This is a genomic window from Gardnerella sp. KA00288 (genome assembly GCF_049244085.1).
Taxonomy (GTDB): domain Bacteria; phylum Actinomycetota; class Actinomycetes; order Actinomycetales; family Bifidobacteriaceae; genus Bifidobacterium; species Bifidobacterium greenwoodii.
Genome location: NZ_CP058373.1, coordinates 173,015 through 230,685 on the forward strand (window position 1 = coordinate 173,015; position 57,671 = coordinate 230,685).

A 57,671-nucleotide genomic window follows, 5' to 3' on the forward strand; every position below is an offset into this window, starting at 1 on the left:
ATGTCATAGCGTGATTGCCTGGAATATCCATGTATTCCAAACCCTTCGCCTTATCAAATGTAAATTCAATATCGAAGAGTTGGTCAACGCGAACTACTGCAGGATCAAAGAATCCGCTATCTCTCAAGGAGAACTGTGTGCAATCGCAAGCAAACCAAATTGGGTGGCCGTCGCTGAGTTGATCTACAGCTGCCTTTCGGAACACTTCAATAGGAACGTTCACAAATTCCAGCTCATCTGTTTCAGCAACATTGGTGCTGTACTTGAGTTGATAGCGCTTGTTAAAAGGAGTTCGTTTCATAGGTGAGTTGCACAATGTTACGAAGTCGTTTACGTCAACAGGAACATATTTCTTAGCGAATTCAAGTGGAGTAATTCCGTATTCGCGAATCATTGGGCGTTCGTCCTTGCCAGTCTTTGGCTTGTCGTCCTTCTTTTCTTCGCCATCCTTGTTTTCGTTCTTTTTCTCGTCCTTCTTGTCATCGTCATCTTTAGTGCGCGCGAAGAAGTCGAACTTTACTGGCGGCTCGCCGAGTGCAATAGTGGTCATGCGGTAAACGGTTTCCAAATCGCGGACTTTCATTTCGCGCAATTCTTCCAAAGAAGAGCCGTTCTTATAAGCCTCGCGCAATTCGCAAGCAAACTCGCGCAACTTTGTATTGATGTACTGCACAAAGGAGTCGGAGTCAGTTGCATTCTGTGAATCTGGATACGCACTCTTCGGCACAAGACCGTACTTGTTTACCAGGTTGACGAACATTTGCCACCAACCGCCGTCGTCAATCGGACCGTAGTTAATGCTTTCAAAAACTCGACTATCAAGTTCTTCATCCAAAGTGGCCAACACGTTTTCCAAATACGCGTTTGCTTTTTCAATCTTGTCCCAGAAGAACAGGTAGCTTTCTGAAAACTCAAAGTCATCTAAATTCCACTTATGCATTAACTCATATCGCAAAGTGTTAAGGGATGCAAACATCCAGCATCGCCCGGAACGTTTTTGATTTGTAATGCTTCCTTGCTTTAATTCCACAGAGAATTCGCGTGGCAGCGCGCGCTGACCTTGATAGCTTGTTGCAGCTTTAAGCACGCCATTTGTTACAGCTGCATTTGCTGCTAAAAGATTTGCACGCTGCTCGTTGAAGTGCTTGGAATAATTTTTTACATGTTCCAGAGTTACGGCTTTAACATTTTCAGCCATGAGTTTACTCAGTCTCCTTTTAGAGTTGATAATACGAATAACAGATATTGTATACTGCACAATGTCTTGCGTGTGTTTCTTGTTTATAGCGATTTCCGGTCTTTGTGCGAATAACCTTAATTATTTTTGTAAAACTAAACTTTTTCCGTTAAATATTCAGTTTTTGTAATTAATTTTTGAATTTATTATATTTGTTGATAATGCGTATTTTGTATGTATAAAAATAATTTTTTGACTCTGTAATACATATTATTTCGTAATTATATATCAAAGAAACGTTGAAATTCTGCGCTTTTGTGTAGGTTGTAATCTGTATAATATAACTTATATATTCTAAATTTTGCTTTTATATACTTAAAAAAGCATTGTGCAAAAATATTTTCTGTTAAGCTCTTTGTACATAGCTTGGCTAAAAATATACTAATTATGTGTCCCGGATTGACGAGGGTCAGTTCAAGCGCGCCCTTTTGAGGGCGAAACGCTAAAGCGGTTACGCTGTAGATTTGACGATTTGCAGCATGCCAAATGGAGGTAAACAATGGTTAGGCGTAGAAAAGAGTCACAATGATACGATACATCGTTAAACGATGCCTGAATTATGTGGTGATGCTGTTTGTTGCCGTATCCATGACGTATTTCTTGGCAAGTGCTTTTATGAGACCGCGTTCGAACTACATGTCTAGGCATCCGCATCCGCCAATTGCATCTATTAACCGTTCTTTGGATCTGGCAAATATTAACGACCAGACTCCAGTGTTTACTCGTTATTGCCGTTGGATTTACAACATTTTTACTAAGTGGGATTGGGGATTGAGCCCAGATCAGGCTCCAGTTGGCCCGGCAATCATGTCTCGTATTGGCGCATCTGTTCAGCTGGTTACTGGCGCTACAATTCTTGGTATTGTTCTCGGTGTTAGCGTTGGTGTTTACACTGCTATCCGTCAGTACAAGTGGCAAGATCGAGTTCTTAATTCCACCGCAACCTTCCTGCTGGTTGTTCCTGCAGCAGTTTTGGGTTTGATGGTTGTGCTTGCTGCTATTAGCATTAACCACGCAGCAGGCGTGCGACTTTTCTACGTTACTGGTTTGCACTCTTACCAGGGTTCTGACCCGTTTATGTTCCTTCTTGACTTCCTTCAGCATTTGATTTTGCCAACAATTGTTATGACAGTTCCTGGCATGGTTGGGTATCATTTAACTCAGCGAACTTATCTTCTCGATACTATGAATGCTGATTACGTTCGTACAGCTAGGGCGAAGGGCTTACCTTTGAATATGGCTATTCGTCGTCACGCTTTGCGTACTTCTTTGATTCCAACAGCTGTTGACGTCGCATTCTCTATTGCAGGCGTTTTCACCGGTGCAGTTATTACTGAAACCGTGTTTGCTATTAACGGCCTTGGTAGCTACTTCGTTCAGACCATTATGCAGAACGACATCAACGGTTCGGTTGCTATTGCTGCATTTGGTGCCGTATGTACCTTAGTTGGTGCCTTGCTTGCAGATATCTTCTCTGCTTGGCTTGATCCACGTATTCGTTTGAACTAATTGTGCAACAGTGTAGGTGACATTGACATGAATAAAAAAGATGTATCTTCAGAACCTCTTGAGTCTGCTGCAAATAAAACGGCTACTTCTAACGCATGGGGCAATTTTAAGCGCACTGGAAAGATGACGCTTTACACGCGTCGTTTCTTCCGTCGACCATCGGCTGTTGTGGGCTTGGTTATGCTCGTAATTTTGATTCTTTTTGCTTTGTTCGGCTCAAAGATTTCAAAGTGGAGTTATGACGAACCAGACTTTTCTTCTCTCGCAACGCCTCCTTCTGCAGAGCATTGGCTCGGCACTACGCCAGGCGGCTCAGATATGTATGCAATGGTTGTGCGCGGACTTGGCCGTTCACTTTCCATTGGTATTGTTAGCTCTATTACCATTACAGTTATTGCTGCTTTGGTTGGTACTGCTATTTCTTACTTCGAAGGATGGTTCGAGCAGGTTGGTATGTGGCTTTTGGACATGCTGCTGATTGTTCCTTCCTTCCTGCTGATTGCTTTAATCATTAGTGCTTCTAGTGGTGGTAGCGATTGGTTGTGGTTGGCATTTGGCTTAACTGCTTTTGGTTGGATTGGTTACGCTCGTACTCTTCGTACGTTGACTTTGAGCCTGCGTGAGCGCGAGTATGTTCGCGCAGCTAAGTTCGAAGGTGTTTCTTCCTTCCGAATTATTGTTCGCCACTTGGTTCCAAACTTGGGTTCTGTGTTGATTATTAACACGGTTCTTGGTGTTATTGGTGCGATTAACGGCGAAACCGCTTTAAGCTTCTTGGGTCTTGGTATTAAGGCTCCAGATACTTCTCTTGGTACTTTGCTAAATGCTGGTCAAAGCGTAGTTCAGACTTCTCCTTGGGTACTTTTGGTGCCGTCTGCAGTTTTGGTTTTGTTAACCTTCTCTGTGCAGCTTATTGGAGATGGCTTGCGCGATGCTATCGATCCATATTCTAAGTCTGTTGGTAAGGCCGAGTAGGGCTTGATTGGGGGTATGAACATGACTGATATGGGTAATAACGCAATTAAGGAAGAAACTACGATGCAAGATCAAAACAACGAACCATTGCTTTCTGTACGTGATTTGCAGGTTAGCTTCGCTTCTGAAGCTGGTACTGTGCATGCTGTGCGCGGAATGAATTTTGATTTGTACCGCGGAAAGACTATTGGTATCGTTGGCGAATCTGGTTCTGGTAAGTCGGTTACGTCCTTGGCTGTTATGGGCTTGCTGGATAAAAACGCAAGCGTTAAGGGCTCTGTGAAGTATAAGGGCGAAGAGCTTTTAACTAAGTCCGATTTAGAGATGAGTAAGATTCGTGGCAAGAATATTGCCATGGTTTTCCAGGATCCTCTTTCTGCTTTAACTCCAGTTTTCTCTATTGGTGATCAGCTTAAGGAAGCTTTGGTTATTCATAATCCGGGCATGAGCGAAGAGCAGATTCGCGAGCGTTCTATTGAATTGCTTGATTTGGTTGGTATTACTAAGCCGGCTGAGCGTTTGAAGGCTTTCCCTCACGAGTTTTCCGGCGGTATGCGTCAGCGCGTGATGATTGCTATGGCAATTGCTAACGATCCGGATATTATTATTGCAGACGAGCCTACTACCGCTTTGGATGTTACAATCCAAGCTCAGGTTTTGGAAGTTTTGAAGAAGGCCCAAAAAGAAACTGGCGCTGCAATGATCTTCATTACCCACGATTTGGGCGTTATTGCTGGCGTTGCAGACGAAGTTATTGTTATGTATGCGGGCCATTTGGTTGAGCATAATAGCGTTGAGGAGATTTTTGCTCACCCAACTCAGCCGTACACTATTGGCTTGTTGGGCGCTGTTCCTCGCGTTGACCAAAAGCGCACTCGCCGCTTAACCCCAATTTCTAAGCCGACTATGGATATGCTTATGGCTGAAGAAAAAGGTGGGGACGACGGCACAATGATGGGCCTTGAAGCCGAAAGTGAAACAGTTCGCGCCTTGCTCCACGCTGAAACTGAAAGGCCAATCAAGCCTATGTTTGATGGCATTCCTCGTGAACAGCGCAATGTTGTTTTGGATGTTAAGAACTTGGTTAAGACCTTCCCAATTACTAGCGGCGGCTTCTTGCGCCGTAAGGTTGGTGAGGTTCGTGCTGTTGACGGCATTGATCTTGAAGTTCGTGAAGGCGAAACTGTGGCTTTGGTTGGCGAGTCTGGTTCGGGTAAGTCAACTACTTTGATGGAAATTATGAGCTTGAAGAAGCCTGAGTCTGGTTCTATTACAGTTTTTGGTACTGAGTTGAACGATAAGTTGACTCGTGAGCAGCGTCGCGAACTTCGTTCTAAGATTCAGTACGTGTTCCAGGATCCAATGAGCTCGCTTGATCCTCGTATGCTTATTTACGATATTCTGGCAGAGCCTTTGCTCGTGCAAAAGAAGTCGAAGGAAGAAATTCGCCAGCGTATTGCTGAGCTTATGCAATTGGTTGAGTTGAATCCTGATCAAGTTGATCGCTTCCCAACGCAGTTCTCTGGCGGCCAGCGTCAGCGTATTGCTATTGCTCGCGCGTTGGCTGTGAATCCTAAGCTTTTGCTTCTTGACGAGCCTGTTTCTGCTCTGGATGTTTCTATTCAGGCTGGAATTATTAACTTGCTTGAAGATTTGCAGGATAAGCTTGGCGTTGCTTACTTGTTCGTGGCTCATAACATGGCTGTTGTTCGACATATTTCTAGCCGAATTGCTGTTATGTATCACGGTCGAATTGTTGAATCTGGCGAAACGGATGAGGTGTTTGATAATCCAAAGCACCCTTACACTCAGGCTTTGATTAGCGCTGTGCCAATTCCGGATCCTACAATTGAGAAGAACCGTAAGCGTATTATTCTTTCTGAAGAAGATAATTTTGACGATGTTAGGTAATTCATGACTTGTCGATTTTAGTTAATCTTCATCAATCTGAATAAATTACTTAGTCGCGCATGTTTATTACAACATGCGCGATTTTTTATTGTGTAACATAAATTTAAAAAACGTAATATATTTTGTTTTTTAGCAAAAATAAACTAAAAAATTTTCTGTTTTGCCTATTATAGATAATAAATTATTCTTTTTTGCCTAATTTTCATAAAGTTGAAAAGAAAAAAATCAATATTTTGTGAAAACGATTTGTCGAATGTCATAGAGTTGTATATACTCATACAACATACCGGAAGACGGACATCATCCGGGGAATGAGAGGAATCATGAAAAATACAAAAGCAGGTAAACTGACTGTATTTGCCGCAGCTGCACTTTCTGTTGCAATGCTGCTCGGCGCTTGCGGCGGTGCTACTAACAATGCTGGTAAAGCAGGTATGACTGAAGAGCCAGCTGCTGGTGTTGACACTTCTTACACTGGCGAACTTCCAATGCCAGATGTCAACAAGCGTTACGATAATCCACAGTCACGTGACAACGTTAAGGACGGCGGCACTTACACCGTTGCTCTTCCTGTTCTCGGTCCAAACTGGAATTACGCTTCTAACGATGGTAACTCTGGCTACATGGCTACTTTGTGGGGCTTCTATCAGCCAAATCTTATGGCTTATGACACCGTCAAGGGTGAAAAGCTTAAGTACAACCCTGACTACATCACTTCCGTCAAGAAGGTTAGCGATAAGCCACTCGTTGTTCAGTACAACTTGAACCCAAAGGCCAAGTGGAACGACGGCACTGATATTGATTACACCGCATTTAAGGCTACTTGGCAGGCTTTGAACGGAAAGAACAAGGATTACTCCGTTGCTAGCACCGAAGGTTACGACTGCATCAAGAGTGTTGAACAAGGTTCCACTCCAAAGCAGGTTATAGTGACTTATGAGAAGCCATGCGCAACATGGGAAATGCTTTTCGCTCCACTGGTTCATCCAAAGGGCGTTGACGTTAAGACCTTCAACCAGGGTTGGGTAAACAATCCTCACAACGAGTGGGGTGCAGGTCCATTCCAGATTGAATCCGCAACCGAAAATCAGGTTGTTTTCACTCGTAATCCAAAGTGGTGGGGTAAGAAGGCAAAGCTCGATAAGGTCGTTGTAAAGCGTATGGAAGATACTGCAGCTTTGAACGCCTTCCAGAACGGCGAAATCGACGCTGTAACCGATACCATTTCTTCTAAGGACGCAATCAAGTCTGCTCGTAGCGTTAAGGGCGCTCAGCTCCGTTACGGCTACAGCACCAAGGTTCGCGTGCTTAACTTCAACGCTAAGTCCAAGCCACTTAACGAACTCGCAGTTCGTAAGGCTGTTGTTCAGGCATTCGACGTTGCTACCTACAACAAGATTCAGTTCCAGGGCATGAACTGGAAGAGCGAGCAGCCAGGTTCTGAGCTTCTCTCCATGTTCCAGGCTGGCTACAAGAACAATCTTCCTGCTGACGGCAAGTACAACACCGAAACCGCTAAGAAGACCCTTGAAGCTGCTGGCTACAAGATGGGCAAGGATGGCTACTACGCCAAGAATGGCAAGACTCTTGAGATTTCCTTCACCTTCTTCGGCGACGATTCTACTCAGGCAGCTCTTGCTAACGCATTCCAGGCCATGATGAAGAAGGCCGGCATCAAGTGCAAGACTGTGAACCAGGCTGTTGCTAAGTTCTCCGAGGTTGTTGCTTCGCACAAGTACCAGGTGCTTCCATTGGCATGGCAGTCCCAATCTCCATTGAGCTTCTTGTCTGCAGCAAGCCAGGTTTACAAGTCTGACAGCGATTCCAACCTCGGTCTCGTTGGCAACAAGAAGATTGATGCTATGCTCAACAAGGTTGGCAAGACCTACGACTACAAGGAACAGACTGAGTATGCGAACAAGGCAGAATCTGCAGCTCTCGCACTCTACGGCACTCTTCCAGTTTCTGCTCCTCCTATCTACCAGGTGTTCAAGAAGGGCTTTGCTAACAACGGCCCTGCTGGTTATGCAACCACCTACCCAGAGGATATGGGCTGGCAGAAGTAAGTAAATTTGTAGCGATAATTCGCGCAAGTTTACTAAGCTGATTGCTTAACTTATAGCATGTGGCGTGTAGTCTTTTGACTGCGCGCCACATCTTTTTGTGCTTGCTAAGGCAGAAAATAGTATAAACTTAAAAAATAAGTCTTAAAAAATAGGTCTTAAAAAATAAAAATCTAAAACAAAGGAGCACTCGGCGCATGTACGTCAACCCAAATCAACGCAAAGACGCGAACAACGTGCGCTGGGTATTGCAATACTGCAAGCCAGACATGTGGAGAGTAGGCGTATCACTTATACTTTTTACAATTAACGACACAATGGCAATGACAATGCCATTGCTTTCGGGATTTATTGTAGACAAAATCATTATTGGCAAACAGCATAATCTGCTTTTAGGAGTGTGCTTGCTGATGGTTGCAATGATGATTATTCGCGTAGGCTCAAGATATATTTACCAGCTTCAAATGGAAAGATTCGGACAGAATGCCGTGTACCGCCTTGTGAGCGACGAGTACGAGAAGCTTCATTCTCTTGATTTTACATACTTTAATCACACTCGTACGGGCGACATTATGAGCCGTATGACTTCGGATACGGATGCGATTCGCCATATTCTAAGCTGGGTTTCGTATATGGCGCTAGATTGCGTAGTAATGTTTGTGTTGGCGCTAGTTATAATGTTTTCAATCCAATGGCAGCTTGCTTTAGCTCTTATGGCAATTACGCCATTTTTGTTCATGCTTGCAAGAGTTATGGGCAAAAAAGCTAGGCCGAAATTCCTTGCAATTCGCGAATCTTTTGCGCGCATGAATTCAATGGTTGAAGAAAATATTGAAGGTAACCGTGTTGTAAAAGCTTTTGTGCGCGAAGCTTATGAAACCAAAAAATTCGACGAATGTAACGAAGACTACTTTAATCGAAATATTACGCTTGCAAAAAACACGCAAAAATACATGCCGTGGCTTGACGGCATGGGTTTTGTGCTAGAGCTTATAACAGTTGGTTTTGGCGGATGGCTTGTTCTAAATGGCAGTATGACTTTAGGAACATTCGTTACTTTTAATAGCTTCCTTTGGATGCTTCATATGCCGGTTAGAATGACAGGATGGCTTATTAACGATTGGCAGCGTTTTAATGCGGGCTGCGTTAATATTCGTAAGCTTCTTACGCAAGAATCTCATATTAATCTTCTAAAAGAAGCGGACGCAAGCGTTAAAGTAAAAGGCGAAATCACTTTTGAACATGTTGATTTTGCGTTCCCGGACGATCAAGACTCTCCAATCTTAAAGAATATTGATTTAAGCGTTCCTGCCGGAAGTAAGCTTGGTATTCTTGGTGAAACTGGGTCTGGAAAATCAACTCTTGTAAGCCTTATTGCAAGATTCTACGACCCGACGCGTGGTCGCGTTTTAATTGACGGAAAAGACGTGCGTGAATGGCCTCTGGAAACTGTGCGAAATGAAGTTAGCATAGTAGCTCAGGAAACTTTCCTGTTTTCGGACACGATTGCAGGAAATATTGGATTCGGTTTGCCTCAAGATAAAGAAAATTGCAAGGAACTAGACGATACGATTCGCAGAATGGCTAGAATCGCAGCGGCTGACGATTTTATTATGAGCATGCCAGAAGGTTACGAAACTGTAGTAGGAGAGCGCGGAGTTGGTCTTTCTGGCGGCCAAAAGCAACGCTTAAGCTTAGCTCGCGCTTTAGCAAACAATCCTGCAATCCTAATTATGGATGACACAACTTCAGCTGTAGATATGGAAACAGAAGAACATATTCAGCAGGAGCTAAAGAAACTCGACGGCACGCGCACAGTAATCACTATTGCTCACAGAATTTCATCCGTTAAAGATGCAGACATGATTGTTGTGTTAGATCACGGAAAAATAGTAGAGCGCGGCACTCACGCGGAGCTTGTTGCTCAGCATGGAAGGTATTGGGAAATTTATAGGAAGCAGCTTGGATTGCAAAGCGGCAAGTCTGCAGGATTTGAAACGAAGGGGGAGTAGAAATGGCTCAACGAAACACTTATCGCGAAGACGAAGAACAAGAAGAACATGTAAACGTGCACGAGCTTATGCGCGTTAAAAAATACATGAAGCCGTACGCTACTAAACTCCTACTCGTAATTATGGTGGTTATAAGCGGAAGCATAATTATGACAGCAATGCCAATGATTACAAAAATGCTAATCGACGTGGTATTGCCGCAGAAAAGCTACACGTACTTATGCGAAATTATTGCGGTTTTTATGCTGCTTATTGTGCTGTACGAGCTAGGCTTAGCATACAGAACGCTTGCAATTACGCGAATTGGACAGATGATAATTAGAGACATGCGACGCGATATTTTTACTCACGTGCAATCACTATCTTTTGATTATTTTGATTCGCGCCCGCACGGAAAGATTCTGATTCGCATAGTAAACTACATCAATACTCTTTCTGATACTCTTTCTTCTGGGCTTATTAACGTATTTTCAGACGTTTTTGTGCTGATTATTACATTAATAACAATGTTTGTTATAGATTGGCGAATGGCGCTATGGAGTTTGGCGCTATTTCCAATATTTATAATCTGGACGCGCGTTTTGCAAATTCTGCAACGAAAAGCGTCTAAAAAACTATCGAACAAGCAAAGTAATTTAAACGCGTATTTGCACGAATCAATCGCAGGTGTAAAAACAACACAAACTTTTGCCAGAGAGTCTGCAGCATACGAAACTTTTCAGAATCAACAAGCAGAAGTAAGAAGCGCATGGATGCGAAATGTTAGAGTACAAATGCTTCTTTGGCCTGGAGCTTCAATTATTGAAACCGCTGCAATAGCGCTTTTGTACTATGTTGGTATAACAAACCTTGGCTCAATGAACGTGAGCACGGGAACGCTTATAGCATTCGTTTGGTACTCGACTACTTTCTGGGATCCAGTAGTAAATATTGGTAATTTTTACACGCAGCTCGTAACATGCTCAGTATATTTGGAGCGAATTTTTGAAACTCTAAGAATTAAGCCGAATATTGTAGATAAGCCGGATGCTCAAGAATTGCCACAAATTAGCGGCAAAATTGACGTAAACGACGTTGTGTTCCGTTACGAAGAAGGCGGAAGGCCGATTTTGAACCTGGTTGACTTGCACGTGTCTCCGGGGCAAACCGTTGCTCTAGTAGGTCCGACTGGTGCTGGAAAAACTACTCTCGTAAGTCTCCTTTCTAGATTCTACGACGTTTCAGAAGGTTCGATTACTATAGACGGCCACGATGTGCGCTCAGTAACCTTAGCGTCGCTTAGAAAACAAATGGGAGTAATGCTACAAGATAGCTTTATTTTTAGCGGCACTGTGCGCGAAAATATTCGTTACGGAAAATTAGACGCAACTGACGAAGAAATTGAAGCTGCTGCTCGCGCTGTTCACGCGCACGAGTTTATTAGTGAAATGGATAAAGGTTACGACACTGAAATTGAGGAGCGAGGAGCTACTCTTTCCGCAGGTCAAAGGCAGCTTATTTCTTTTGCGCGCGTACTTTTGGCAGATCCTCGTATTTTGATCCTCGACGAAGCAACCAGCAATATTGATACGCGTACGGAAGAAGCTCTACAAGCAGGATTGGCTCAGTTGCTTAAAAATCGTACGTCTTTTGTAATCGCACACAGGCTTTCTACTATTGAAAATGCTGATTTGATTTGCGTAATAGACCATGGTGAAATTGTTGAGCGCGGCACGCATGAGGAACTTATGGAAGAAAAAGGATCTTACTATCGTCTTGTTAAATCTCAATACGACGCAATTCGCAAAACAATTTTGTAAGCATACAAAGTATTTGTAGAAAAGTATTTGTAGAAAATAGCTGGCAGAAAAATCTCTGGTAAAAATACTGTTTTATTTGCGAGTAGACTTAAAAATATGAGTAAACATCATCGCGAGCATAATTGGGCGCCTGAATTAACCGAAGAATCTAAAGTATGGGAAAATCTAATAAAAAGCGGCGTAACAATTGCGGACGACCACACGCATATGCTTAGTGTCGTTGATTTTGCGCATAATCTTAACCAAGAATTAGCAGAAAAAGGGCGCAACTTAATAGCAGAGCCAACTACAGATGATTTGGTTGAGCAAGCAAAATCTGCTGGAGTTTCCAACATGCTAGAAGTAGGTTGCGAATACTCAGACTGGGAGCCGACAATTTCGTTTGCTGCATCACACGAGGATTGCGTTCGTGCAGCAATTGCAATACACCCAAACGAAGCCGTTTTACACGGACACAGGGGAGCACAAGGTCCAGACGGATTGCCAATAATTTATAAGCCGTATCACGATATTCCATTCGACGAAGCTATGCAACATTTGCGTTCGCTTGTAATTGCGCATCCAAAAGAAGTTGTTGCAATAGGAGAAACCGGTTTGGATTATTTTCGCACAGGAGAGTCTGCGAGGCTTGCACAAAGAGAAGCTTTTCGTGACCATATTGCGCTCGCAAAAGAGCTGAATCTTCCGTTGCAAATTCACGATCGTGACGCGCACGAAGACGTAGTAAAAGTTTTATTGCAAGACGGAGCACCTGAGAAAACAGTGTTCCATAGCTACGCAGGCGGCGAAGATTTAGCCCAAATACTAAAAGAACACGGCTGGTACGCAAGTTTTTCCGGAACTTTAAGTTACAAAGGAAACGAAGAATTGCGTAAGTCTGCCAGGATTATTGGCGAAAGTCACATAACTGTAGAAACAGATGCGCCGTATTTAACGCCAATGCCTTACAGAGGGCGGCCAAACGCGCCTTATATGGTTCCGTATACTTTGCAAGTGCTTGCTAATGTACTAGATATTTCGCTTGAGAAGGCGGCTAAAGTAACTAGAGAAAACACGAAGAAAATTTACGGATTTTAAGCAAAAAGACAATCTTAATAATCCTTATTTTTCAACGATTTCTAAAGATTTTTTGCACTATATAGCTATCGTTGTATACAATATCCAAGTACGGAAATAAAACTGTGAAGGGCAAGGTGACTGCATCTTCTTGTGGCATCAAGAAGAGCCTTACCTAGGAGGAACAATTAAGCATGACGAAGTCACGCACTACTGTGCCGTCACAAGATGGCACAAAGGATCCTCGCAACGGCGCGAAAGATTCCGAGAAGAGTCCGAAGACTACTAAGAGTTCGAAGGATGCTATATTACGAGCTGCGTCTTTTACAAAGGCACCAAAGGTGTCTCAAAAAACAACAACTCGTGAAGAGCGAAAAGTAATAGCGCAACAGCAGGCTCAGGAAGTTAAGGAAGCAGAAAAACTTGTTGCCAGCGCTGTTAGAGGTCCTTTAGGCAGATGGTGGGCAAAGCTGCAAACAAGCTCTGACCGCTTTACCTTGGGAATGGCTATTGTGGCTCTTGGCGTTGTTTATGGCGATATTGGTACATCGCCTTTGTATACTGCTCAAACTTTTTTGGCCGGTCAAGGCGGATTACAAAATATTAATCGCGAAACCGTATTCGGCATGCTTTCGCTCTTGTTTTGGTCAATTACGTTGATCACAACCGTCAAATACGTATTCGTTGCAATGCGAACCGACAACAAAGGCGAAGGCGGTATTTTTGCCCTGTACTCACTTTTGCGCAAAAAAGGTGCGTGGCTTGCAATACCGGCAATGATTGGTGGAGCTGCATTTTTGGCAGATTCTGTGCTAACTCCTGCAGTTTCTATTTCTTCCGCAGTAGAAGGTTTGCGCACTATTGCAGTGTTTAAACCAATATTCTTAGAAAACGAGAATTTGTCGATGATGATTACGGTTGTTATCATCGTCATACTGTTTTCTGTTCAGCAGCGCGGAACTGAGCGTATTGGTAAAGTCTTCGGCATAGTAGTTATGCTTTGGTTTGCTTTCCTCGCGTTGGTTGGCGTTATGAATATTGGTCAAGATTGGACTATTTTTGAAGCGCTTAACCCAATTTATGGTGTGGAATTCCTGTTCAGTTCGCACAATGTGCAGGGTCTGGCAGTTATGGGTGTAATCTTCCTTTCTACTACTGGTGCGGAAGCGTTGTATTCAGATATGGGTCATGTTGGTCGAGGAAACGTATACGCAACGTGGCCGTTTATTAAAGTTGCTCTGCTGCTTAATTACTTTGGGCAGGGCGCGTGGATGCTGCAACATCAGAACGATAAATCATTGTGGTCTGTGGAAGGATTAAATCCATTCTTCCAAATGCTCGAACCTAATGTGCGATATATTGCAGTTATTCTTTCTGTAACAGCTGGCATTATTGCTTCTCAAGCTTTGATTACTGGCGCATACACTATGGTTTCTGAAGCTACTAGCCTTAATTGGATGCCGCATTTGCAGGTTCGTTATCCTGCGCGCACTCGTGGACAGCTTTATATTCCTGTAGTGAATGTTGTGCTTTGCGTTGCGACTATTACAGTGCTTGCTGTTTTCCGCGACTCTGAACATATTTCTGGCGCATACGGCTTGGCATTAACGCTTACAATGCTAGCAACCACCATTTTGCTTACAGCTCATATGTGGTATCAGAAGAAGCGTTTTGCAGCTATTGGTTTTGCTGTAATCTTCCTAATGATTGAGCTTATGTTCTTCATTGCTTCCATGGCAAAGTTTATGCACGGCGGCTGGTTCACTATGCTTCTTGGAGCTTCGATTTTAACAATCATGGTTACTTGGAAAGACGGTACCAAGATAGAGCGATCGCAGCGTTTGCATATGAAGCCTAAAGACTTCCTGCCTGTACTCGATAAGTTGCATGGTGATTTTAGAATCCCGTATTTTGCCGACAATATTGTTTACTTGACTTCTGATCGCGAAATGAAGCGACTTGATACTGGAATTTTCTTCTCCATTTTTGCTGACCATCCTAAGCGAGCTAGAGCTTGGTGGGCTGTATCTGTGGAAACCGACGACGCTCCGTTTACGCGCGAGTATTGCGTTGAAAATTTTGGTACGGATTATTTGTTCCGCGTAAAAATAAAGTTAGGTTTTAAAGTTTCGCCATCTATACCTGCATATTTGCACCAAATTATGCACGATTTGTCGCATACCGGCGAGCTTCCTCGTCAAAAATCTGTGTATCCAAAGGTTGATGCGGATCCAGATATTGGTCCAATCCGTTACGTTCTGCTGCACAAGGCTTTAATGCCGGAATCTAATATTTCTGTGCGTGGCGCATTGTCGCTAAAAATGAAGTATGCGATTCGTCATATTGCTGGAACTCCAGTTAAGTGGTTTGGCTTGGCGCCTTATAATCCTGTGGTTGAAGTGCAGCCGCTGTTTGTTTCTACACGCAGACCTCCACGCTTGAGTCGTGAAGATTATTCGCAGCGTGCAGTGCAATCGTTGCAAGGCGCTTCAGCTGTTGAAACTGCCACGCAGGCTGATTCTGATATTCGGCCTACTGATGCGGAGCAGACTGCAGTTATGAACGCTCGTGATATTGCTGCAGCTAATGTTCTGTTTGCAGATGAAAAACTTGCAAACACTGGGAACATTAGTCCTGTGCCGCTTAAGGCGCAAGCAAAGGCATCTAGCGCGAATTTTAGTGGCGATAAAACTAATCTTGACGCCGCCAACGTAACTCATGCCGTTGTCCAGGCTGTAGAAGATGCTGCGCGTGCGGAAAATAAAGAATCTTGAATAAAATGCGTAACAATTCAGAAGAAACGCTACAGTGCGATGCAGTAAAAAATGCCGATTTGCCTGATTTTAGCCAGGTAGAGCAATTGCATCGCACTACTGCGCCTTCTGAATCTGCTTACAACCTTATTCACGGACATTGTGTGGTAATTGCCACAATCTCTTGGCAAATTGCGCATCATTGCAATATGTTGCTTGAGTCTAAAACAAAGTGTTCGTCTTCTATTTTGGAGCGTTCTAAACTCGCACAATCTTGTATTAAAAAACTTATTGGGGATAATTATTCTGATCTTCCGCCTATTAAAGGTGGGCGCGCGCCAAAGCAACCTATTGATGAGTACGCTGCTTTTATTGGTGGAATGTTGCACGATATTGGCACGTATTTTGTGCTGAAGAAAGATGGATCCGCAAATTTTGATGGCGAATTGAGTTTTGACGGTCCGAATTATATTTTGCACGGATTGCGTGGGTACAACTATTTGCTTAAATGTGGTTTTAGTGAGGAAGCTGCCCAGTTTGCGCGCAATCATACTGGAGTTGGGTTGACTCGCGAGCAGGTTGCTCTGCAAAACCTGCCGCTTCCTGTGGACGACTATAAGCCGCAAACTGTTGAACAAGAAATTGTTATGGTTGCGGATAAATACAATAGTAAGTCTATTCCGCCTCGTTTTTTGACTGTTGAAGAGTATCGTCGCAAAGCTGCGCGATTTGGGGAAGAAAATGCCTGCCGTTGGTTGCAGTTGGTTGATCAGTATGGTGAGCCGAATATTGCTGCTTTGGCGGATTTCTTTAACGCACGTATTTTTAGTTACTTTTTCTAGTTTTTCGACACTCCGGGGGATGCTAGTATTTCCAACGTTTTTGTGGCTGATTTGTGGGGTGGGTTTGCGTTTTGGTTGGGTTTGGTGTAAGTTTATCTCTTGCTGCTCAGCGCGGCTGGTTCTTCTCTTTGGGGTTGATTGAGCCGGCTGGTGTGGTGGTGGTTTGAGAACTCAAGAGCGTGTCTGTACTACTTATTAGTTAATTATTGCCAGTTCATTGCCTGCCTTGCATGTTGCAGGGTGCCTGAGAGATGGTTAAATGGTGGTGAGGTTTTGTGGGATGTTCTTTCCTTAAAGAATGTCTCGTCTTTTTCTTATTTTTTGGAGCCTTTTGTTGGCTCTTCATTGAATTTTTTCGTGGAGGGTTCGATTCTGGCTCAGGATGAACGCTGGCGGCGTGCTTAACACATGCAAGTCGAACGGGATCTAGTCAGCTTGCTGACTGGTGAGAGTGGCGAACGGGTGAGTAATGCGTGACCAACCTGCCCCATGCTCCAGAATAGCTCTTGGAAACGGGTGGTAATGCTGGATGCTCCAACTTGACGCATGTCTTGTTGGGAAAGTGTTTAGTGGCATGGGATGGGGTCGCGTCCTATCAGCTTGTAGGCGGGGTAATGGCCCACCTAGGCTTCGACGGGTAGCCGGCCTGAGAGGGCGGACGGCCACATTGGGACTGAGATACGGCCCAGACTCCTACGGGAGGCAGCAGTGGGGAATATTGCGCAATGGGGGAAACCCTGACGCAGCGACGCCGCGTGCGGGATGAAGGCCTTCGGGTTGTAAACCGCTTTTGATTGGGAGCAAGCCTTTTGGGTGAGTGTACCTTTCGAATAAGCGCCGGCTAACTACGTGCCAGCAGCCGCGGTAATACGTAGGGCGCAAGCGTTATCCGGAATTATTGGGCGTAAAGAGCTTGTAGGCGGTTCGTCGCGTCTGGTGTGAAAGCCCATCGCTTAACGGTGGGTCTGCGCCGGGTACGGGCGGGCTAGAGTGCAGTAGGGGAGACTGGAATTCCCGGTGTAACGGTGGAATGTGTAGATATCGGGAAGAACACCAATGGCGAAGGCAGGTCTCTGGGCTGTTACTGACGCTGAGAAGCGAAAGCGTGGGGAGCGAACAGGATTAGATACCCTGGTAGTCCACGCCGTAAACGGTGGACGCTGGATGTGGGGCCCATTCCACGGGTTCCGTGTCGGAGCTAACGCGTTAAGCGTCCCGCCTGGGGAGTACGGCCGCAAGGCTAAAACTCAAAGAAATTGACGGGGGCCCGCACAAGCGGCGGAGCATGCGGATTAATTCGATGCAACGCGAAGAACCTTACCTGGGCTTGACATGTGCCTGACAGCTGCAGAGATGTGGTTTCCCTTCGGGGCAGGTTCACAGGTGGTGCATGGTCGTCGTCAGCTCGTGTCGTGAGATGTTGGGTTAAGTCCCGCAACGAGCGCAACCCTCGCCCTGTGTTGCCAGCGGGTTATGCCGGGAACTCACGGGGGACCGCCGGGGTTAACTCGGAGGAAGGTGGGGATGACGTCAGATCATCATGCCCCTTACGTCCAGGGCTTCACGCATGCTACAATGGCCGGTACAACGGGATGCGACATGGTGACATGGAGCGGATCCCTTAAAACCGGTCTCAGTTCGGATCGTAGTCTGCAACTCGACTACGTGAAGGCGGAGTCGCTAGTAATCGCGAATCAGCAACGTCGCGGTGAATGCGTTCCCGGGCCTTGTACACACCGCCCGTCAAGTCATGAAAGTGGGCAGCACCCGAAGCCGGTGGCCTAACCCTTTTGGGATGGAGCCGTCTAAGGTGAGGCTCGTGATTGGGACTAAGTCGTAACAAGGTAGCCGTACCGGAAGGTGCGGCTGGATCACCTCCTTTCTACGGAGTTTTTGTGCACGCTCGGATGAGTGTGGTTACTGGTGTGGAAAACAATAGTTAACGTTTTTTGAATGAGTATGTTTGGGCATGCTTTTGGGTTCCCGGATTGCCACCCCCCTTTGTTTTGGGGTTGCGGTCCTTGACTCACAGGATTTCAGGTTGATGCTTTTTGGTGTTGGCTTGGGTTTTGTGGTGTTGTGGTGGTTTGAGAACTGGATAGTGGACGCGAGTGATTATGTGAGATTCTTTTTAGGGTTTCATGTTTTTGCTTTTACTGATTTTCGACCGGCTCCATTTTGGTGGAGTCGTCTTGATCGTTTTGTGATCGTTTAGTGTGATGATTTGTTGTCTAGAGAATTTTGCTGTTAGGTTTCTTACTGGTGTGTGTCACTGGTAAGGGCGTATGGTGGATGCCTTGGTAGACAGGACCGATGAAGGACGTGACGGGCTGCGATATGCCTCGGGGAGCTGCCGAGTGGGCTTTGATCCGAGGATTTCCGAATGGGGAGACCCGGCCACTGTTATGGGTGGTCACCACAGTTTTTGTGGGGGGTACGCAGGGAAGTGAAACATCTCAGTACCTGCAGGAAAGGATACTCCGTGAGTAGTGGCGAGCGAAAGCGGATCAGGCTAAACCGGGTGCGTGTGATAACCGTCAGGTGTTGCGCATTCGGGGTCGTGGGATTGGTTGTTCAGCCTCTGACGGGGTTGAGAAGAGTGATAAAATGTCGTGCTAGGTGAATGGGATTGAATTCCCAGCCGTAGAGGGTGATGGCCCCGTAGCTTGTCGTGCGATGTCTCTTTATGCTTATTCCCAAGTAGCGCGGGCCTCGTGGAATCCCGCGTGAATCTGCCCAGACCGTTGGGTAAGCCTAAGTATTCCTGTCTGACCGATAGTGTACTAGTACCGTGAGGGAAAGGTGAAAAGCACCCCGGGAGGGGAGTGAAATAGTTCCTGAAACCGTGCGCTTACAATCCGTCGGAGCCTTCTTGTGGGGTGACGGCGTGCCTATCGAAAAATGAGTCTGCGAGTCAGTGGTATGTGGCGAGGCTAACCCGGGTGGGGGAGCCGTAGCGAAAGCGAGTTTTAAAAGGCGTTTTAGTCGCATGTCCTGGACCCGAAGCGGGATGATCTAGCCCTGAGCAGGTTGAAGCGCGGGTAAGACCGTGTGGAGGACCGAACCCACCTAGGTTGAAAACTGGGGGGATGACTTGGGGTTAGGGGTGAAAGGCCAATCAAATTCCGTGATAGCTGGTTCTCTCCGAAATGCATTTAGGTGCAGCGTCGTGTTATTGCTTACAGGGGGTAGAGCTACTGGATGCTTGCGGGCCCATACCGGGTACCAATAGCAGCCAAACTCCGAATACCTGTTAGGTTTATCACGGCAGTGAGTCGGCGGGGGATAAGCTCCGTCGTCAAAAGGGAAACAGCCCTGATCGTCGTCTAAGGTCCCGAAGCGCGTGCTAAGTGGGAAAGGATGTGGAGTCGCATAGACAGCCAGGAGGTTGGCTCAGAAGCAGCCATCCTTGAAAGAGTGCGTAACAGCTCACTGGTCTAGTGGTTCCGCGCCGACAATGTAGCGGGGCTTAAGCACGCCACCGAAGACGCGGCTGCATGATTTGTTTCATGCGGGGTAGGAGAGCGTCCTGTAAGGGGTGAAGCGGCAGTGTGAACTTGTCGTGGACTTTACAGGAGTGAGAATGCAGACATGAGTAGCGAGAGACGGGTGTGAATCCCGTCCGCTGGATGACTAAGGGTTCCGGGGCCACGTTCGTCGTCCCCGGGTGAGTCGAGTCCTAAGGCGAGGCCGACAGGCGTAGTCGAATGGATGAACGGGTTGATATTCCCGTACCGGTGTTACACCGTTCGAACTGAATCTGAGAGTACTAACCTTCATTTACAGGCTGGCTTCCTTTCGGGGTTGTTGGCTTGTTTGTGTTGGGAGCGTATCGGTAGTAGGTTAGCGTGGGAGTGACGCGGGTAGGTAGCCGGCTGCGGAGGTGGTTTTCCGTGGCTAAGCGTGTGGGCTGTCCTCTAGGTAAATCCGGGGGATGTTAAAGCTGAGGCGTGATGGGTAGGCTGTAAGGCTGATTCCGGTGATCCTGCTTGCCAAGAAAAGCTTCAACGTGAGGTGTGATTCCGCTCGTACCCTAAACCGACACTGGTGGTCTGGTAGAGTATACCGAAGCGATCGGGCGAATCCTGGCCAAGGAACTCGGCAAATTACTCCCGTGCCTTCGGCATAAGGGAGACCCCTGATGGTGATATGGTTTCACACTGTTGAGCTGTTGGGGGTGGCACAAGCTAGGGGGTAGCGACTGTTTACCAAAAACACAGGAGCGTGCGAAGGCGTAAGCCGCTGTATACGCTCTGACGCCTGCCCGGTGCCGGAAGGTTAAGAGGATCCGTTAGCTTCGGTGAAGCGGTGAATTTAAGCCCCGGTAAACGGCGGTGGTAACTATAACCATCCTAAGGTAGCGAAATTCCTTGTCGGGTAAGTTCCGACCTGCACGAATGGCGTAACGACTTCCCCACTGTCTCGGCCAGGAGCCCGGCGAAATTGCAGTACGAGTAAAGATGCTCGTTAAGCGCAGAAGGACGAAAAGACCCCGGGACCTTTACTATACCTTGGTATTGTCGTTAGGTGTGGATCGTGTAGCATAGGCGGGAGGCTGTGAAGCGCGGGCGCTAGCTTGCGTGGAGTCGACAGGTGAAATACCGCTCTTTCCATATCTGGCGTCTAACCTCGACACGTTATCCGTGTTAGGGACAGTGCCTGGCGGGTAGTTTAACTGGGGCGGTTGCCTCCTAAAGAGTAACGGAGGCGCTCAATGGTCCGCTCAGCCCGGTTGGCAATCGGGTGTTGAGTGTAATCGCACAAGCGGGCTTGACTGTGAGACTGACGGGTCGAGCAGGGACGAAAGTCGGAGATAGTGATCCGGTGCCGGCGTACGGACGTGGCATCGCTCAACGGATAAAAGGTACCCCGGGGATAACAGGCTGATCATTCCCAAGAGTCCATATCGACGGGATGGTTTGGCACCTCGATGTCGGCTCGTCGCATCCTGGGGCTGGAGCAGGTCCCAAGGGTTCGGCTGTTCGCCGATTAAAGCGGCACGCGAGCTGGGTTCAGAACGTCGTGAGACAGTTTGGTCTCTATCCTCTGCGCTCGTTGGAATGTTGAGGAGACCTGCCCATAGTACGAGAGGACCTGGGTGGACGAACCTCTGGTATGCCGGTCGTCACGCCAGTGGCGCCGCCGGTTAGCTACGTTCGGAAGGGATAACCGCTGAAAGCATCTAAGCGGGAAGCCTGCTCCAAGATAAGCATTCCTTGCACTTTAGTGTGTGAGCCCCCATGTAGAACACGTGGTTGATAGGCTGGACGTGGAAGCCCTGTAAGGGGTGGAGCTGACCAGTACTAACGGGCGATGGTGACATTCTTCCCTTCTGCTTTTTAAGAAGGGGCTGGTTTGAAACTTGAGTATTATTTTCTAGCATCATGGAGTATTAAACGATTCGCTTAACGATTGGTTAGTAAAAGCTTTTATTGCTCGCGTTCATGTCCGGTTCCCAAACCGCCACGTTGCCACTCACGGTTTGTGAGTGTATAATATAGTTTTGCGGTGGTCATGGCTCAGGTGAGACGCCCGGTCCCATTCCGAACCCGGAAGCTAAGGCCTGACACGGCGAGGGTACTGCACTCGATAGGGTGTGGGAGACTAGCACGCTGCCGCATTATTCTTTCTAGCGGGGAACTTGATTGTTCCCCGCTTTTTTTATTCCCATACTACTGTTTTTTGTAATACTCCAAACACGCGCTAGTATCCTCACATTTGGAGGGTTTGAGGCTGTGTAGCACTCCAAACGCGAGAGAATCATCTCACATTTGGAGCGAATACTGATATTAAACCCTCCAAACATGAGGAAAACTTACGGCAAATGTTTCCATGGCTACATTTGCCGTATGGTTGTGATTAAATAATTGTAGTCGGCGCAGAAGCATGAGCTTTCAGTATGCTGCTGGTAAGCTTTAGGAAATCTTTACGAAGCTATAGATGAGCTTCTAGTTAGCTTTGAGTATTAAAGTATTGTGCCGATTACAATTGGGCCAGCAATTGAGTTGATAATTGGGCTATCAATTGAAATAAAATTAAGCAATTAATAATGCGGAATATTGTAACTAAAGCGTGTGCTATTTGCGATTATGCTATTAGCGATTATTCTGCAAATTTCATACAAGGAGTAAGTATGAATAAAGCCCTTATTAACATTGATTATACGAATGATTTCGTGGCAAGCGACGGCTCTCTTACTGTGGGCGAGCCTGCGCAAAAGCTCGAGAAGCGTATTACTGAGATTTCGCAGGAGTTTCTAGACGCTGGCGAGTTTGTGGTTTTTGCGATTGATACGCATCATTTGAACGATCCGTATCATCCTGAAACTAAGCTTTTCCCACCTCACAATATCGCCGGAACTCACGGCCAGAAGTTATATGGCACGCTTGGTGATTTTTACGCAGCGAATAAAGATAAAAGCAACGTTTATTACATTCATAAAACTCGCTACTCTTCGTTTAATGGAACTGATTTGCTGATTAAGCTTCGCGAACGTCACATTGAAGAGCTGCATTTGGTGGGAGTTTGCACGGATATTTGCGTGCTTCACACTGCCGTTGATGCGTATAATCTTGGATTTAAGATTGTGGTTCATAAGGATGCCGTAGCAAGCTTTGATCCTGCAGGTCACGAATGGGCTTTGCGTCACTTTAAGACTTGCCTTAATGCGGATATTGTAGAAGGCTAAACTTACTAAAGTTAAACTTACTAAAGTACTTTAAAAGCAGCTACTAAATCTGCTTAAAAGTATTATCTAATAACGCTGGTTGCTTTGAGCTGCCAGCGTTTTTGTTTATTCGGAGTGTCGACTTGCTTTTAATGAGAATCATTATTATTATTGATAGACGTTGTATGGATATCTTCAATAGTCATTCGTGAAAGAAGAGCGCGAATAGGCGAAATAGAGAAAATGAAGTGTAGAGAGCGAAATAATAATTATGACTTATGCAGTGAAGTCTATGTTTAAGCGAGCGCTTGCCGCTGCAAGCGTATTTGTGCTTGCTTTTGCAGTGCTGGTATCTGGTTTTGGCGCTGCAGTGCCTGCGTTTGCGGGCGAAAAGCACACTACTTACACATACGACGCATCTAAGAAAGACGTACTCTCAAACGGCCACATGGATATTTTTTATCCTTTTATGCTTAACGACAAATTAATTATGGGTTTTGAAGCAAATTCTATGCTTTATAAGCCAGAAAACGTAACAATGAGGGTTGGGAACTCTTCGTATAGCACTAAGCCTTTTGACAACTACAAAAACAAATTACCATTTGACGCATCAAAGGGTTATTGGCTTTTAGATGAGTCTGGTAATAAACAAGATAAAGAGTTGTTCCCAGGGTGGGATACGTCTGTAGCAAGGTACGCTGTTGGTGCCGAAAATCCTGATGAAGCAACTGCAGATATTGTTGTGCAAAAAGTCACAGTTCCTGAAGGTGGAAAAGTATTAGTTTGGACTCCAGATAAAAACAAGGCTGGCGAATCAATAGCAAAATCTTTTGAGTACCAAGATAAAGACGATGTTGAAGCAGAAAAAGGTAGCCGCTTTGAGCTTCCAGGCGTAATTCATCAACCTCAGGTAACTCATCAGCATACAAACTGGGTATTTACTCAACCTGGTATGTATAAGCTGGAAGTGTACGCGGTTATTAAGAATAAGAAAACTCAAAAAACTATTACTACGAATACTGCTGAATATACTTTTGAAATTGCAGCAAGTAATAATCACACTGTTCCTCTTGGCTCAACTGTTAAAGAACGCGGAAAAGCGGAAATCCCAGTTTTGGACGCAAATACTAAGGACGAAGATCCAAGCGATAATCCTGAGTGTAAAGATGGTCAGCTATGCATTTTAGGCATACGAAATAAGGGATTCCACCCGCATTATCATTCTTATGAAATTGGCGGAGACTTAAATCTTTACACCTACATGGGCGGGTTAAAGGAAAAAATTGCAAGTGGTGAAATAAAAAGGCCTACGTATCGTTGGTGCATAACTCGCGCGGATGAGCAAGAAGGTACAGAAGGAACTTGCTTTATGGGAGAAAGGCTTATACTTCCTCCAGAGCCTGCAATGAACAATATGCAAGTTTCTGTTACTGTTACTGCTTTTGAAGGTATTTTTGACTTTGGTAAAGACAGAGCAACCGGAAAAATAGTTGTAGAAGATCACGGAGCTGACGGTAGGCCAGTTGTTGCAATTAAGGGCAAAAACAAGGTTAATGTTGGTGAAACTGTGCATCTTAATGCAAAGCTGTATTCGCCCCGTGTACCTGTTGTAAATGGTGGGGCTGGAGATCCAGAAGAGCCTGCTACATCCATAGTTAAAAAATACAGGTGGATGATTAAGAAGGATGGCGAAAAAAACTTTACTAATATACCAATGGCTGAAGGTAAAAGCCTTGATTTAGTAGTTGACGAAAGCATGCAGGATGCTGTTATTCGCGCTTCGCTTGTTTTAGATGATGGAACTTTATACAGGAATGCTGGGTATGACGATTTCTGCGATTGGACTGTTAATATCAAAAATTTGAACAAGAACAATCCAGGAAAAGCTGAAAAATCTAAAGACAAGAATAAGCATAAGAATCAGAAGAACAATAAAAAGCGTAAAAATAAAAAACTTAAGCGCAATAAGAATAAGAAGCGTAAATCTGGCGAAAATAGTGAAGCAGGCGGACAGTCTGAAAATGCAGGCGAAAGTAAAAATGCCCGCACAGAAGACAATATTGATAAAGTCATAGATGCTTCAAGTCAGAATCAGACTGACGCAAATAATAATTCTAAAACTTCCGGCTCTGAGCAGAATAATCTTCAGAAAGCTGGTAGCACTCCGTTAGCTAAGAAAACTCAATCAAAAGGTGGATTTGCAAATTCTGGTGGCGGCTTTACAAAATCAGCTTCTAGAACCTTGGGTGGGCTGCGTCATAGTAGATCTTCCTCAAAGCATGCTAAAAAGCTGAAAAAAGTTAAGCTTCTTAGAAAAAAGAGCAAAAAATCTACTAAGAATGCCTCGTATGAGTCTGAAGAAAGCAACGATGAGTATTCAGAAAACTTAACCGACGACGAAGAATCTCAAGAAGAAAAAGATCATAAAACAAAATGGGTGGCTGCTGCTATTGGTACCGCAAGCGTAAGTTTGTGCGCAATAACAGGAGTTGTAGCATTCTTACTTCGTTCACGCTTGAAAATGTTATAAAGGATAAAAAATGATAAATAATAAGCGTTATATTTCAAAAGGAATTATTGCGTTTGCTGCAACAGCGATTATGCTAATAGCGAATTTGTTGTTGCCGACTTCTTTTGTGGAATCTGCTTACGCGGCAAGCAGCAACCAACCTGTTATGATTCAGGCAGGTCACGCCGATTTTGGACCAACTCTTGCGGGCGGAAATTGGAAAATACAAATTCGTGACGATACTGGTGACGATCCAGTGTGGCGAGACCCGGAGAACGTTGTGTTTAAGCTGGGTAGTAGCTCGATTATTCCAATGCCAAACGATTCTACCTACAGTTTTATTGGTGAAAAGCCTGGAACGAAGCTGTATGTTATTCCACAAACTCAGAATCCTGATGTTCCATGGCTTGGATGGAATACTCAGGAAGGTGGCGTGCTAAACGAGCTTGATCGCGGAGCTAACCTTTCGCTTGAAGGAGTAAGCGGTCCAGGAAAATTGCACGTTTACTTAGAAAATGGCAACAACAATCCACAGCAACTTTGGGATAGCACTAAAGGCTACCCGCAAAACAGCTGGATTGAAACTAACGCTCATACTCACGTAAATTGGGTGTTTTCTAAGCCTGGAATTTATCATGTGAAGCTCACTTTTTCTGGAAAATTGAAGAATGGACGAAAAGTAAGCGATACGCGCGTTCTTAATTTTGCGGTTGGAGACAATACGGATCCGCAGGCTGCTCTTGGGGGTGCTGCTGGTGGAGCGCAGGAAGCTGAGTCACAAAACGGCGGTGAAGATGCTGAAGATAATGGCGAGGGTGAAAACGCAGAACAAAATAATGAAAATGCTGACAATAATAAATCTGGTATAGCTTCAAACAAAAAGCATCAAAAGGCTTATAAAGCAGACGATACTGTTGTAATTGCGCAGATTGTGATGATTATTGTTGTAATTCTTACCGTCGTTATTATTGCGTTTATTTTATTCGCTGTAATAAAAAGCAAGAAAGCGCGCGAACAGGCGATTTCGCAGCAAAATACGCTCGGTGATTTAGTGAATGCTTCGGAAGAAACAATTATTTTGCCAAAAACTGATTTGAATAAGTAGCGAATAAGTAATAAATAAGTAGTTTAGGATAAGTAATGCTTAAAAAATCTACATTGATTTGCATGAGGCTGTTTAGTGCTTTTGTTAGCGCAATTATTTCAGTCGGCTTTTTAGCTTCCATGTGCTGCTGCAATTGTGGTAGCGCGTACGCGGACGAAGCTGGCGTAAGCTCTGGCTCTAGTGTGAATAGTGAAAAAATAGATGGCGCTGAAAATAAGCAGAATTGCAATGATGCTGTTGTGCCTAACGATGCTGAAAGTGAAGACAGTTCGTATAGAATAGCAAAATGCAGGGTAAACAAAGGTCATACAGACGCGTTCGCAACGTATATTAGCAAAAAAGGAAAATTTGTTTTAGGAACTCGCGGAGATAGTTTCCCTGGAGTTAATGAAAATCATATTAGATACAATCCAACTCTATTAGTCTTTGTACTTGGAAGCAACACTAAACAATCTAGTGAAGGACTAAAGTTTTTGCCCAAAAATGGCAGTAATGTGCCAATTTGGGGATTATCTCAAACTCAAGATACTAGTAAATTGTGGCCGGGATTTGCAACCGAAACTTTAGGTGAAAAATCTGGTATAACAGGCGTAAGATTTGCTATAAAAAGCGCAACAGTTCCAAAAGGCGGAGCTGTGTACGCTTATCAGGATGATGCTCATGGTGACGTAACACCTGTTATAGGAACGCCTAACACAAAATTCCCGCACAAAATGTATGTGGGTCCAAAAGCGCATATGCATGTTAATTGGATATTTACCAAAGCGGGAAAGTATGTTCTTGACGTGGAAGCTGCTGGAAGGAATGAAGCAGGCTCTATTTATAAAAATGTACAAAAATACACGTTTGAGGTAGATATGGATGCTGCTGCCTCTAACGAGAATGAATCGATTGCAGCTTCTGAAGAAGAATTTAATGATTACAGTGGATTCGTTAAATTAGAAAAGCAGAAGTCTGAAGAAGATTCCGACGGTGAGGAATCTGAAGGTGAAAATGGCGAAGGTGACAGTGGCTCAGATTCCGATTCTGACGGTGAAGAATCTGAAGGCGAAAATGGCAGCGATGATGGCGATGGCGATGACGATGAGGATTCATCGACTTCAATTGTTATAAACGGCAATAACAACAGAGTGTACGTAACGCCTTGGCCAGGTGCTAAGCCGAGTGGCGGATTGGCAAATCGTTGCTCTGAAGATGAAGAAGAAGCCGAAACAGAATCTAGTAAAAATAATTTAGATTCTAAACAATCCAAATCTAAAAATAAGAACAAAAAAACAACTAAAAAATGCTCAACTTTTAACGATATAAAAGAAGATAAGCTGATTATAAAGCATGGGCACGTTGATTTAGCAACGTACTCAACTGGTAACGGAATCGGTTTTGCTGTGCAAGAAGACGTAACTGGATCTCACGTAAAGCGCGACCCAAGTAAAGTCGTATTTTATGCAGGAAACGCAGCAAAAGATGGAAATGTGTGGAGACTTCCGCAAACGCAAAAGGGAAGCGTTCCATGGGTTGGTTGGAGCAACCAAGGTTTGCATCCGCGTAAATCCAGCAAAATAAGTCTTGAATCTGTAAAAGGACCGGGCAGTGTGCGTATTTGGTTGCAAGGTGGACTTGGCACAAAAGCGAAAACTGTTATGTCTAGTAACGGAAATCGAACTTACACGATTCCGGCTAATACGCATATGCACTTGAACTGGGATTTTTCAAAATCTGGATACTATACGATTCGTCTTGCAGTTAGCGCTAATGGCAAAACTCTTGCTAAGGATTTCCACTTCGCAATTGGTGTGGACGCGCTTAAAACTCCTATGGGCTGCTCTGTAAGCGAAGTTGGCAACGGTGAAGGAGACGGCGACGGTGAAGGAGAGGCCGCTGAAGACGGCGCAGCTTCTGCTGAAGATAGCGGAGACGATAGTAACGGTGGAAGCGGCGGAAACAGTGGAAACAACGGAAAAAATAATGGCGGAACAACTCCGCTAGCTTCTTCACGCTACGCGGGAAACAGTGGAGGGTCGTTCTTTGGTGGAGGATTTGCGTCTTCTAATAAAACTAAATCTGCTAAAAAAAGTAAGGGTGTAAAAGTACTCGGCACAATCGGCAGCAAGTCACGCAAAGGCGTTGAAGCAAAATATGCTTCTAAGCGCGTTAAGGGTCTTAGAAGAAGCTTGCTTAGCAATGTAAAAGATGATGAGCCAACTGGAATTTCAGGCTTGTTTAGTAGGAATCCTGTGCTTGCATACTCGCTTATTATTGGCGGAGTATTAACTGTTCTATCCGTTACTGCTGCCGGAATTTGGTTCCTCTACAAGCGCGGACTCATTAGTTTGAATTGGTTACTGCGCTATTAAGGTTTATTTCGCTATTAAAAGTAGTAGGAGTGTGTAAGGGTGATTCGTTGGCCCAGAAAAACAAAGCAAACTTTTTTTGCTGCGATTGACGCAATTGCAGTGGTTGCGCTTATTTTTCCGCTTTCTGCTTGTGGCAGCGCAAACGGCAATACGCGCGCAGGGCACATGGATGGCCGTATTAATGTGGTTACTACTACAGGCGTTTTGCGTGATATGGTGGCGAATGTAGCAGGAGATGCTGCAAATGTGAGTTCAATCGTGCCAGATAATGCAGATCCGCACTCTTACGAGCCGCGATTGCGATCAATTCGAGACGTTGTGTATGCGGATGTGGCTTTTAGTAATTACATGATGCTTGAAGAGCACGGCGTGATTACCGCTTTAGACGCAAATTTGCGAAAAGGCGTGCCGAATGTTGAGCTTGCTGAAGAAAGCGTGAAACATGCGGCGGATATTATTCCAATGGTCGAAGACGTGTCGCTGGATACTATTTGGCTTGGTCTTGCTACAGAACGCATGGCTGCGCAAGTTGGAGCAGAAGCTGCAACTGTGAAATCTTCTGAAGAATCGCAAAATTCTAAATCTTCGCAGTCTTCACAATCAAACGCGCCTTCAACAGTAACAAAAGAAGGACGCGCAACCGTAATAAAGCCAAACGCATACAACATGAAGCGCTCGGACAGAATCCGCTTAACTGCAACAAAAGTAAAAGGACCTGGAGCATTATTCGCTTACCTTACAGGCACTTTTGGAAGCGTAGAAACTTACGTAAATTCAGCGAACGGAATTAGCGACGAAGATCACGTTGATTTGCCAGCGGATGCTCACACGCATTTAAGCTGGGCTTTTAGCAAGCCAGGAGAGTACACGCTTGACTGGCATGCGGATATTTTAGATGCTCAAGGCGCAAGAGTTGCAAGTTTAGGTAATACCAGAATGCGTTTTGCTGTTGGCGTAAATGCGCAGAAAGTAGCGAAAAATCGCAAAGCTCGCGTGGTTTTAAATAAAGGTCATGCCGATTTAGCATACGATTTGGCGTCGCACGGGTTTATGTACCGAGTGGATACTTTGCAAGAAAAGCGCTCTGCTGCGCCAAAACGCGTGTACTACAAGCCGCAAGATGTGGTTGTGGAAGTTCCAACTAACGCGCTGAAAGAAATTCCTGCAGAGCAGGGGTATCGTTTTTTGGGTGCTGCTCGCGAAAAGTTGTATCAGATTCCGCAGGCTGTTTTAGGAAAACACGTTCATGGAGATATTGATCCGCATTTATGGCAGTCAGTAAAAAACGGAATTGCTTATGTGCGAACAATTGCAGATAGACTTTGCGAAGTCGACCCTAAAAATGCTCGCAAATATCGCGCAAATGCGGACCGTTATATTAACAAGCTTCTTGACGTAGACGCGTATATGCGTAAAAAAGTTGCGTCAATTCCAAAAGAACGCCGCAACTTAGTTACAACGCACGACGCTTTTGCATACTTGGGTAAAGCTTACGGTGTAAATATTGCAGGATTTGTAACAATTAACCCTTCAAGCGAGCCGAGCGTGCAAGATAGGCGCAGGCTTTCGCAAATTTTGCGCGACTTGGAAATTCCTGCAGTGTTTTTGGAGCCGAATTTGATTTCGCGCTCGTCTGTGCTTAAAGAGCTTGCAGCCGAAGCACATGTGAAAGTTTGCCCAATTTATGGTGACGCTTTCGACGCGAAGGTTAGAACTTACGTGGATATGATGCGAGCTAACGCGGATTCTTTAGCGAAATGTTTGAAGCGATAGCGAAGTAATAGCGAAGTGGATGGGATTTATGAATAAAAATATTAGCGAAAATAGTACTGTTATTAACGCGCAAAACTTGAGTGTAAGCTACGCAAATCGCACTGTTGTAAAAGACGTTTCTTTTACTATCAATAGTGGCGAATTCGTTGGATTACTGGGTGCGAACGGCGCTGGGAAAACAACGCTTTTCCGCGCAATTATGGGGCTGATTCCGCACGCCGGAAAACTAGAAGTTAAAGCTCCTAGCGCAGAAGGCGATAGTGTAAATTCGCGCGTATCTTACGTTGGATACGTGCCTCAACGTCACGATATTGCGTGGGATTTTCCGCTTTCTGTTTTAGATGTGGTGATGATGGGTAGGATTCGTCACATTGGTTGCGTTCGTCGCGCAAAAAAAGAAGATTACGAAATTGCTCTTGCTTCGCTTGAGCGTACTGGAATGGCTGATTTTCGAGATCGCACAATTGGTGAACTTTCCGGCGGCCAACGTCAGCGCGTGCTAGTTGCGCGAGCGCTTGCCGGGCAGCCGCGTTTGCTTCTGTTAGATGAACCATTTACCGGTCTTGATATGCCAACTCAGGAGCTACTTACGAGCCTGTTTTTGGATTTAGCAAAGTCTGGAGAGGCAATCCTTATGAGCTCTCACGACATAATTGGCTCAATCAACTCATGCTCAAGAATCATGCTTTTTGATGGCACTATTGTTGGAGACGACGAGCCGCAAAATTTGAGCGCGGAAAAGTGGGTGCAAACCTTCCATGTAGCGCCTGAAAATCCGCTTATTAAAGCAGTTGAGCGAGTAATCGGAAAAAAATAGAGGTGGAAAAGTAAATGTTATCTCCAATCGAATTTATACAAGATTTAACAAATCCTGACCTTTGGTTTTTGCTAAAAGCGCTTATTGTAGCCTGCCTTTCTAGCGTAATTTGTGGAGTAGTTGGCTGCTACGTTGTGCTTCGCGGAATGGCATTTATTGGTGACGCTGTAGCACACTCCGTATTCCCAGGACTCGCAATCGCCTTCGTATTGCAAGGAAATCTGCTATTTGGAGGCGCGCTAGCAGGAGTTGCAACCGCACTAATCGTATCTATTTTTAGCCAAAACCGCAGGCTTCGCGAAGACTCGTTTATTGGAGTATTCTTCGTATCTGCTTTTGCGCTTGGAATTGTAATAATCTCAAAAGCTTCGGGCTACGCCGGCTCTTTGGAATCCTTCTTATTTGGCTCAATTACTGGCATTCCGGACTCGGATATTGCTGTGGTAGCTGTTACAGGGCTGATTATTGTGGCGTTGCTGAGTATGTTCCACAAAGAACTTGTGTGCGTGTCGATGGATCGCGAAACTTCGCGCGCAATGGGATTGCCAGTATCTTGGCTAGATGGAATGTTGTACGTGCTTGTGGCGATTGCAGTAGTTGTTTCCGTGCAAATTATTGGAAACGTGCTTGTTTTAGCGCTTTTGATTACGCCCGCGGCGACTGCGCGATTGCTTACCGACAGACTTGGGAAAATGATGATTCTAGCGCCGGTTATTGGTTGCGCGTCATCGATTGTGGGCATGTATATTTCTTGGAGCTTTGATACTGCAACAGGCGGCACGATTGTGCTAGTTGCAACAGTGCTTTTTGTGCTTGCGTGGGTTTGCTCGCCTAAGCATGGGCTGATTTCAAAAGCGCTAGTAAATACAAAAAGCTAAGAAAGCAGGTTTAGCACAGGTTTATAGCGTGCGGCACAATAGACGTATGGTATCAAAAGGAAAACCTTCGCCAAGAAGTGCTGTTAAACGCTTAAGCGATGAGCAAGTAGAGCGCTTAGCGCGTGTACACAACTTAGTTGACCCAACGTATTACTATCCAACCGGTGCACGTAAGCCAAACCAGGCAGAAATTGACGCGCAAAATCCTAAAGCCGCCGAAAGGTTGCTCGAAGGAACGTCGCGCGTATTGCGTTCGCGCTGCAAAGTAAAGGCGTGGGGATTAGAAAACGTGCCAGAAGAAGGCGTGTTTATTACCGCTTGCACGCACGTTACAATGTTTGACGTTTTTATACCAATGACAGCGCTATTCCACCAAGGTCGTAGACCTCGTTACATGGCAAAAGCAGAACTAGCTCACTGGCCAATCTTAGGCAAATGGTTCCAGCTAGTAGGTATGCAACCGGTTCCGCGCAGAAGTGGAAAAGCGCGCGAAATTGAGGAAGAATCAATCAAAATCCTCATGAACGGAAGACCTTTAAGCATTTGGCCAGAAGGCACTTTAACGCGCGATCCTAAAAAATGGCCGATGAGCATGAAGCCTGGAATTGGAATTATTGCGCTCGAAGCTTCTCGCAGGCTGGGGCATCAGATTCCGCTATTTTGCGCGGTTGTGTGGGGTGCTGCAAGCATTAACCACTGGTGGCCTTGGCCGAAGAAAAACGTTGTAATGTGCTACGATACTCAGCTTGATTATTCCGACTTGCTGCAGGGAAGCGAAAATTGGGGAGAATTGCCTCCAATGGAATCTGCCGAAGAACTTGCTCGTCGCGTGCGAGTGCGCATGACGCAAATTATGGAAGAGATTCGCGGCGAAAAAGCTCCTGCTGGATACTTTGATTACAGGCAGATGAAACGCGTTACGGAAGAATAAAAAATATACGGAAGAATAAAATAAAGTATCTTTTTAAAATCCCGTAAAGCGGCGTGTGTAGTATTAAGTAATAGTGTGATTATAAGTCAAAATTGAGCTGCAAATTAGCTTGCGAAATGCGCGAAACTATAACGCAGCCCACGAAACTTCAAACCGAAAGGCAGGACGTAAACATGAACGTTACGGTGTTGGGTGCTGGTGCTTGGGGAACTGCGTTTGGTCAAGTGCTTGCGGACGCAGGAAATCAGGTGACGATGTGGGCAATAGAGCCGGAAATCGTTGAAGGAATTCGCGACCATCATCATAACGGCGTGCGCTTGCCAAGCGTGGAAAAACTGCCAGAAAACATGACTGCAACAGGGGATCGTGCTGAGGCTGTTGCGAACGCGGATATTGTAGTTGTGGCTATTGCAGCACAATTTGCTCGCGTTGCCTTAGCAGAATTCGTGGGTTTGATTCCACAAAACGCGATTGTTGTTTCGCTTATGAAAGGCATTGAGCGCACAACAGGCAAGCGTATGGATGAAGTCGTGTGCGAAGCATTGAACTTGCCGCGTAACCGTTTCGCTGCACTTTCCGGACCAAACTTAAGCAAGGAAGTTGCATCTCGCCATCCGGCTGCAGCAGTAGTTGCTTGCGTAGAAAAGTCTCAGGCAGAAGTAGTTGCAAAAGCTTGCTCAAACAGCTACTTTAAGGCGTTTGTGTCAACCGACGTAATCGGCGTAGAAATGTGCGGATCGCTTAAAAATGTGGTTGCGCTCGCAGTTGGCATGGCTCGAGGCGCAGGATACGGCGAAAACACGGCGGCTATGATCGAAACTCGCGGTCTTGCAGAATTGACGGCTTTGGGCGTTGCGGAAGGCGCAGATTCGCGCACTTTTGCAGGTCTTGCAGGCTTTGGTGATTTAGTTGCAACTTGTGGATCACCATTAAGTCGTAATTACACTTTCGGTGCAAATCTTGGAAAAGGCATGAGCGTTGAAGAAGCAACCGCTGTGAGCAATGGTGTTGCGGAAGGCGTGCCAACTACAAGCGCAGTTGTGGCAATGGGCAAGCGATTAGGCGTTGCAACTCCGCTCGCAAGCGCAATGGCTCGCGTGCTTGAAGAAGGAATTTCCTGCCAAGAAATGCTCGCAATGCTTTTTGACGACGATGTTTGCGAAGAGTAAGTAGCTTTTGCGAAAGTAGCGCGCGTAAATAATCGTAAATAATCGTAAATAATTAAAATAATCAAAAATAAAATATATAAAGGAAAAAAATGACGAAAAAGCGTGTAGTGTTCTTGTATGGCGGTAAAGCAGACGAACATTCGATTTCTTGCATATCGGCTGCTGGAGTACTCAGTGCTGTAGACGAAAGTCGATTCGAGATTGTACGTATTGCAATCACAAAGCAAGGCGAGTGGATTGTTGGCGGAGAAGATCCTCGTAACTTCCACATGGAAGAAGGAGAGCTTCCGGTAATAACAAAAACTGCTGAAACGCGCGATGTTGTGCTAGACCCAGCTAAAGGCGCAGACGGATTTTTGGTGCGAGAAGCAGACGGCACGCTTACAAGTTTGGGTCATATTGACGCAGTGTTTCCGGTTCTTCACGGGCCAAACGGCGAAGATGGCACTTTGCAGGGCTTGCTAGAAATGATGCAAGTTCCATACGTTGGTTGCGGAGTTCTAGCATCGGCTGCGTGCATGGATAAGTATTACGCGAAGCAACTTTTTAAGGCTGCCGGAATTAATGTTGCTCCTGGAATCGCACTGGATGCGCGAAAGTTTGCAAGCGATGCGGCGAACAATTTTGCTGCGTATGCAAACGAAATTCTTGCGCAAGTTGAAGCTGCAAAACTAGAGTATCCGCTTTTTGTAAAGCCAAGCCGTGCAGGATCTAGTTTTGGAGTTACAAAAGTTGAATCGCGCGATGCTAAAGCTTTAGCAGATGCAGTTTTTGAGGCTTCAAAGCACGATTGGCGAGTATTGATAGAGCAAGGAATTGACGCGCGAGAAATTGAGTGCGCGGTTCTTGCCGCTCGCGACGGCGAAGAGCCTCAGGCGAGCTGGCCTGGAGAAGTTGTGCTAGACAAGCGTCAGGCTGGTGAAGATCAGTTCTACGATTTTGACAGTAAATACATGGATTCTGCAGCTTCGCATGTTGAAGTTCCGGCCGATCTTCCGGAAGAAACTTTGCAGCGCGTTCGCAAAACAGCGCTTGCAGCATTCAAGGCGGCAGATGGAAGAGGATTAAGTCGCGTGGATTCTTTCGTAACTAAAGATGGCCGCGTAATTCTTAACGAGATCAACACAATGCCTGGATTTACGCCAATTTCCATGTATCCAAAAGCCTGGGAAGCAACCGGAATAAGCTATAGCGATTTAATCACAAAGCTTATTGAAGGCGTTCTGAAATAATTTAATCAACTGTAAAGCAGCAACAAAAGCAGTAACAAAAGCAGAAACAAAAAGGAATAAGTATGCAAGATTTGCAAAATTCATGGCGCGACGACACTTATTTGCTAGCGCGCAAACGTCAAGGAACTATTGGCATGTCTTTATGCGTATTCCTCGTAGTTTGGATTGCTGTTGCATATGTTCTTGGAGTTCTTTCTTCAAGGTTTGTGCCTAAGAGCATGCTAAGCGACTCTCTTAACACATTACTTGTGTCGGATATTTCGCAGTATTTAGTCGCTCTACCAATCGCAATGCTTATTATGCGCACTGTTCCTGCGGCAAAAACTCGACAATTCTCTATGAAATTTAGCCAATTTGGCGGATTCTTTGCTGTGTGCATACCGATTATGTACATTGGTAATATAGTTGGCATTTTCCTAGCAACAGTTCTTAGCGGCGGAAAAGCAGAAAATCGCGTCTCAGACACTATTGCAGCGGGAAATATGTGGGAAACCTTCATATTTGTGGTAATTCTTGCGCCAATTGTGGAAGAATGGCTTTTTAGAAAACAGTTGCTTTCTCGTTTGCGCGTGTATGGAGAAAAGCGAGCTATTGTATTTTCCGCACTTGCTTTCGCGCTTTTCCACATGAACGTGTTCCAATTCTTCTACGCATTTGGACTTGGACTTGTTTTTGGCTACATTTATATTCGCACGTCCAAGTTGAGCTACAGCATATTCCTTCATATGATTGTGAATTTCCAAGGAAGCATAATTGCCCTGTGGCTGGAAAAGCAGCTGGTTGATGCAAGCGGAAATATGATTGACGTAGAAAAGATGTCGCGTCAAGAATTAACTAGCCTACCAACCGGTTTTATTCTAGCTGGAATTTATGGGATGTTTATGATTGCCATGCTTATAGTGGGCGTGGTTTTGCTGGTTCGTCGCCGCAAGTATCTCGTATTCTTCGATGCTCCGCAAGAACTTCCAAATAAAGTTGGAAACAAAGCATTGTACGGAACTGTTGGAGTAATAGCGTTTTTGATTATTTCAATACTTCTTAATTTGCTAATGTTATTTGCGTAAAAGCGAATAAAAAATAATCGCATAAAAATAAAATATAAAATAAATCAACGAAGGAGGCGAAAGTTATGCAAAGCAATCAATCGACTAAAACTATTCGCGTAGGTCTACTTGGGGCTGGAACTGTTGGGTCTCAAACAGCGCGACTAATAGTTGAACAGTTCAATGAGCTTAAGAAGCGAACTGGTGCTGAGATTGAGCTCGCAGCAGTTGCGTGCTTACGCCCAGCGGAAGTTAATGTGCCTTGGATTAAGCGCGATTTGCTAACTACAGACACCGCCTCTTTATGTACTCGCGAAGACATTGATATTATAGTCGAGCTTATTGGCGGGCTTGAGCCTGCGCATACTTTTGTAAAAAGCGCGCTGAGCCACGGAAAATACGTTGTGACAGCTAACAAAGCGCTTCTTGCAAAGTTCGGTCCGGAATTATACGAGTGTGCAGAAAGTCATGGAGTTGACTTGTACTTTGAAGCGTCTGTTGCAGGAGCGATTCCTATTCTTCGTCCGCTTCGAGAGTCTCTTATTGGTGACGAAATTACGCAAATTTTTGGCATAGTAAACGGCACTACAAACTATATTCTTGACGAAATGACAGTGCGAGGACTTGATTTTGATTCGGCTTTGCGCGCAGCTCAAGAAAAAGGATACGCAGAAGCGGATCCAACCGGAGATGTTGAAGGATTCGACGCTGCAAATAAGGCTGCTATTCTTGCAACTCTTGCATTCCAAATGCCGGTAAGTATTGACGATGTTTCCGTTGAGGGAATTAGCGCGATTACGGCTGAAGATATTGCGGCAGCGAGCGCGGAAAAGCGCGTGATTAAGCTTCTTGCGGCAGTTGAGAGGCACTGCGACGACGATGGCGACGGCGAGCCAAACTCGGATGGAGGAGTAAGCGTTAGTGTGTATCCGGCGCTTGTTGGTGCGGAACATCCTTTGGCATCTGTTCACGGCAGTTTTAACGCTGTATTTGTTAAGGCTCAAGCTGCAGACGACTTAATGTTCTACGGACGCGGTGCCGGCGGCGCTCCAACAGCAAGCGCTGTTGTTGGAGATGTTGTTAGTGCGGCTCGAAATCTTGTGCGCGGATGCTCCGGTTTTGGCGTGCCAATGTACAACAAGTATGTGCCAGCTTCTAGTGAGCAGACTAGGGCAGATTTTGTGATTCGTTGCAATATGGAAGATACTTCTTTGGCTTTGCGCGGCGAAGTTATGGATGTTTTTGCAGGTCATGGTGTTGCAGCTGAGCGTTTGGCTTCGGCTTGCGAAGCGCAATACGCGCAATCTGAGGGTGATTCGGATTGTCCACAGTGCGGTCTTGGTGGGCCTGGCAGTATACGTGTTCTTGTGCGAGAATGTTCGGAAGCTACTGTGCAATCTATTTGTAAGAATTTACAAGATTTGGATTTTGTGCTGGATAAGCCGCTTGCTTTGCGAATCATTAAGTAGACTGCCCGAACGGAAAAGGTGCGAAATGAAACCAGTATGCAATAGCGTGTCAGTTAGAGTTCCAGCAACCAGCGCAAATCTTGGATCTGGCTTCGATACAGCAGGAATTGCGCTTGATTATGCGGATTCTTTAGTTTTTACTCTGGATGATAATCAGTCTAAAAATTCGCTTGATTCGCTTGATTATGCTGGAAACGTGCGCGTAATTATTCACGGCGAAGGCGAGGATACGCTTCCAAAAGATGAAACGCACTTAGTTGTATCAACTTTTCGCAAGGCTTGCAAAATTTTTGGTCTACCAAACTTACGGTTTACTTTAGAAGCGCATAATCAGATTCCGCAAGCGCGCGGTATGGGGTCTTCCGCAGAGGCGATTGTGGCTGCTGTTGCTGCTGCTTGGACTTTTGCTCACGAAGGCGAGCTTAATCGCGAAGCAATTTTTGAGATTGCGGCCTCAATTGAAGGCCATCCAGATAACGTAGCTCCTGCGGTTTTTGGTGGTTTGACGATGAGCTGGAAGCTTGATGCTGGGGAAGGCAAAGGTTCTGTGCGCGTGGCTGGAGATTGCGAAGCTCCGCTTTCTACCGGTTTTCATACTGTACGATACAAAGTTTCGCAAGATATTTCTGTGTCGGTATTCGTTCCTAATTTTGAGCTTTCTACAGAGCTTGCTAGGCGCGCGCTTCCAGCAAAAGTACCGTATGGTGACGCAATATTTAACGTATCGCGCGCTGCAATTCTTCCGGTTGCATTTGGTGAGTTAAATAGCGATTCTGAAAATGAATTAGGCGCAGTAAAATCTAATATTTCGCGAAATGCGTTACTTTTTGCGGCGACTCAAGATGCTCTTCATCAACCGTATCGTGCAAATCTTATGAAAGATTCATGGAAGCTGGTGGAAGTGTTACGCGAGCATGGTTTTGCGGCAGCAATTTCGGGAGCAGGATCGTGCGTTGCTGTATTTTATGCAGGAGATTCCGAGTATAAAAAGAGTGCTGCTCAAAAAATCGACGCAATTGCAAATCCGTGGCTTTCGCGCGATGGCTGGCGGGTGCTTCACGTGTCGGTTGATTCTGCAGGCGTGGCAATAACTCGCGAATAGGCTGTGCGAAGTTGTAATGAAGCAACAAGTCAATAAATTGTGGTACAATTATCGAATGGCTATTAGATTTGATCCCAAATCTGCATACAAACATTTCGATGAAGATCATCTAAATGAGGAAGAGATACTAAAAGCTATGGCTAAGCCTATATGGTTTGCTTTAGTTGATCCTAATGATGTGTCGAATCCACCTAGTTCAAAAGGAACAGTTGTTGCATTGGTCATATGTTTAAGGCATCCGGGTGCATGGCAAGATGATTTAATCGAGGTACTTGCGAGGCCACAAGGTAAAGATTTTCTTGTGTTTCACGTAGAGCATTTAACTGATAAATGGTTTAAATATTGGAAAAAGTGGAGCAAATGAGGTGATTTGCATGGATATTTATGAGAATTTAGCTGATGAAAATGTGTCTGCTCCAAATAATCCTCCTGTAGCTCAATTTTCAGGCAAGGATGCTTCAGTAATTATGCAAACTTTACTTTCTGAAGATTCTGATGCAACTGAAATATTTGCATCCTTATCTGGACCAGGAAGACCAAATTCGAAAGAAAGGCGCGAAAGTAGTGTTCAAGAGCGTTTTCGTGTACCTAAATCTTGGAGTGAATATATTTCTCGCGCTGCTAAAAGAGATGGCATGCCAAATAAAAGCAAGTATTTACAATCTTTGATTTTGAGAGACGCTCAGATGCATAATGAGCAATGCCAGCTACAGGCGGTATTACAGTAACCAGAAAATAGGCTGTGCGAAGGTATAAAAAGGAAGAGTAAAGTATGGCAGTTACGTTGATTTTGGCTTCAAAGTCGCCTGCGCGTAGAGCGGTTTTGGCGGCGGCCGGCGTGATCCCTGTGATTCACGAGAGTGAAGTGGATGAGCCGGCGGCTTTGCGCGATGCGGCTAGTGAGCGCGGAACAAACGTTGAAGAGTTGAGCGCTGAGCAACGCGTTTCGATTTTGGCGCGCGCGAAGGCTTCTGCCGTGTATGATGCGTGGAAGTGTGTGGCGGATGCGGCTGCAAGCGCTAGTGGCGATTTGGTTGTTGGATATCCGCTGGAAGCTGAAGCTGAAACTGCGGGATCTGAATCTTCTGAAATTGGTGAATCTTCTAGCAACGCTTTAGCAAGCGACTCTCAAGCAGACGTAACGCATAACGTAGATACCGCGCAAACTCGCGACTTTTCAGGCGTAACTGTTCCTACAAAAACTTTCGATATTCACGATTTTGCATATACAAATAAATCTTCTCATGATTGTAGCGGTGTACTGATTGTTGGCTGCGATTCCATGTTCCTGCTCGATGGCGAATGCTACGGAAAGCCGCACACGCCCGAAATTGCTTTTGAGAGAATCAAGAATATGAGTGGCAAAACAGGACAATTGTGGACTGGTCATTGCTTAATCGACGCAAAAACTGGCAAAATTGTATGCAAAACAAGCCACGCAAGTGTAACTTTTGCACATATGAGCGACGCTGAAATTCGCGCGTACGTAGAAACTGGCGAGCCGCTGGAAGTTGCGGGATCCTTTACGCTAGAAGGATTCGGCGGAGCTTTTATTGAGGGAATTCAGGGAGATCCGCACGGAGTTCTTGGAATCAGCTTGCCTCTTCTTCGCAATATGGTTGCCGAGCTTGGATACGCCTGGCCAGATTTGTGGAATAAGAATACCTTGGAAGAAGTTGGTGCGAAGAACGATCCGACTTCCACAGAAGTTCCTAAAGAAAATGTGCATCAGCCGGGGGATGGTTGGGTGCAGTGCAATTGTGGGCGAAGGCACTGGGGTCATAACGGTGCTGCTGGAGTGCTGCTTGCTAGGCGAGATGAGGCGACCGGGCGCGTGACGCACGTTGTGATGCAGCATCGCGCGCTTTGGAGTGCGGAAGGCGGTACTTGGGGCATTCCGGGCGGAGCAATTTCCGACGGCGAAAGTGCAATTGAGGGAGCGTTGCGCGAGTCGTTTGAAGAAGCGAATATTACTTCGGAAGATATTGAGGTTGTTGGAGCTTACCGTGAAGATCACGGAAACTGGTGCTATACAACGGTTTTTGCGTTTGAAAAGCCGGGGCATAGTGTGGATCCTTGCGCGCACGACGACGAGAGTATGGAAATTAAGTGGGTGCCGATTGACGACGTGCCTAAGTTGAAGCTGCTTACGGCAATGCGCACTGATTGGCCGTCTTTCCGCGCGCGCCTTGATTCGCTTGCCTCGATTCTCTAGTTGCGCAAAGGTAGGTGCGCAAAGGTAGGTGCGCAAAGGTAGGTGCGCAAAGGTAGCTTCAATTTGGAAGTAGACTTCCAAGTATGAGTTAGTTTTGCGGAATCTGGAAGTAGACTTCCAACTTGCGAAAGGTAAATTTCTTGTTGCAAATGCTACGAATGTGCGAGAATTAGTTACCCCAAAATGGCGGCGATTACAGCTATGCAAATCGGGCTGGTAACCGTAGAAAACAGGATTCCGTCACGCGCAAAACTTAAGCCAACGCCGTATCTAGCTGCATAATTGTAAACGTTTTGGCCTGTTGGAAGCGCCGCAAGCACAACGCACGCGTACAAAGTCGCCCCGCGAAAACCCATCACAAAGTAAGCCAGCAAAAACGCAATAATTGGCATAATCAAATTTTTCAGCACCGCAACTGTTGCAATCGCAGCGCGATTTGAATCCTTCTGCAAAGGTCTACTTCCGTAAAGCGACATACCGAAAGCCATCAAAATCATAGGGACTGCGGAATCGCCAATCATTTTAATAGGATCGTACAAAAAATTCGGAACAGGGAAATAGCCAACTTTTGCGGAAATCGCAGAAATCACAATTCCGCCAAGAGATCCAATTAAAAGCGGCTGCTTCAAAGGCTGCTGAGCAATACGCTTAAGCGAGAATTTGCCGGTAGTCGTGATGTCAAGAACCGTCAAGCCAACAGGAGTAAAAACGGCCTGTTGCATAACCAAAATTGGCGCTACGAGTGCAGGATTTCCAAGAATATAAGTTGCAACCGGCAATCCAATATTATTGGAATTTAAGTAAAGCGAATTAAGCGCGCCAATTGTGCAGTCGGCTGCAGGAAGGTGGAAAAATATGCGGTTAAGCAATATGAACGCAAGTCCAACAATCATTGCAGAAAAGAACGCAACAAAAATCGAAGAATGAAAAATCTCAAAAATAGGCTCTTTAGAAAGAATTGCGAACATTAAGCAAGGGCTTGAAACGAAGAAACTTACTCGATTTAGCACCATTTGAGCTTGAGAGCCGCCAATGTGAAGGCGGGCGGTAATATAGCCGGCAAGAATCACAATGCCGATTACGCAAAAGCCTTGCATAGCGCTGATTAAGCCCATTTCGTGCCTCCCAAGGGTATCGCAAATTATTCCAAATATTATTCCAAATATTAAGTAGTGCGCAAATATATTCGTACAAACCTCTGCTGCAACTATAGGAGCGATATGCAACTTTTGCGAGTGCGCAAACGATTTGCATTAGTGCAGATAGTAGCGCGCGTGTAGTTTTTCTGCTTTTGGCTTAAAAGCAACGTTGTAAATTTTAATATTCAGTAAATTAGATATTTGACTCGGCAATATGGCATACTAGAGAACGGTGGCACTGCAAGCCGCCGGGCGATTGATGGCGTCGATCCCCTCGTGAGTGTTTTTCCGAGGCTGGCGTCCGCCGTCGCGCAATTAGACTTTGTAGAGAGCCTTGGGGTGGCTCGCGTGTGTGCGTGTTCATCTTAAAGCCAGGGATGCGAGGCGATTGCAGCGTTTCGTGAGGAGCATAGTGCCCAGAATAATTAGAGAACGCTTCAATGAATCTGAAGCTGAAAATAGTATAACTGTGTCTAAAAATCCGGTTGCAGCTAAAGATGCTAAAGATGCTAAAGATGCGTCGTTTGTTGGCGCTTCTGCTGCAGGTATAGCTGCTGGTTCCGCTGCTTCTGCTGGAGTTGTGCGTCGTCGCCGCGGTCGTCGTGTGACGCGTGGTGCTGGTGCCGCCGGCGAAGCAATGGAATTGAAGGTAGAAGAGTCGAGCACGAAGATTTTTGATAGTGGTGTTGATAGCGGTGATAATAATCGCACAAATGTCAGCACACGCACTAATAGTCGCACTAATAATCGCGCTGCTGCTCGCTCTAATAACGTTGAAGGCCGCTCCGAAAGCAATCTTGGCGGCCGAGTCTACAATAACGCTGAAAGTAACGTTGAAAGTAACGCTGAAAGTCACACGCCATCGCGCCCTATCACTTCTTTGCTATTCCAAGAGCCTGTTTTGCCTGCTCATGTTAATAGTGGGAATGAAAGCGAACGTTTGCGCGCAGATTCCAGCGATGATTCTCGCGCGGATTCACATTCGTCTTCCCGCGCGGATTCTCGCTCTGATTCTCGCTCTGATTCGCGCGCAAATTCTCGCGCGGACGCGCGTTCTGATTCTCAATCGGATTTTGAAGACGAATCTGAAAACAGTGCGAATGAGCGTCAAAGCCGTCGCAATAATCGAAATCGCAATGAATCTTCTCAAAAAAGCCAACGTTCTCGCCGCTCGCGTCGTCTTAACGCGGTTGAGCGCCGAGCTGCTGCCGAAGTCGAGCAAATTGAAGAGGATCTTGCGTATGACGATATTGTTTATGCGCCTATTGATACTAAAATCGATGAAACTCTTGATGTTAGCGATATTTTAGATAGAGACGATAGCGACGATCGCGGCAACAGAAGCGATCGCAGCAATCGAGGAAATCTTCGCAATCGAAGGAATCGCAGCAATAGCGACGACCGCAGCGATCGCAGCGACATTCGAGATGATAATCAAGACAGTAATGATGATGGTCAAGATGATGATCAGGATGCTGGCTTGCGTCGTCGCCGTCGTATTCGCGACTCGTCAAGCAGCATTTTTGATGAAGATGACGATGAGGGAATGATAACGCGTCGTCGTCGCCGTCGTCGTTCTTCGCGCGAAAATCTTGACGAAGTACCTCAGGAAGATCGCGATTTAATCCCAGATCCAGAAGAACTTCGCGCTCAAGACGAAGAAGAAACGCTGTACACGCGTCGTCGCCGTCGTCGCCGCTCTAAGTCTTCGGATGATTCCGCAGCTTCGTCGCAATCGCAGTCTTCGCAGTCGTCGTTGTCTTCCTCGGATGATTCATTTGCTTCTTCCCGCTTAAGTAGCGATGATTTATCTTCTAGGCGCTCTCGCAAGCAGCAGTATATTGACGAAATCACGGATATTGAGGGCTCTACTAGACTTGAAGCAAAGCGTCAGCGCCGTCGTGACAATCGCCGTGAGCGCGCACGTCAAAACTTAATTATGGAGCAGGATTTCCTTGCTCGTCGCGAAAATGTTGATCGTTTGATGGTGGTTCGCGAGCGCGACCGTCACACGCAAATTTCTGTTATTGAAGACAATATTCTTGTTGAACACTACGTTTCCGATATTCAAGAAGTTGCAACTGTTGGCAATATTTATCTTGGTCGTATTCAAAACGTGCTTCCAAGTATGGAAGCTGCATTTGTGGATATTGGTCAGGCTCGAAATGGCGTGCTCTATGCTGGCGAAGTCAACTGGGATATGACGCGTTTGGAAGGCCAGCCTCGCAGAATTGAGCTTGCTTTTAAGTCCGGAGATCCTGTGCTTGTGCAGGTTACTAAGGATCCGATTGGTCACAAGGGTGCGCGACTAACTTCGCAAGTAACTCTTGCTGGTCGTTTCCTTGTGCTTGTTCCTTCTGGCGGAATGACGGGCGTAAGCCGCAAGCTTTCAGATCGTGAGCGCTCGCGTTTGCGCGCTATTGTTTCTAAGATTGCTCCAAAAGATATGGGCATTATTATTCGTACTGCTGCTGAGGGTGCAAGCGAAGAGGCAATTCAAAAGGATCTTGAATCGCTTGTTAAGCAGTGGGAGCGCATTGAAGCAAAGCGCGAGGAGTATTTGCACGGCAAGCGTCCTAAGCTGCTTCAAGGCGAGCCGGATGTGGCTATTCGTGTTGTTCGAGATATTTTCAACGATGACTTCCAGAAGCTTATTGTTGAAGGCGAGGGCGTGCACCAGCGCATTAATGAATATCTTGAAATGATGGCACCTGATTTGTTGAGCAAGGTTGAGTATTGGGATCCTGCTGAGCATGAGGGTAAAGATATTTTCGACAAGTGGCAGATTGATAGCCAGCTTCGAAAGGGCATGGAGCGTCAGGTTTACTTGCAGTCGGGTGGCTCGATTGTTATTGATCGAACTGAAGCTATGACTACTATTGACGTTAATACTGGTCGTTTTATTGGACGCGGTAAGTCTTTGGAAGAAACGGTTACTCGCTGTAATTTGGAAGCTTCCGAAGAAATTGCGCGACAGTTGCGTTTGCGCGATATTGGCGGCATGGTAATGATTGATTATGTAGACATGGTTATGCCAGCCAACCGTGATTTGGTGTTGCGAAGACTGCTTGAGTGCTTGGCGCGCGATAGAACTAAGCATCAGGTTGCTGAAGTTACTTCGCTTGGTCTTGTGCAAATGACGCGTAAGCGTGTTGGACAGGGTTTGGTTGAAGCCTTCTCGGAGGAATGCCCAACGTGCAAGGGTCGTGGATTTATTCTGCACGATGAGCCGACGGTTTCTTCAGAATATGCCGACCCTTATGCGCTTAAGGGTGGAGATCCGTTTGTGAAAACGAACAAGTATGGTCATGGAACTTCTACCGTTGCTCCAGAACCTCAAAAGCAGCAGGGTTCTAGCGCTGAAGTGCGTGCTAAGCTTGCGCGTATCGCTGCAGCGTCCGCAATTAGTGAATCTACAGAATCTGCTGGAAATTCTGGAAATGATGAAAATGCGGAAAATGTAGAATCTGCGGAAAGTGCGGAAGTAATTGAAACTAAAGAAACTGCTAATTTCGCAGAAAATGCGGAATCTACCGAATCTGTAGAATCTTCTGAACCTGCAAAAACTGAAGAATATACGGAATATACAGAATATAGAGAGCCTACGGAGTATTAATAATCTTAAGGATAATCTATTAAGTATATGCCTTGAGTACAATATTGAATATTGTCTGCATTGCCCAATGAAACTAACCACTTGACGTTAGTACATGGGTGGGTGTATTTTTGATAGTCGGTGTCTTGCCGCGCGCATTTTGCTGTGCGCAAGACAGAAGTAAGCTTTCAATTGAGCTAAGGAACGAATTATGTACGCGATTGTGAAGGCCGGTGGCCATCAAGAGAAGGTCGAGGTTGGCGACGCCATTCTCGTGAACCGTCTCGATGCGAAGAAGGGCGATACCGTGGAATTCCCGGTCGCGCTCGTTGTTGACGGTGCTAAGGTGACCTTAAGCGCCAAGGATCTTGCTAAGATCACGGTGAAGGCAGAAGTCTTGAACGACGAAGCCAAGGGCCCAAAGATTAGCATTATGAAGTTTAAGAACAAGACTGGTGTGGCTCGTCGCAAGGGTCATCGCCAGAAGTTGACTCTCGTCAAGATCACGGCCATCGCCTGATTGACGGTGTTATAAACCTGAAAGGACAGTGAGATGGCACATAAGAAGGGTGCGTCTAGCTCGCGCAACGGTCGCGACTCGCAAGCGCAATATCTTGGTGTGAAGAAGTTCGGCGGTGAAGCTGTTGTGGCTGGCAACATTATCGTTCGTCAGCGCGGCACTAAGTTCCACGCCGGTCAGAATGTTGCTTTGGGCAAGGATCACACGCTGTACGCTTTGACGGACGGCAATGTGAAGTTCGGCATTCGTCGCGACCGCAAGGTTGTTGACGTTGTTACCGCCTGAGTGACAAATTAGTCTTCGAGCCGCACCCAATTCGGTGCGGCTTTTTTGTTCTCGCATATTTCCTCGTTTTTGGAGCGTTGAAGCGGGTTTGGTGCTCCAAACGCCGTATAAATTTCCGGCGTTTGTGGTCAAAAACAGCCAGAGCGGAAACAAATGCCGTATAAATTTCCGGCAAATGTGGTCAAAAACAGCCAGAGCGGAAACAAACGCCGGGAAAATCTCCGGCAAATGTTTTCGTAGCTTCGAGATTAAGTGTTTAGCTTCGAGTAAGGTAGCAGTATGAGTGATTTTGTAGATCGCGTAACAGTGCACGTGAAGGGTGGCGACGGCGGCAATGGTTCCGCCGGAGTCCGTCGCGAAAAGTACAAGCCATTGGCAGGCCCAAACGGCGGCAATGGTGGAGACGGCGGTTCAGTTATTTTTGTAGCTGATCGTAACGCAAATAGCTTACTCGACTACCGTTTTATGCCTCATCGAACAGCAGAGAATGGCACGATGGGCTTGGGCGACACTAAAGACGGTTCAAAAGGCGCTGATTTGGTGCTTCCTGTGCCTGTTGGAACTGTTGTTTTCACAGCCAAAGGCGCAGCTGGAGCCGCTAAGCGTCCGGGTGAAGTTTTGGCGGATTTGCGTCATGTTGGGGATAAATTTGTTGTAGCTCAAGGCGGTGCCGGTGGTCTTGGTAACGCAGCTTTGGCAAATAAAGTACGACGTGCTCCAGGTTTTGCTCTTTTGGGAGAGCCAGGCGAAGAACGCGACGTAATTTTGGAACTCAAATCTATTGCAGACGTGGCTTTAGTAGGCTTCCCATCTGCAGGAAAATCAAGCCTAGTCGCATCAATTAGCGCAGCCAAACCAAAAATTGCTGACTATCCGTTTACTACTTTGGTGCCAAATCTTGGCGTAGTAAGTTTCGGAAATTATCGCTACACAATTGCAGACGTGCCAGGTTTGATTCCAGGAGCATCCGAAGGAAAGGGCTTGGGTCTTGAGTTTTTGCGCCATATTGAGCGCACGGAAATTATTGCGCACGTAATTGATTGCGCAACTCTTGAGCCAAATCGCGACCCAATTAGCGACTATCACGCTCTTGAACATGAGCTTTCGCAATACGCTAACAAACTTGAGCTTCCGTTGGGCGCAATCCCAATTCCGGAGCGTCCGCGAATTATTATTCTTAACAAAGTCGACGTCCCTGAAGCTAAGGAATTGGCTGATTTTGTGCGCGGCGAGTTTGAGAAAATGGGATTGACTGTATTTGAGATTTCTACAGCATCTCACGAAGGCTTGAAAGAGCTTGGTTTTGCGCTTGGTCGACTGGTTGAAAAGATGCGTGAGAAGCTCGCTGCCGAGGAAGCGGCTCGCGAAGAAGAGCGCGTTGTTATTCAGCCTCTTGAGCAGCCGGCTTCGACTTTGCGCAGGCGTCGCGATGATGGTCGCGGAAACAGTTCGGACTTTGAAATTAAGCGCGAAGAAGACAGAAATGGTGATTTTTGGTTCACTGTAACCGGTACCAAGCCGGAGCGCTGGGTTGTACAAACGAATTTTGACAACGACGAAGCAGTAGGCTACTTGGCAGATCGTTTGGCAAAGCTCGGTGTTGAAGACGAGTTGCGCAAGAAGGGCGCGCGTCCGGGAGATGAAATTCGCATTGGTAGCGGCAAGCACATGGTTTGCTTCGACTGGGATCCAAGCATTGCAGCCGGTGCGGAAGGATTGGACGGAGCTAATTTGGGTGCGCGTGGCAAGGATTTGCGACTCGAAGCGAACGATCCTCGCGGAGCAAGACGCACGAATGCAGAGCGTAGACGAGATTATCACAGCATGATGGACGCTAAATCTGCGGTTCGAGAAGCGATGATGGCTGAGCGAAAGTCGGGACATTGGGCGGATCCTTCTGTGGACGACGATCGTCATGACGAAAATAGCTTATTTGGGCGCGGTGAAGAACAGGAAAACTAGCGGAATCAAGGGGGGATTTTATGAGTAATCCGGAAATTGAACTTACCGAAGACGGGGTTCGGTGTTCAATCCGCGAGGCGCGCACAATTGTTGTAAAAGTAGGCTCAAGCTCTCTTACGGACGCATCTGGGCGGCTGGATGTGCAAAAGTTGCGTGCTCTTGTTTCTGCAATTAGTCACGCGCAAATGCAAGGTGCTCGAATTGTTCTTGTGTCTTCTGGTGCGATTGCCGCGGGCTTTGGACTACTTGGTTTTGCGGAGCGTCCAAAAGATGTGCCAACTCAGCAGGCCACGGCTTCGGTTGGTCAAGGCTTGCTTATGGCACAATATGAAGCAGCATTTTCGCAATTTGGTTTCAGAGTAGGGCAGATGTTACTGACGGCAGACGTTACTATTTCGCCATCTCGCTACCGTAACGCGCAGCGCACAATGACGCGTTTGCTGGAACTTGGCGTAATCCCAATCGTAAACGAAAACGATGCGCTTTCTAGCAACGAAATTCGCTTCGGCGACAACGATAGACTCGCAGCTATTGTGGCAAATATTGTGCGTGCAGAAGCGCTTGTGCTGCTTACAGATGTGGATTCGCTTTATACTGCGCCGCCTAGCGAGCCTGGTGCAAAACGAGTGAGCTTTGTGCCGGATGTGACGCGCGCTTTAGAAGAAGTGAAGGTTGGTGCAAGTGTTTCGGGAGTAGGCACTGGGGGTATGGTGACGAAGCTGGAGGCTGCGCATGTGGCGGCAGTTTCAGGTATTCCAACCGTGCTTACTTGTGCTGGAAACGCAGGGCCGGCCCTTGCTGGAGATGTTGTTGGAACTGCGTTTGCTCCGGTTCATACGCGCGATTCTGCTAGGCGACTTTGGATTGGGTTTGCGTCACATCCTCACGGAACGCTGGTGGTTGATGAGGGTGCTGCTAAGGCTGTGCGCGGCGGACGTGCGAGCCTTCTTGCGGCTGGTATTGTGCGTGTTTGCGGAGAGTTTTCGGCAACGGATCCGGTGTGGATTGACGACGAGCAGGGAAATCACTTGGCGAAAGGTTTAGTGGCTTTTGATGCTGAGGAGATTCCGGAGATTATGGGGCGCACAAGCGATGAGCTTGAGGAGTCGCTTGGCAGGCAGTATGCGCATCCGGTGGTGCATCGCGACAATCTTGTGCTTGTGTAATTAGCTGTAGCTCCAAATGCGCGCAACTTGTCCCGCGTTTGGAGGGTTGTGGCGTGGTTTTCGCTCCAAACGTGCGCAACTTTTCTCGCGTTTGGAGGGTTGTGGCGTGGTTTTCGCTCCAAACGCGGGGAATCCATCTCGCATTTGGAGCGTTTGTGTTGCTTTGGCGCTCCAAACGTGGGGAATTTTCCGGCAAATTTACCGTTTCGCGGCTTGCGGTTACACTAGAAACCATGGCAGAGAATATGGTAGATACTTCCGCACAAGAAGATTGGCGCGTATTAAGCGAGCGCATAAACCGGGTAGCACCAAGCGCAACGCTTGCAGTTGACGGCAAAGCAAAAGCTATGAAAGCTTCCGGCGTTGACGTAGTAAGTTTCGGCGCAGGCGAGCCGGATTTTCCTACTCCTTCTTATATTGTCGAAGCTGCAGCTGCGGCTTGCAAAGACCCTCGAAACTACCGATACACCGCTACTGCCGGTCTTCCGGAGCTTAGAGAAGCAATCGCCCGTAAAGTTAAGCGCGATTCTGGCTACGAAGTCTCACCGAATCAAGTCGTAGTAACAAACGGCGGAAAGCAAGCCGTTTACGAAGCTTGCCAAATCCTTCTAAATGATGGCGACGAAGTTATTATTCCAGCCCCATATTGGACTAGCTACCCGGAGGCCGTGAAACTTGCGGGCGGCGTTCCTGTGCCGGTTTTGGCAGGCGCAGAACGCGGTTTTGAGCCAGATATTGATGCGCTTGAAGCCGCTCGCACTCCACGCACTCGCGCAATTATTGTAAATTCGCCTTCGAATCCTACGGGCGCTATTTGGAGCGCACAAACTATTCGCGCAATCGGCGAGTGGGCTGTAAAGCACCATATTTGGGCTCTTTCTGACGAAATTTACGAGCATCTTCATTACGACGGAATTGCTACTTCTTACATTGGCGTTGAGGTTCCGGAAGTTAGAAATCAGCTGCTGATTTTAAACGGTGTTGCAAAGACTTACGCAATGCCAGGATGGCGAGTTGGTTGGATGGTTGCGCCTGCGGATGTTGCAAAAGCTGCTGTAAAGCTGCAAAGTCACATGACTTCTAACGTTTCTAATATTTCGCAACGAGCCGCAATTGCTGCAGTTGGCGGATCTTTAGACGTGGTTAGCACAATGCGCGAGTCTTTTGACGCTCGTCGCAAAGCAATTGTGGAAGCGCTGAATAATATTGACGGCGTTACTTGTCCGCTTCCTCACGGCGCTTTTTACGCTTTTGCTAACGTTGAGGCGCTTCTTGAGCGTCCTCTTGGCGAACATTGCGAAGTTCCGCATACTTCTTCGCGATTCGCGGAAATGTTGCTTGATGAAGCACATGTTGCTGCCGTTCCAGGAGAGGCTTTTGGCGCTCCAGGTTATTTGCGATTTTCTTGCGCGCTCGCGGACGATCAGCTTGCAGAAGGTATGCGTCGCATGAAAAAGTGGGTTGAGGCTTAGTTTTAGTAGGTTGAGGCTTAGTTTTATACGACACTCGCTAAATGCTATTAGTCGCGAAATCATGCCCATGAGATAACATAGCTATCTGGCGGTTTTGCTATGTCGCACCTTTTGGGGTATGATAAGCAAGTTCACCATAGGGATGTGGCGCAATTGGTAGCGCAACGGTCTCCAAAACCGTAGGTTGTGGGTTCGAGTCCCGCCGTCCCTGCCAGTTTTTTAGTTCACAAATTCTACACGAAGGAATAAGGCATGGCACAGGCACGCAGCACTAAGAAAGCAGTAAAGCCGAACTTGTTCATGCGCATTGGCATGTTCGTCAAGCAAACTATCGACGAAACGCGCAAGGTTGTTGCTCCTCATGGCAAAGAGTTGTTCGCTTGGTCTATAGCTGTGTTCATATTCGTTGTGTTCTTAATGGCTTTCGTAACCTGCATGGATCTTGGCTTAGGCAAGTTCGTAATGTGGTTGTTCGGCTGAGTTGAAATTTTGAAGGTGTATAAAATATGACTGATGAGTTCAATCCCGAAGAAGCAGAAGCTGTAGAAGTTGCAAATGCTGTAGAAGATGTTGAAGCCGTAGATGCAGCTCCAGTTAACGATGCTTCTGATGCTGCTGCTGATTCTTCTGACGATGCCGCAGCTGTTGCCGCTGTTGCGTCTCTTGACGCAGAGAACGCGGAAGCTGAAGCTGGCGCAACTGATGCCGAATCAACTGATTCTGAATCTACTGAAGACGATCCAACTGATGCCGGCGCAATTGCTGTAGCTGAGTTTTCTAAGAAGCTGCGCACTTTGGAAGGCAAGTGGTATGTGCTTCACACTTACTCTGGCTATGAGAAGCGCGTAAAGACTAACGTTGAATCTCGTGTGCAGAACTTTGGTTTGGAAGATAAGATTTTCCAGATTGAAGTTCCAATGGAAGAAGTTGAGAAGCATACGGAAAAGGGTAAGAAAGTTATTACCCGCGTGCGCGTGCCAGGTTATGTACTTATTCGCATGTGGCCGGATGAAAATGCTCGTCGCATTGTGCGCGAAACCGAAGGCGTTACCGGTTTCGTTGGGCCTTCTAGAGAGCCAGCTCCATTGAGCCGCAAGGAAGTTGTGGCAATGATGGCTCCAATGATTGCTTCCGAAGCTTTGAAGAATGCTGGAGATAAGCCGGCTGCCGCACGTAAGCGCAAGGTTGAAGTTGCTTACAAGGTTGGCGATCAGGTTACTGTTACCGACGGTCCATTCTCTACTATGGCTGCTGTGGTTTCGGACGTTGAGCCTACAACTCAGAAGCTTACTGTTTTGGTTTCTATCTTCGGCCGTGAAACTCCTGTGGAGCTTGGTTTCAACCAGGTTGAGCCGATTGTTTGAGCCAAAAGTTTAATCTGAAATCTTAAGCCTATAGATTTAAGTTTTTATAACACAAACCGGGGTGCGTTAATTTGCACTCCGGTTTTTGTTGCTTAAGCAAAAATAGTTGCAGCTGTTGTAATGCAGCGTGTCGCGAAGATGTGGCATAATAGGAAGGCTTGTGACTGGAGGAGTAATCCGCTAGCACAGCACAGCAATACAAGATGCGGGAGGAAGCTGCAAAACGGCTTTATATCAGCGTTTGCAGCAACCGTTTGAACCGCTTGTACAAGAAAGAAGAACCATATTATGGCTCCGAAAAAGAAAGTCTCCGCGCTTATTAAGCTCGAGATTCAGGCTGGTAAAGCAAATCCAGCCCCACCACTGGGTCCAGCATTGGGTTCCCACGGCGTGAACATCATGGACTTCTGCAAGGCCTATAACGACCAGACGAAGGACAAGATGGGTCAGATCGTACCAGTTGAAATCACTGTTTACGAAGATCGTTCCTTCACCTTCATTTTGAAGACCCCACCAGCCGCTGCTTTGTTGCTTAAGGCTGCTGGCATTCAGAAGGGCACCGAGAATCCATTGACTCACAAGGTTGGTTCTGTGACCAAGGCTCAGGTGCGCGAAATCGCTGAAATCAAGATGCCTGACCTCTCCGCACGTGACGTCGAGGCCGGTATGAAGATTATCGCGGGCACTGCTCGCTCGATGGGTATTACCGTTACCGACTGAAAGTGAGTGGAGAAAATGGTGAAGCGTTCTAAGAAGTATCGTGAAGCGGCTGAAAAGATCGACCGCAATAATCTTTACACCCCAGCTGAAGCTATCGCTTTGTTGAAGAGCATGCCAAAGCACGCTTTCGACGAGTCTGTTGAAGCTGTTATGCGCCTTAATGTGGATCCACGTAAGGCTGATCAGTTGGTTCGTGGCGTTGTGAACTTGCCAAACGGCACCGGTAAAACCGCTAAGGTTTTGGTGTTCGCTCGCGGTCCAAAGGCTACTGAGGCTCAGGAAGCTGGCGCCGACATCGTTGGTGATGACGAGCTCATTGAAAAGGTTGCCGGTGGCTTCCTTGACTTCGATGCCGTTGTTGCAACCCCAGACATGATGGGTAAGGTTGGCCGCTTGGGTCGTGTTCTCGGTCCTCGTAGCTTGATGCCAAACCCAAAGACTGGCACCGTGACGATGGATGTTGCCAAGGCTGTTGCAGACATTAAGGGCGGCAAGATTGAGTTCCGCGTGGATCGCCAGGGCAACCTGTCCTTCCTCTTCGGCAAGCTTTCCTTCGATGCCAAGGCTCTTGAAGAGAACTTCAAGGCTGTTGCAGACGAAATCCGCCGTTTGAAGCCAACAACCATTAAGGGTCGTTACATTACTAAGGTAACTGTGACTTCCACAATGGCTCCTGGTGTTCCAGTGGATATTGCAAGCATCGCTGCCTGATTTTATTGCTTAAGTTATTGCCTGCGTAATTTTGCGCACAATATAATTAAGCGCTAAGGCTTAAACGCTGAAAATGTGCTCTTTTTGAGTTACGTTTTCAGCGTTTTTTGTTACTTGCGTCGCTGCGTTTCTGCGTTAGTAACGAATAATTGCGATTTAGTGTTGATAGTGCAGTACGCAGACTGCGTTAGTAACGAATAATTGCGATTTATCGTTACTGGCGCAGTGCGAAGACTGCATTAGTAACGAATAGGTGACGATGTGGTTCGCGGCGCTTGGGGAGTACGATGGGCGTGCGGCGCGCGCGGGGCGTACGGCGTGTCGTTTAGGAATGGCGGTTTTTCAAGGCTTTGCGGGCGGCGCAGGGGAGCAGCCGCGAGTTTCCTGAGAGTTTTCTGAGAAAAATCTTTGAAAATCTTGAAATAGTATTTTTTACGATTAAACAGTGTTGTTTAGCGTATTTTTTTATGGTTTTACACGCTTTTACTGGAATATTTTTGTAATTTTGTTGATATTTTCTTTGTTGGCTGCTTGTTTTTGCTCTTGACTTTTTCGAACGGGGGGGGGGGTATGTTAATAACAGCTTTCAGCTAGATGCTCTATCTGAAAGTTATTCACAAGAGATTGATTTTGTGGGTTTATGTTTTTTCACTGCGTTTTAAGCGTGGTGGAGAAGAAGAAAGGAAAATATTATGTTTAACAAGAAGGCTATCGCCGCACTCGCTGCTGGCGCCACCCTCGTTTCTGGCTTGGCTTTTGCTGCTCCAGCTTTCGCTGCAGGTTTTTCTGGCTATGGTAGCGGCACTAATGGTGACGTTACTAAGCACGGCACTACTGAACAGCTCGGTGATACTACTCAGACTGATTCTCCAGCCAAGCCTCAGAAGGCTAGCGACATGCGTTTTGGTGAAGCTTCCAAGTTCGATGAAAAGGGCATTAAGGCTACAGATTATCCAGCATACGAGAACCCAGTTTACAACGAGGGTTACAATCCTGAGTATTCCAAGCATGCTTCTGCTGTAGAAGCTAAGAACAATGAGCTTGTTCGCTTGTACAACAAGAAGATTGAAAAGATTTACGCATGCGGCACTGCTGATGCTCTTATTGCAGATAAGACTAAGTGCGTTGCTGAGATGGAGAAGGAGAAGGAGAACTTCGTTAACAACCGTCTCCCAAGCCTTTCTACTGAGGATGTTTACGGCCCACGCGATTCCAAGAACCGCACCGTAATGAAGTCTCATCGTCCAATCGATGGAGATAAGGCTCCAGCTAAGGCTCCGGCTAAGGCTGCCGCTCCAGCTGCTGCCGCTGCTCCAGCTAAGGCTGCTGCTAAGGCTGAAGCTAAGAAGTGCGCTTCTGCTCCATTGGCTAAGACCGGTGCTGCTGTAGCTTTGGCTGCTGTTGCTGCTTCCGTGCTTGCTGGCATGGGTGCTGCTCTTCGCAAGATCCGTCACTAAGCTGTTAGCACGTTAAGTGTGTTGATTGTTTAATGATTTGTTTGTGAGCGCACTGTATGTGAGTATGGTGCGCTCACTTGTTAAATCTTTCACTCAACGTGCTGCAAGGGCTTTATGTTTTTGTGGCGGGTTTGCTTTCGGGCTTTTGCATGATTCTACTGTTTTGCCAAATCTCTTTCTTCACGGTAGTGTTGTGCGCTGGTTTTCGAGGGCGTGACTGTTGAGTGTTTGGCTGGCTTGTTTGTTAGGGAAACGAGTCGGTTTTGTTAAAGGGCTTGGGTTTGGTGCTACTAGGGGCATCAGACTCCAGCCCTTTCTTTTTATGCGTAAAGAGATTGTACAGAATGTACAGTAAGCATAGTAATCTGTTAGATACGATTTGAAAACGAAAGTTTTGCGGGCGATGCATTTATGCTTCGCCCGATTTTTTTGATTACTCCTGAATTGGTTAGTGGTATTTTTGCAGGGGGTGCGTTAATATTTGCTGGACTACAAGTCGGAGTCGATTGATAAAGAAAAAATTTCGTGTCTTATAGATCAAATGAAGAAAAAGGTTAAATATTATTTTGAAATAGAAGATATACAATTTGTGAGAATTAATAACAAAGTTTCCATTAATGAATAAATCAATTATGACAAAGTTAATTGCGTTGTCATTGTAGTACGCAGATATTGCACTTACTAAAAGCGAGTTTGGAATGCTTAATTTAAAAGATAAATTATATTCATTTTTTAACAGTCGTAGGAATTGCATACTGGTGGCATGCACGCTTTTAGTAATAGTCTCTGTGCTTTTACTGTATTTTACCATAGCCATAATTTTTTACGGTAATATTGAATACTCAAAGCGAATATATTCTATTGTTAATGCTTGTGTAGTGTACTTAATACTATTTTTATTGTTCCTTATTTATTTAAAGTTTAAGAACAATGAAATTCTATTTTTAATACCTTTTATTCAGTTGTATTTATCCTTTTGCATTTCGGCATATATTTATTATGATACAACTAAAGGTTTGTCAGAATGTTATAAATCGCTAGCAATGTTCATTCTATGGTTTATACCGTTCTGCTTTTTAGTGCGCAGAAGCGTTAAAGCTTTCTTGAAAGGTTCAAAGTTCTTGATTTCTGTTTCGTCAGTATTGTTTATACTTTTAGGGTTTTTAAATGAGTCTAATTGGACAATAGTTGCTTTGATAATAACGTGCATTGTATTTTTGCTTAAATTGGAAAATTTGCAGATTCTATGTAAAGGGATATTTGATATAAAAATAGAAGATTCAGATAGTAATAAATATAAATTAATTATTATCAATATTATGACAGTAGTTTTTGAGGCAATGTTGTATTTATCTCTGAAACTTTCTGAGTATTTATCAGAATTATTAAATTGGCTTTACGATTGTGTTAGTGTTAGTGGTGGTACGAGATTGTTAAATAATGAAATTATTACAGAACATATGTGGTTAGGATTTTACAGGTTTATTATTTTAGCTATTATTTTCATTATTGTATGTAATCTTTTTGAAAGTAAGCAGAATGCCATCTCAACATGCATAAAAAATATATTCGACTGCGAAGATAACGCACAGATTAAGAAGAATTTATGATTATTATACAGAGCCTAATTAATTAATTAATTACTTCTTCTACTTTTTCAATGAATTTTTCTATGTTATATAAATAATTAGGGTAAGTATCATTTAGCTGTTCTTCGTTTTGTGCATAAATAAGTACGCTGTTAAAGTCAGTTATATCTGATGTTTGAGCACTTGACTTATTAACTGTTAAGTTTTTATTTACACTACTGTTATCGATTTCTGCATCCTGAATTTTGTTATCTTCACCGTTTATGCTGC

Annotated in this window: 41 protein-coding genes, 1 tRNA gene and 3 rRNA genes (2 of these 45 running past the window's edge); 42 read left to right on the forward strand and 3 right to left on the reverse strand. The window is 45.8% G+C overall.

Annotated elements, in window-relative coordinates:
- Positions 1-1,198, reverse strand: partial view of an aminopeptidase C gene (locus HXT52_RS00675; protein ID WP_421775952.1) — the 5' portion only. 236 nt of this gene lie to the left of the window's left edge; only the first 1,198 of its 1,434 coding nucleotides appear in the window; it begins with the start codon at positions 1,196-1,198; its stop codon lies off the left edge, out of view.
- A 564-nt stretch (positions 1,199-1,762) separates the two neighbouring features.
- On the opposite strand from HXT52_RS00675, the gene HXT52_RS00680 reads away from it, so the two are divergent.
- The 29 genes from HXT52_RS00680 to HXT52_RS00820 all read left to right on the forward strand — a co-directional run bounded on the left by HXT52_RS00680 (position 1,763) and on the right by HXT52_RS00820 (position 41,421).
- Positions 1,763-2,746, forward strand: coding sequence for an ABC transporter permease (locus HXT52_RS00680; RefSeq protein WP_019260545.1), 984 nt, complete (start codon positions 1,763-1,765; stop codon positions 2,744-2,746).
- A gap of 27 nt (positions 2,747-2,773) precedes the next feature.
- Complete coding sequence (locus HXT52_RS00685) at positions 2,774-3,721, forward strand: ABC transporter permease (RefSeq protein ID WP_004129231.1); 948 nt, start codon at positions 2,774-2,776, stop codon at positions 3,719-3,721.
- A gap of 21 nt (positions 3,722-3,742) precedes the next feature.
- On the forward strand, positions 3,743-5,632 hold the full coding sequence (locus HXT52_RS00690; protein WP_421775953.1) for a dipeptide ABC transporter ATP-binding protein: 1,890 nt from the start codon (positions 3,743-3,745) through the stop codon (positions 5,630-5,632).
- 323 nt (positions 5,633-5,955) lie between these two features.
- Positions 5,956-7,698: an ABC transporter family substrate-binding protein gene (locus tag HXT52_RS00695; RefSeq protein WP_421775954.1), complete on the forward strand. Its 1,743-nt coding sequence runs from the start codon at positions 5,956-5,958 to the stop codon at positions 7,696-7,698.
- 194 nt (positions 7,699-7,892) lie between these two features.
- On the forward strand, positions 7,893-9,707 hold the full coding sequence (locus HXT52_RS00700; RefSeq protein WP_421775955.1) for an ABC transporter ATP-binding protein: 1,815 nt from the start codon (positions 7,893-7,895) through the stop codon (positions 9,705-9,707).
- A 2-nt stretch (positions 9,708-9,709) separates the two neighbouring features.
- Positions 9,710-11,506, forward strand: coding sequence for an ABC transporter ATP-binding protein (locus HXT52_RS00705; RefSeq protein ID WP_421775956.1), 1,797 nt, complete (start codon positions 9,710-9,712; stop codon positions 11,504-11,506).
- A gap of 96 nt (positions 11,507-11,602) precedes the next feature.
- Positions 11,603-12,583, forward strand: a complete 981-nt coding sequence (locus HXT52_RS00710) for a TatD family hydrolase (RefSeq protein ID WP_421775957.1) — start codon at positions 11,603-11,605, stop codon at positions 12,581-12,583.
- A gap of 173 nt (positions 12,584-12,756) precedes the next feature.
- Positions 12,757-15,336, forward strand: coding sequence for a KUP/HAK/KT family potassium transporter (locus tag HXT52_RS00715; protein ID WP_004137171.1), 2,580 nt, complete (start codon positions 12,757-12,759; stop codon positions 15,334-15,336).
- 5 nt (positions 15,337-15,341) lie between these two features.
- Positions 15,342-16,157, forward strand: a complete 816-nt coding sequence (locus HXT52_RS00720) for an HD domain-containing protein (protein ID WP_004137172.1) — start codon at positions 15,342-15,344, stop codon at positions 16,155-16,157.
- A 354-nt stretch (positions 16,158-16,511) separates the two neighbouring features.
- Positions 16,512-18,039 (forward strand): 16S ribosomal RNA (locus HXT52_RS00725).
- Between the two features lie 87 nt (positions 18,040-18,126).
- Entirely contained in the window at positions 18,127-18,372 is a 246-nt protein-coding gene (locus tag HXT52_RS00730; RefSeq protein ID WP_421776161.1) for a hypothetical protein, read from the forward strand.
- Between the two features lie 50 nt (positions 18,373-18,422).
- A 23S ribosomal RNA gene (locus HXT52_RS00735) occupies positions 18,423-21,483 on the forward strand.
- A gap of 178 nt (positions 21,484-21,661) precedes the next feature.
- A 5S ribosomal RNA gene (gene rrf, locus HXT52_RS00740) occupies positions 21,662-21,778 on the forward strand.
- Together the 16S, 23S and 5S rRNA genes form the textbook arrangement of a ribosomal RNA operon.
- Before the next feature lie 512 nt (positions 21,779-22,290).
- Positions 22,291-22,845 carry a cysteine hydrolase family protein gene (locus HXT52_RS00745; RefSeq protein WP_421775958.1) on the forward strand — a complete coding sequence of 185 codons (555 nt, stop codon included), beginning with the start codon at positions 22,291-22,293 and terminating at the stop codon, positions 22,843-22,845.
- Between the two features lie 250 nt (positions 22,846-23,095).
- A complete protein-coding gene (locus HXT52_RS00750) occupies positions 23,096-25,354 on the forward strand; it encodes a choice-of-anchor M domain-containing protein (protein WP_421775959.1) in 2,259 nt (752 codons plus the stop codon).
- 10 nt (positions 25,355-25,364) lie between these two features.
- On the forward strand, positions 25,365-26,438 hold the full coding sequence (locus HXT52_RS00755) for a TIGR03773 family transporter-associated surface protein (RefSeq protein WP_421775960.1): 1,074 nt from the start codon (positions 25,365-25,367) through the stop codon (positions 26,436-26,438).
- A gap of 35 nt (positions 26,439-26,473) precedes the next feature.
- Positions 26,474-28,792, forward strand: a complete 2,319-nt coding sequence (locus HXT52_RS00760; protein WP_421775961.1) for a choice-of-anchor M domain-containing protein — start codon at positions 26,474-26,476, stop codon at positions 28,790-28,792.
- Positions 28,793-28,831: 39 nt separating this feature from the next.
- Positions 28,832-30,565 (forward strand): anchored repeat ABC transporter, substrate-binding protein, encoded by a 1,734-nt coding sequence (locus tag HXT52_RS00765; protein WP_421775962.1) that lies wholly within the window; start codon positions 28,832-28,834, stop codon positions 30,563-30,565.
- Between the two features lie 19 nt (positions 30,566-30,584).
- Positions 30,585-31,382, forward strand: a complete 798-nt coding sequence (locus HXT52_RS00770; protein WP_421775963.1) for an anchored repeat-type ABC transporter ATP-binding subunit — start codon at positions 30,585-30,587, stop codon at positions 31,380-31,382.
- Between the two features lie 14 nt (positions 31,383-31,396).
- On the forward strand, positions 31,397-32,260 hold the full coding sequence (locus HXT52_RS00775; protein ID WP_421775964.1) for an anchored repeat-type ABC transporter permease subunit: 864 nt from the start codon (positions 31,397-31,399) through the stop codon (positions 32,258-32,260).
- A gap of 46 nt (positions 32,261-32,306) precedes the next feature.
- On the forward strand, positions 32,307-33,191 hold the full coding sequence (locus HXT52_RS00780; protein ID WP_421775965.1) for a lysophospholipid acyltransferase family protein: 885 nt from the start codon (positions 32,307-32,309) through the stop codon (positions 33,189-33,191).
- A 173-nt stretch (positions 33,192-33,364) separates the two neighbouring features.
- The gene (locus HXT52_RS00785) at positions 33,365-34,360 is read left to right on the forward strand and encodes an NAD(P)H-dependent glycerol-3-phosphate dehydrogenase (RefSeq protein WP_004129133.1); all 996 of its coding nucleotides are present in this window, start codon (positions 33,365-33,367) and stop codon (positions 34,358-34,360) included.
- Positions 34,361-34,449: 89 nt separating this feature from the next.
- Positions 34,450-35,592, forward strand: a complete 1,143-nt coding sequence (locus HXT52_RS00790; protein ID WP_375169272.1) for a D-alanine--D-alanine ligase family protein — start codon at positions 34,450-34,452, stop codon at positions 35,590-35,592.
- Positions 35,593-35,654: 62 nt separating this feature from the next.
- The gene (locus HXT52_RS00795) at positions 35,655-36,656 is read left to right on the forward strand and encodes a CPBP family intramembrane glutamic endopeptidase (protein ID WP_421775966.1); all 1,002 of its coding nucleotides are present in this window, start codon (positions 35,655-35,657) and stop codon (positions 36,654-36,656) included.
- 65 nt (positions 36,657-36,721) lie between these two features.
- On the forward strand, positions 36,722-38,104 hold the full coding sequence (locus tag HXT52_RS00800; RefSeq protein ID WP_421775967.1) for a homoserine dehydrogenase: 1,383 nt from the start codon (positions 36,722-36,724) through the stop codon (positions 38,102-38,104).
- A 25-nt stretch (positions 38,105-38,129) separates the two neighbouring features.
- Entirely contained in the window at positions 38,130-39,206 is a 1,077-nt protein-coding gene (gene thrB / locus HXT52_RS00805; protein WP_421775968.1) for a homoserine kinase, read from the forward strand.
- A 55-nt stretch (positions 39,207-39,261) separates the two neighbouring features.
- Complete coding sequence (locus tag HXT52_RS00810) at positions 39,262-39,570, forward strand: hypothetical protein (RefSeq protein ID WP_032841537.1); 309 nt, start codon at positions 39,262-39,264, stop codon at positions 39,568-39,570.
- A 10-nt stretch (positions 39,571-39,580) separates the two neighbouring features.
- Positions 39,581-39,934, forward strand: coding sequence for a hypothetical protein (locus tag HXT52_RS00815; RefSeq protein ID WP_004135602.1), 354 nt, complete (start codon positions 39,581-39,583; stop codon positions 39,932-39,934).
- A 44-nt stretch (positions 39,935-39,978) separates the two neighbouring features.
- Positions 39,979-41,421, forward strand: a complete 1,443-nt coding sequence (locus HXT52_RS00820) for a Maf family nucleotide pyrophosphatase (RefSeq protein ID WP_004135600.1) — start codon at positions 39,979-39,981, stop codon at positions 41,419-41,421.
- Between the two features lie 173 nt (positions 41,422-41,594).
- On the opposite strand, the gene HXT52_RS00825 is transcribed toward HXT52_RS00820, so the two are convergent.
- On the reverse strand, positions 41,595-42,536 hold the full coding sequence (locus HXT52_RS00825) for an AEC family transporter (protein WP_004135598.1): 942 nt from the start codon (positions 42,534-42,536) through the stop codon (positions 41,595-41,597).
- Between the two features lie 436 nt (positions 42,537-42,972).
- Between HXT52_RS00825 and HXT52_RS00830 the strand changes: the two genes are divergently transcribed.
- From HXT52_RS00830 to HXT52_RS00890, 13 genes are all read left to right on the forward strand, one after another.
- Positions 42,973-46,176, forward strand: a complete 3,204-nt coding sequence (locus HXT52_RS00830) for an Rne/Rng family ribonuclease (protein ID WP_421775969.1) — start codon at positions 42,973-42,975, stop codon at positions 46,174-46,176.
- 190 nt (positions 46,177-46,366) lie between these two features.
- Positions 46,367-46,675, forward strand: a complete 309-nt coding sequence (rplU, locus tag HXT52_RS00835) for a 50S ribosomal protein L21 (RefSeq protein ID WP_004129104.1) — start codon at positions 46,367-46,369, stop codon at positions 46,673-46,675.
- Between the two features lie 33 nt (positions 46,676-46,708).
- Positions 46,709-46,960 (forward strand): 50S ribosomal protein L27, encoded by a 252-nt coding sequence (rpmA, locus tag HXT52_RS00840; protein WP_004133764.1) that lies wholly within the window; start codon positions 46,709-46,711, stop codon positions 46,958-46,960.
- A 279-nt stretch (positions 46,961-47,239) separates the two neighbouring features.
- The gene (gene obgE / locus HXT52_RS00845) at positions 47,240-48,922 is read left to right on the forward strand and encodes a GTPase ObgE (RefSeq protein ID WP_421775970.1); all 1,683 of its coding nucleotides are present in this window, start codon (positions 47,240-47,242) and stop codon (positions 48,920-48,922) included.
- A gap of 20 nt (positions 48,923-48,942) precedes the next feature.
- A complete protein-coding gene (proB, locus tag HXT52_RS00850) occupies positions 48,943-50,088 on the forward strand; it encodes a glutamate 5-kinase (protein WP_004135592.1) in 1,146 nt (381 codons plus the stop codon).
- 233 nt (positions 50,089-50,321) lie between these two features.
- On the forward strand, positions 50,322-51,560 hold the full coding sequence (locus HXT52_RS00855; protein WP_421775971.1) for a pyridoxal phosphate-dependent aminotransferase: 1,239 nt from the start codon (positions 50,322-50,324) through the stop codon (positions 51,558-51,560).
- Positions 51,561-51,698: 138 nt separating this feature from the next.
- Positions 51,699-51,774 (forward strand) — tRNA-Trp (locus HXT52_RS00860).
- A gap of 38 nt (positions 51,775-51,812) precedes the next feature.
- On the forward strand, positions 51,813-52,040 hold the full coding sequence (gene secE, locus HXT52_RS00865) for a preprotein translocase subunit SecE (RefSeq protein ID WP_004128616.1): 228 nt from the start codon (positions 51,813-51,815) through the stop codon (positions 52,038-52,040).
- Positions 52,041-52,066: 26 nt separating this feature from the next.
- Positions 52,067-52,924, forward strand: a complete 858-nt coding sequence (gene nusG / locus HXT52_RS00870; protein ID WP_421775972.1) for a transcription termination/antitermination protein NusG — start codon at positions 52,067-52,069, stop codon at positions 52,922-52,924.
- A 288-nt stretch (positions 52,925-53,212) separates the two neighbouring features.
- On the forward strand, positions 53,213-53,644 hold the full coding sequence (gene rplK / locus HXT52_RS00875) for a 50S ribosomal protein L11 (protein WP_004118588.1): 432 nt from the start codon (positions 53,213-53,215) through the stop codon (positions 53,642-53,644).
- A gap of 15 nt (positions 53,645-53,659) precedes the next feature.
- Positions 53,660-54,355 (forward strand): 50S ribosomal protein L1, encoded by a 696-nt coding sequence (rplA, locus tag HXT52_RS00880; RefSeq protein WP_410313585.1) that lies wholly within the window; start codon positions 53,660-53,662, stop codon positions 54,353-54,355.
- 692 nt (positions 54,356-55,047) lie between these two features.
- Entirely contained in the window at positions 55,048-55,812 is a 765-nt protein-coding gene (locus HXT52_RS00885) for a hypothetical protein (RefSeq protein ID WP_421775973.1), read from the forward strand.
- Positions 55,813-56,933: 1,121 nt separating this feature from the next.
- Positions 56,934-57,422: a hypothetical protein gene (locus HXT52_RS00890; protein ID WP_421775974.1), complete on the forward strand. Its 489-nt coding sequence runs from the start codon at positions 56,934-56,936 to the stop codon at positions 57,420-57,422.
- Between the two features lie 22 nt (positions 57,423-57,444).
- Here the strand turns inward: HXT52_RS00890 and HXT52_RS00895 are convergent, their stop codons facing one another.
- On the reverse strand, positions 57,445-57,671 hold the 3' end of the coding sequence (locus tag HXT52_RS00895) for a RelA/SpoT domain-containing protein (protein WP_421775975.1). 919 nt of this gene lie beyond the right edge of the window; only the last 227 of its 1,146 coding nucleotides appear in the window; its start codon lies off the right edge, out of view; its stop codon occupies positions 57,445-57,447.

Excerpts from the sequence above, each read along its gene's own strand:
- HXT52_RS00755 (WP_421775960.1), top strand. The coding sequence starts at position 25,365 with ATGATAAATAATAAGCGTTATATTTCAAAAGGAATTATTGCGTTTGCT.
- rpmA (WP_004133764.1), top strand. The coding sequence starts at position 46,709 with ATGGCACATAAGAAGGGTGCGTCTAGCTCGCGCAACGGTCGCGACTCG.
- HXT52_RS00745 (WP_421775958.1), top strand. The coding sequence starts at position 22,291 with ATGAATAAAGCCCTTATTAACATTGATTATACGAATGATTTCGTGGCA.
- nusG (WP_421775972.1), top strand. The coding sequence starts at position 52,067 with ATGACTGATGAGTTCAATCCCGAAGAAGCAGAAGCTGTAGAAGTTGCA.
- HXT52_RS00760 (WP_421775961.1), top strand. The coding sequence starts at position 26,474 with ATGCTTAAAAAATCTACATTGATTTGCATGAGGCTGTTTAGTGCTTTT.
- HXT52_RS00700 (WP_421775955.1), top strand. The coding sequence starts at position 7,893 with ATGTACGTCAACCCAAATCAACGCAAAGACGCGAACAACGTGCGCTGG.
- HXT52_RS00730 (WP_421776161.1), top strand. The coding sequence starts at position 18,127 with ATGCTTTTGGGTTCCCGGATTGCCACCCCCCTTTGTTTTGGGGTTGCG.
- HXT52_RS00855 (WP_421775971.1), top strand. The coding sequence starts at position 50,322 with ATGGCAGAGAATATGGTAGATACTTCCGCACAAGAAGATTGGCGCGTA.
- HXT52_RS00810 (WP_032841537.1), top strand. The coding sequence starts at position 39,262 with ATGGCTATTAGATTTGATCCCAAATCTGCATACAAACATTTCGATGAA.
- HXT52_RS00780 (WP_421775965.1), top strand. The coding sequence starts at position 32,307 with ATGGTATCAAAAGGAAAACCTTCGCCAAGAAGTGCTGTTAAACGCTTA.
- HXT52_RS00705 (WP_421775956.1), top strand. The coding sequence starts at position 9,710 with ATGGCTCAACGAAACACTTATCGCGAAGACGAAGAACAAGAAGAACAT.
- HXT52_RS00690 (WP_421775953.1), top strand. The coding sequence starts at position 3,743 with ATGACTGATATGGGTAATAACGCAATTAAGGAAGAAACTACGATGCAA.
- HXT52_RS00785 (WP_004129133.1), top strand. The coding sequence starts at position 33,365 with ATGAACGTTACGGTGTTGGGTGCTGGTGCTTGGGGAACTGCGTTTGGT.
- rplK (WP_004118588.1), top strand. The coding sequence starts at position 53,213 with ATGGCTCCGAAAAAGAAAGTCTCCGCGCTTATTAAGCTCGAGATTCAG.
- HXT52_RS00685 (WP_004129231.1), top strand. The coding sequence starts at position 2,774 with ATGAATAAAAAAGATGTATCTTCAGAACCTCTTGAGTCTGCTGCAAAT.
- HXT52_RS00710 (WP_421775957.1), top strand. The coding sequence starts at position 11,603 with ATGAGTAAACATCATCGCGAGCATAATTGGGCGCCTGAATTAACCGAA.
- rplU (WP_004129104.1), top strand. The coding sequence starts at position 46,367 with ATGTACGCGATTGTGAAGGCCGGTGGCCATCAAGAGAAGGTCGAGGTT.
- secE (WP_004128616.1), top strand. The coding sequence starts at position 51,813 with ATGGCACAGGCACGCAGCACTAAGAAAGCAGTAAAGCCGAACTTGTTC.
- HXT52_RS00680 (WP_019260545.1), top strand. The coding sequence starts at position 1,763 with ATGATACGATACATCGTTAAACGATGCCTGAATTATGTGGTGATGCTG.
- HXT52_RS00815 (WP_004135602.1), top strand. The coding sequence starts at position 39,581 with ATGGATATTTATGAGAATTTAGCTGATGAAAATGTGTCTGCTCCAAAT.
- HXT52_RS00800 (WP_421775967.1), top strand. The coding sequence starts at position 36,722 with ATGCAAAGCAATCAATCGACTAAAACTATTCGCGTAGGTCTACTTGGG.
- HXT52_RS00825 (WP_004135598.1), bottom strand. The coding sequence starts at position 42,536 with ATGGGCTTAATCAGCGCTATGCAAGGCTTTTGCGTAATCGGCATTGTG.
- HXT52_RS00820 (WP_004135600.1), top strand. The coding sequence starts at position 39,979 with ATGGCAGTTACGTTGATTTTGGCTTCAAAGTCGCCTGCGCGTAGAGCG.
- HXT52_RS00720 (WP_004137172.1), top strand. The coding sequence starts at position 15,342 with ATGCGTAACAATTCAGAAGAAACGCTACAGTGCGATGCAGTAAAAAAT.
- obgE (WP_421775970.1), top strand. The coding sequence starts at position 47,240 with ATGAGTGATTTTGTAGATCGCGTAACAGTGCACGTGAAGGGTGGCGAC.
- HXT52_RS00885 (WP_421775973.1), top strand. The coding sequence starts at position 55,048 with ATGTTTAACAAGAAGGCTATCGCCGCACTCGCTGCTGGCGCCACCCTC.
- HXT52_RS00795 (WP_421775966.1), top strand. The coding sequence starts at position 35,655 with ATGCAAGATTTGCAAAATTCATGGCGCGACGACACTTATTTGCTAGCG.
- HXT52_RS00695 (WP_421775954.1), top strand. The coding sequence starts at position 5,956 with ATGAAAAATACAAAAGCAGGTAAACTGACTGTATTTGCCGCAGCTGCA.
- rplA (WP_410313585.1), top strand. The coding sequence starts at position 53,660 with ATGGTGAAGCGTTCTAAGAAGTATCGTGAAGCGGCTGAAAAGATCGAC.
- proB (WP_004135592.1), top strand. The coding sequence starts at position 48,943 with ATGAGTAATCCGGAAATTGAACTTACCGAAGACGGGGTTCGGTGTTCA.
- HXT52_RS00775 (WP_421775964.1), top strand. The coding sequence starts at position 31,397 with ATGTTATCTCCAATCGAATTTATACAAGATTTAACAAATCCTGACCTT.
- HXT52_RS00790 (WP_375169272.1), top strand. The coding sequence starts at position 34,450 with ATGACGAAAAAGCGTGTAGTGTTCTTGTATGGCGGTAAAGCAGACGAA.
- HXT52_RS00770 (WP_421775963.1), top strand. The coding sequence starts at position 30,585 with ATGGGATTTATGAATAAAAATATTAGCGAAAATAGTACTGTTATTAAC.
- HXT52_RS00750 (WP_421775959.1), top strand. The coding sequence starts at position 23,096 with ATGACTTATGCAGTGAAGTCTATGTTTAAGCGAGCGCTTGCCGCTGCA.
- thrB (WP_421775968.1), top strand. The coding sequence starts at position 38,130 with ATGAAACCAGTATGCAATAGCGTGTCAGTTAGAGTTCCAGCAACCAGC.
- HXT52_RS00715 (WP_004137171.1), top strand. The coding sequence starts at position 12,757 with ATGACGAAGTCACGCACTACTGTGCCGTCACAAGATGGCACAAAGGAT.